The organism is Luxibacter massiliensis (assembly GCF_900604355.1).
In the GTDB taxonomy this organism is placed as follows: domain Bacteria; phylum Bacillota; class Clostridia; order Lachnospirales; family Lachnospiraceae; genus Luxibacter; species Luxibacter massiliensis.
Genome location: NZ_UWOE01000002.1, coordinates 1 through 56,477, shown reverse-complemented (window position 1 = coordinate 56,477; position 56,477 = coordinate 1). Strand labels below are relative to the sequence as shown.

The 56,477-nt window shown below is 48.9% G+C and carries 61 protein-coding genes, 1 tRNA gene and 4 pseudogenes (1 of these 66 running past the window's edge); 49 read left to right on the top strand and 17 right to left on the bottom strand.

The window, feature by feature from the left end; all coding sequences use genetic code 11:
- The 3 genes from EFA47_RS18215 to EFA47_RS18205 all read left to right on the top strand — a co-directional run.
- Positions 1-68, top strand: partial view of a DUF3881 family protein gene (locus EFA47_RS18215; RefSeq protein ID WP_122644620.1) — the final stretch only. The gene continues 808 nt to the left of window position 1, outside the view; 68 of the gene's 876 nt are visible here — the last part of the coding sequence; the start codon falls outside the window, past its left edge; the stop codon is at positions 66-68.
- Between the two features lie 307 nt (positions 69-375).
- Positions 376-897, top strand: a complete 522-nt coding sequence (locus EFA47_RS18210; protein WP_122644619.1) for a DUF2798 domain-containing protein — start codon at positions 376-378, stop codon at positions 895-897.
- A 464-nt stretch (positions 898-1,361) separates the two neighbouring features.
- Positions 1,362-1,435: transfer RNA gene (locus EFA47_RS18205), tRNA-Arg, on the top strand.
- Positions 1,436-1,611: 176 nt separating this feature from the next.
- On the opposite strand, the gene EFA47_RS18200 is transcribed toward EFA47_RS18205, so the two are convergent.
- The 3 genes from EFA47_RS18200 to EFA47_RS18190 form a co-directional block, all read right to left on the bottom strand.
- The gene (locus EFA47_RS18200; protein WP_122644618.1) at positions 1,612-2,994 is read right to left on the bottom strand and encodes a site-specific integrase; all 1,383 of its coding nucleotides are present in this window, start codon (positions 2,992-2,994) and stop codon (positions 1,612-1,614) included.
- A gap of 13 nt (positions 2,995-3,007) precedes the next feature.
- Positions 3,008-3,223 (bottom strand): helix-turn-helix domain-containing protein, encoded by a 216-nt coding sequence (locus EFA47_RS18195; RefSeq protein WP_122644617.1) that lies wholly within the window; start codon positions 3,221-3,223, stop codon positions 3,008-3,010.
- Between the two features lie 381 nt (positions 3,224-3,604).
- Positions 3,605-3,922, bottom strand: a complete 318-nt coding sequence (locus EFA47_RS18190) for a helix-turn-helix domain-containing protein (protein WP_122644616.1) — start codon at positions 3,920-3,922, stop codon at positions 3,605-3,607.
- A 199-nt stretch (positions 3,923-4,121) separates the two neighbouring features.
- Here EFA47_RS18190 and EFA47_RS18185 point away from each other — a divergent pair, with 199 nt between their 5' ends.
- From EFA47_RS18185 to EFA47_RS18130, 12 genes are all read left to right on the top strand, one after another.
- Complete coding sequence (locus tag EFA47_RS18185) at positions 4,122-4,358, top strand: 2-ketoisovalerate ferredoxin oxidoreductase (RefSeq protein WP_122644615.1); 237 nt, start codon at positions 4,122-4,124, stop codon at positions 4,356-4,358.
- Between the two features lie 431 nt (positions 4,359-4,789).
- Positions 4,790-5,929, top strand: coding sequence for a transposase (locus EFA47_RS18180; protein ID WP_122644852.1), 1,140 nt, complete (start codon positions 4,790-4,792; stop codon positions 5,927-5,929).
- 13 nt (positions 5,930-5,942) lie between these two features.
- Positions 5,943-6,974 (top strand): YqaJ viral recombinase family nuclease, encoded by a 1,032-nt coding sequence (locus tag EFA47_RS18175; RefSeq protein WP_087200774.1) that lies wholly within the window; start codon positions 5,943-5,945, stop codon positions 6,972-6,974.
- Positions 6,974-7,390: a DUF7768 domain-containing protein gene (locus EFA47_RS18170; protein WP_087200776.1), complete on the top strand. Its 417-nt coding sequence runs from the start codon at positions 6,974-6,976 to the stop codon at positions 7,388-7,390. Before EFA47_RS18175 ends, EFA47_RS18170 begins: the two co-directional genes overlap by 1 nt.
- Positions 7,353-9,587 carry an SF1B family DNA helicase RecD2 gene (gene recD2, locus EFA47_RS18165; protein ID WP_087200779.1) on the top strand — a complete coding sequence of 745 codons (2,235 nt, stop codon included), beginning with the start codon at positions 7,353-7,355 and terminating at the stop codon, positions 9,585-9,587. The genes EFA47_RS18170 and recD2 overlap by 38 nt, the downstream gene beginning before the upstream one ends.
- Before the next feature lie 84 nt (positions 9,588-9,671).
- Positions 9,672-10,586, top strand: coding sequence for a hypothetical protein (locus tag EFA47_RS18160; RefSeq protein WP_122644614.1), 915 nt, complete (start codon positions 9,672-9,674; stop codon positions 10,584-10,586).
- Between the two features lie 31 nt (positions 10,587-10,617).
- Entirely contained in the window at positions 10,618-11,835 is a 1,218-nt protein-coding gene (locus tag EFA47_RS18155; RefSeq protein ID WP_087200783.1) for a CHC2 zinc finger domain-containing protein, read from the top strand.
- Positions 11,832-12,620, top strand: a complete 789-nt coding sequence (gene srtB, locus EFA47_RS18150) for a class B sortase (protein WP_087200785.1) — start codon at positions 11,832-11,834, stop codon at positions 12,618-12,620. The genes EFA47_RS18155 and srtB overlap by 4 nt, the downstream gene beginning before the upstream one ends.
- A gap of 53 nt (positions 12,621-12,673) precedes the next feature.
- Positions 12,674-13,012 (top strand): nucleotidyltransferase domain-containing protein, encoded by a 339-nt coding sequence (locus EFA47_RS18145; protein ID WP_087200787.1) that lies wholly within the window; start codon positions 12,674-12,676, stop codon positions 13,010-13,012.
- A gap of 132 nt (positions 13,013-13,144) precedes the next feature.
- Positions 13,145-13,582, top strand: coding sequence for a hypothetical protein (locus EFA47_RS18140; RefSeq protein WP_087200789.1), 438 nt, complete (start codon positions 13,145-13,147; stop codon positions 13,580-13,582).
- 16 nt (positions 13,583-13,598) lie between these two features.
- On the top strand, positions 13,599-13,802 hold the full coding sequence (locus tag EFA47_RS18135) for a hypothetical protein (protein WP_144018243.1): 204 nt from the start codon (positions 13,599-13,601) through the stop codon (positions 13,800-13,802).
- Positions 13,803-14,020: 218 nt separating this feature from the next.
- Positions 14,021-14,653: an alpha/beta fold hydrolase gene (locus EFA47_RS18130; protein WP_087200793.1), complete on the top strand. Its 633-nt coding sequence runs from the start codon at positions 14,021-14,023 to the stop codon at positions 14,651-14,653.
- A 106-nt stretch (positions 14,654-14,759) separates the two neighbouring features.
- Here the strand turns inward: EFA47_RS18130 and EFA47_RS18125 are convergent, their stop codons facing one another.
- The 4 genes from EFA47_RS18125 to EFA47_RS18110 all read right to left on the bottom strand — a co-directional run bounded on the left by EFA47_RS18125 (position 14,760) and on the right by EFA47_RS18110 (position 18,168).
- Entirely contained in the window at positions 14,760-15,554 is a 795-nt protein-coding gene (locus EFA47_RS18125; protein WP_087200795.1) for a hypothetical protein, read from the bottom strand.
- The gene (locus EFA47_RS18120; protein ID WP_087200797.1) at positions 15,547-16,044 is read right to left on the bottom strand and encodes an RNA polymerase sigma factor; all 498 of its coding nucleotides are present in this window, start codon (positions 16,042-16,044) and stop codon (positions 15,547-15,549) included. Before EFA47_RS18120 ends, EFA47_RS18125 begins: the two co-directional genes overlap by 8 nt.
- Before the next feature lie 188 nt (positions 16,045-16,232).
- On the bottom strand, positions 16,233-16,616 hold the full coding sequence (locus tag EFA47_RS18115) for an XRE family transcriptional regulator (protein WP_122644613.1): 384 nt from the start codon (positions 16,614-16,616) through the stop codon (positions 16,233-16,235).
- A gap of 55 nt (positions 16,617-16,671) precedes the next feature.
- Positions 16,672-18,168, bottom strand: a complete 1,497-nt coding sequence (locus tag EFA47_RS18110; protein ID WP_087255374.1) for a recombinase family protein — start codon at positions 18,166-18,168, stop codon at positions 16,672-16,674.
- Positions 18,169-18,287: 119 nt separating this feature from the next.
- Between EFA47_RS18110 and EFA47_RS18105 the strand changes: the two genes are divergently transcribed.
- From EFA47_RS18105 to EFA47_RS18040, 14 genes and pseudogenes are all read left to right on the top strand, one after another.
- Positions 18,288-18,506 carry a hypothetical protein gene (locus EFA47_RS18105; protein ID WP_002604486.1) on the top strand — a complete coding sequence of 73 codons (219 nt, stop codon included), beginning with the start codon at positions 18,288-18,290 and terminating at the stop codon, positions 18,504-18,506.
- A 128-nt stretch (positions 18,507-18,634) separates the two neighbouring features.
- The gene (locus EFA47_RS18100) at positions 18,635-19,579 is read left to right on the top strand and encodes a DUF6017 domain-containing protein (protein ID WP_002604485.1); all 945 of its coding nucleotides are present in this window, start codon (positions 18,635-18,637) and stop codon (positions 19,577-19,579) included.
- Between the two features lie 36 nt (positions 19,580-19,615).
- Positions 19,616-20,089, top strand: a complete 474-nt coding sequence (locus tag EFA47_RS18095) for a PcfB family protein (protein WP_002604484.1) — start codon at positions 19,616-19,618, stop codon at positions 20,087-20,089.
- Positions 20,086-20,385 (top strand): annotated as a pseudogene (locus EFA47_RS18090) (recombinase); the annotation flags it as partial. The gene EFA47_RS18095 and the pseudogene EFA47_RS18090, both read left to right, overlap by 4 nt.
- Before the next feature lie 56 nt (positions 20,386-20,441).
- Positions 20,442-22,292, top strand: a complete 1,851-nt coding sequence (locus EFA47_RS18085) for a recombinase family protein (protein ID WP_330512250.1) — start codon at positions 20,442-20,444, stop codon at positions 22,290-22,292.
- Positions 22,293-22,370: 78 nt separating this feature from the next.
- Positions 22,371-22,565, top strand: coding sequence for a transposon-encoded TnpW family protein (locus EFA47_RS18080; RefSeq protein WP_022030172.1), 195 nt, complete (start codon positions 22,371-22,373; stop codon positions 22,563-22,565).
- Positions 22,566-22,698: 133 nt separating this feature from the next.
- Positions 22,699-22,995, top strand: a complete 297-nt coding sequence (locus tag EFA47_RS18075) for a P-loop NTPase family protein (RefSeq protein ID WP_070087571.1) — start codon at positions 22,699-22,701, stop codon at positions 22,993-22,995.
- 185 nt (positions 22,996-23,180) lie between these two features.
- Entirely contained in the window at positions 23,181-24,014 is an 834-nt protein-coding gene (locus EFA47_RS18070) for a methyltransferase domain-containing protein (RefSeq protein ID WP_002584969.1), read from the top strand.
- 121 nt (positions 24,015-24,135) lie between these two features.
- The gene (locus EFA47_RS18065) at positions 24,136-24,441 is read left to right on the top strand and encodes a DUF3847 domain-containing protein (protein ID WP_002584968.1); all 306 of its coding nucleotides are present in this window, start codon (positions 24,136-24,138) and stop codon (positions 24,439-24,441) included.
- Positions 24,442-24,557: 116 nt separating this feature from the next.
- Positions 24,558-26,189 carry a MobQ family relaxase gene (mobQ, locus tag EFA47_RS18060; RefSeq protein WP_330512238.1) on the top strand — a complete coding sequence of 544 codons (1,632 nt, stop codon included), beginning with the start codon at positions 24,558-24,560 and terminating at the stop codon, positions 26,187-26,189.
- Positions 26,190-26,204: 15 nt separating this feature from the next.
- The gene (locus tag EFA47_RS18055) at positions 26,205-28,106 is read left to right on the top strand and encodes an AAA family ATPase (protein ID WP_016147286.1); all 1,902 of its coding nucleotides are present in this window, start codon (positions 26,205-26,207) and stop codon (positions 28,104-28,106) included.
- 85 nt (positions 28,107-28,191) lie between these two features.
- Positions 28,192-29,433: pseudogene (locus EFA47_RS18050) on the top strand (VirD4-like conjugal transfer protein, CD1115 family); the annotation flags it as partial.
- 97 nt (positions 29,434-29,530) lie between these two features.
- On the top strand, positions 29,531-29,908 hold the full coding sequence (locus EFA47_RS18045; protein WP_122644611.1) for a TnpV protein: 378 nt from the start codon (positions 29,531-29,533) through the stop codon (positions 29,906-29,908).
- Positions 29,909-29,921: 13 nt separating this feature from the next.
- Positions 29,922-30,203, top strand: a complete 282-nt coding sequence (locus EFA47_RS18040) for a DUF6809 family protein (RefSeq protein WP_122644610.1) — start codon at positions 29,922-29,924, stop codon at positions 30,201-30,203.
- Between the two features lie 110 nt (positions 30,204-30,313).
- On the opposite strand, the gene EFA47_RS18035 is transcribed toward EFA47_RS18040, so the two are convergent.
- Positions 30,314-31,162 (bottom strand): helix-turn-helix domain-containing protein, encoded by an 849-nt coding sequence (locus EFA47_RS18035; RefSeq protein WP_060776046.1) that lies wholly within the window; start codon positions 31,160-31,162, stop codon positions 30,314-30,316.
- A gap of 176 nt (positions 31,163-31,338) precedes the next feature.
- Here EFA47_RS18035 and EFA47_RS20405 point away from each other — a divergent pair, with 176 nt between their 5' ends.
- From EFA47_RS20405 to EFA47_RS18000, 8 genes are all read left to right on the top strand, one after another.
- A complete protein-coding gene (locus tag EFA47_RS20405; RefSeq protein WP_235853373.1) occupies positions 31,339-31,821 on the top strand; it encodes a hypothetical protein in 483 nt (160 codons plus the stop codon).
- On the top strand, positions 31,805-32,110 hold the full coding sequence (locus EFA47_RS18025; RefSeq protein WP_055220683.1) for a hypothetical protein: 306 nt from the start codon (positions 31,805-31,807) through the stop codon (positions 32,108-32,110). Before EFA47_RS20405 ends, EFA47_RS18025 begins: the two co-directional genes overlap by 17 nt.
- 101 nt (positions 32,111-32,211) lie before the next feature.
- Complete coding sequence (locus EFA47_RS19995) at positions 32,212-32,634, top strand: hypothetical protein (RefSeq protein ID WP_164690065.1); 423 nt, start codon at positions 32,212-32,214, stop codon at positions 32,632-32,634.
- Positions 32,585-33,829 carry a serine/arginine repetitive matrix protein 2 gene (locus EFA47_RS18015; RefSeq protein WP_122644608.1) on the top strand — a complete coding sequence of 415 codons (1,245 nt, stop codon included), beginning with the start codon at positions 32,585-32,587 and terminating at the stop codon, positions 33,827-33,829. The genes EFA47_RS19995 and EFA47_RS18015 overlap by 50 nt, the downstream gene beginning before the upstream one ends.
- Positions 33,826-34,527, top strand: coding sequence for a CHC2 zinc finger domain-containing protein (locus tag EFA47_RS18010; RefSeq protein ID WP_122644607.1), 702 nt, complete (start codon positions 33,826-33,828; stop codon positions 34,525-34,527). Before EFA47_RS18015 ends, EFA47_RS18010 begins: the two co-directional genes overlap by 4 nt.
- Complete coding sequence (locus EFA47_RS18005; protein ID WP_122644606.1) at positions 34,487-35,845, top strand: virulence-associated E family protein; 1,359 nt, start codon at positions 34,487-34,489, stop codon at positions 35,843-35,845. Before EFA47_RS18010 ends, EFA47_RS18005 begins: the two co-directional genes overlap by 41 nt.
- Positions 35,846-36,114: 269 nt before the next feature.
- On the top strand, positions 36,115-36,282 hold the full coding sequence (locus tag EFA47_RS19990; RefSeq protein WP_164690064.1) for a hypothetical protein: 168 nt from the start codon (positions 36,115-36,117) through the stop codon (positions 36,280-36,282).
- A 72-nt stretch (positions 36,283-36,354) separates the two neighbouring features.
- The gene (locus tag EFA47_RS18000) at positions 36,355-38,007 is read left to right on the top strand and encodes a recombinase family protein (RefSeq protein ID WP_122644605.1); all 1,653 of its coding nucleotides are present in this window, start codon (positions 36,355-36,357) and stop codon (positions 38,005-38,007) included.
- 77 nt (positions 38,008-38,084) lie between these two features.
- Here EFA47_RS18000 and EFA47_RS17995 read toward each other — a convergent pair whose 3' ends face one another.
- From EFA47_RS17995 to EFA47_RS17975, 5 genes are read right to left on the bottom strand one after another with little or no spacing between them, the layout of a single operon-like run.
- Positions 38,085-40,283, bottom strand: coding sequence for an ABC transporter permease (locus EFA47_RS17995; protein WP_122644604.1), 2,199 nt, complete (start codon positions 40,281-40,283; stop codon positions 38,085-38,087).
- 4 nt (positions 40,284-40,287) lie between these two features.
- Positions 40,288-40,968, bottom strand: coding sequence for an ABC transporter ATP-binding protein (locus EFA47_RS17990; RefSeq protein WP_122644603.1), 681 nt, complete (start codon positions 40,966-40,968; stop codon positions 40,288-40,290).
- Positions 40,969-41,028: 60 nt separating this feature from the next.
- Positions 41,029-42,216: a sensor histidine kinase gene (locus EFA47_RS17985; RefSeq protein WP_122644602.1), complete on the bottom strand. Its 1,188-nt coding sequence runs from the start codon at positions 42,214-42,216 to the stop codon at positions 41,029-41,031.
- Entirely contained in the window at positions 42,213-42,884 is a 672-nt protein-coding gene (locus tag EFA47_RS17980) for a response regulator transcription factor (protein WP_015559856.1), read from the bottom strand. The genes EFA47_RS17985 and EFA47_RS17980 overlap by 4 nt, the downstream gene beginning before the upstream one ends.
- Positions 42,877-43,074, bottom strand: a complete 198-nt coding sequence (locus EFA47_RS17975) for a helix-turn-helix domain-containing protein (protein ID WP_015559857.1) — start codon at positions 43,072-43,074, stop codon at positions 42,877-42,879. The genes EFA47_RS17980 and EFA47_RS17975 overlap by 8 nt, the downstream gene beginning before the upstream one ends.
- Before the next feature lie 151 nt (positions 43,075-43,225).
- On the opposite strand from EFA47_RS17975, the pseudogene EFA47_RS17970 reads away from it, so the two are divergent.
- A pseudogene (locus EFA47_RS17970) lies at positions 43,226-43,489 on the top strand (VirD4-like conjugal transfer protein, CD1115 family); the annotation flags it as partial.
- A gap of 67 nt (positions 43,490-43,556) precedes the next feature.
- Positions 43,557-43,697, top strand: a complete 141-nt coding sequence (locus tag EFA47_RS17965; RefSeq protein WP_003505404.1) for a Maff2 family mobile element protein — start codon at positions 43,557-43,559, stop codon at positions 43,695-43,697.
- A 142-nt stretch (positions 43,698-43,839) separates the two neighbouring features.
- Here EFA47_RS17965 and tet(40) read toward each other — a convergent pair whose 3' ends face one another.
- Positions 43,840-45,060: a tetracycline efflux MFS transporter Tet(40) gene (gene tet(40) / locus EFA47_RS17960; RefSeq protein WP_024407615.1), complete on the bottom strand. Its 1,221-nt coding sequence runs from the start codon at positions 45,058-45,060 to the stop codon at positions 43,840-43,842.
- 387 nt (positions 45,061-45,447) lie between these two features.
- Between tet(40) and EFA47_RS17955 the strand changes: the two are divergent.
- Positions 45,448-45,972, top strand: a pseudogene (locus EFA47_RS17955) (IS110 family transposase); the annotation flags it as partial.
- Here EFA47_RS17955 and EFA47_RS17950 read toward each other — a convergent pair.
- A complete protein-coding gene (locus EFA47_RS17950; protein ID WP_002586626.1) occupies positions 45,973-46,740 on the bottom strand; it encodes a class I SAM-dependent methyltransferase in 768 nt (255 codons plus the stop codon).
- Between the two features lie 50 nt (positions 46,741-46,790).
- The gene (gene tet(W), locus EFA47_RS17945; RefSeq protein WP_002586627.1) at positions 46,791-48,710 is read right to left on the bottom strand and encodes a tetracycline resistance ribosomal protection protein Tet(W); all 1,920 of its coding nucleotides are present in this window, start codon (positions 48,708-48,710) and stop codon (positions 46,791-46,793) included.
- A gap of 587 nt (positions 48,711-49,297) precedes the next feature.
- Here tet(W) and EFA47_RS17935 point away from each other — a divergent pair.
- Positions 49,298-49,579 carry a sigma-70 family RNA polymerase sigma factor gene (locus EFA47_RS17935; protein WP_330411767.1) on the top strand — a complete coding sequence of 94 codons (282 nt, stop codon included), beginning with the start codon at positions 49,298-49,300 and terminating at the stop codon, positions 49,577-49,579.
- Positions 49,572-49,772 (top strand): helix-turn-helix domain-containing protein, encoded by a 201-nt coding sequence (locus tag EFA47_RS17930; RefSeq protein WP_006858003.1) that lies wholly within the window; start codon positions 49,572-49,574, stop codon positions 49,770-49,772. The genes EFA47_RS17935 and EFA47_RS17930 overlap by 8 nt, the downstream gene beginning before the upstream one ends.
- Before the next feature lie 375 nt (positions 49,773-50,147).
- Here EFA47_RS17930 and EFA47_RS20290 read toward each other — a convergent pair whose 3' ends face one another.
- Entirely contained in the window at positions 50,148-50,282 is a 135-nt protein-coding gene (locus EFA47_RS20290; RefSeq protein ID WP_006858065.1) for a hypothetical protein, read from the bottom strand.
- 76 nt (positions 50,283-50,358) lie between these two features.
- On the opposite strand from EFA47_RS20290, the gene EFA47_RS17925 reads away from it, so the two are divergent.
- The 7 genes from EFA47_RS17925 (at position 50,359) to EFA47_RS17890 (ending at position 56,245) form a co-directional block, all read left to right on the top strand.
- Positions 50,359-50,754: a plasmid mobilization protein gene (locus tag EFA47_RS17925; protein ID WP_109056364.1), complete on the top strand. Its 396-nt coding sequence runs from the start codon at positions 50,359-50,361 to the stop codon at positions 50,752-50,754.
- Positions 50,726-52,348: a relaxase/mobilization nuclease domain-containing protein gene (locus EFA47_RS17920; protein WP_117566072.1), complete on the top strand. Its 1,623-nt coding sequence runs from the start codon at positions 50,726-50,728 to the stop codon at positions 52,346-52,348. Before EFA47_RS17925 ends, EFA47_RS17920 begins: the two co-directional genes overlap by 29 nt.
- 184 nt (positions 52,349-52,532) lie before the next feature.
- Positions 52,533-52,745: a hypothetical protein gene (locus tag EFA47_RS17910; protein WP_005927784.1), complete on the top strand. Its 213-nt coding sequence runs from the start codon at positions 52,533-52,535 to the stop codon at positions 52,743-52,745.
- Positions 52,735-53,484, top strand: coding sequence for a phage replisome organizer N-terminal domain-containing protein (locus EFA47_RS17905; protein WP_006859736.1), 750 nt, complete (start codon positions 52,735-52,737; stop codon positions 53,482-53,484). Before EFA47_RS17910 ends, EFA47_RS17905 begins: the two co-directional genes overlap by 11 nt.
- Positions 53,481-54,338: an ATP-binding protein gene (locus tag EFA47_RS17900; RefSeq protein WP_006859737.1), complete on the top strand. Its 858-nt coding sequence runs from the start codon at positions 53,481-53,483 to the stop codon at positions 54,336-54,338. Before EFA47_RS17905 ends, EFA47_RS17900 begins: the two co-directional genes overlap by 4 nt.
- Complete coding sequence (locus EFA47_RS17895; RefSeq protein ID WP_002569233.1) at positions 54,335-54,523, top strand: transposon-encoded TnpW family protein; 189 nt, start codon at positions 54,335-54,337, stop codon at positions 54,521-54,523. Before EFA47_RS17900 ends, EFA47_RS17895 begins: the two co-directional genes overlap by 4 nt.
- 111 nt (positions 54,524-54,634) lie before the next feature.
- A complete protein-coding gene (locus EFA47_RS17890; RefSeq protein ID WP_117536987.1) occupies positions 54,635-56,245 on the top strand; it encodes a recombinase family protein in 1,611 nt (536 codons plus the stop codon).
- The last annotated feature ends 232 nt before the right edge of the window (positions 56,246-56,477 follow it).

Genomic DNA, 56,477 nt, shown 5'->3' with positions numbered 1-56,477 from the left:
TGGGGGAACCTGAAATTGGACGCAGATTTAAAGGAACTATTTGGTTACAAGGGTACATTAATTTTTGAGTATAAAAGAAATTGAAATTTTCACTTGTTTCTCTTAGCAGAAGATATTTTTCCACAGCTGTTTAAGAAAATCTTGAATTTTCTATGAAAATATGATATAAAATTAACGGAGCAAATAATTAAATAAATAATATATTTTATATATTTCAGACATTAAATGTCACTCTGCTATTGTCGGACAGCGGAGGGACATTTATTTTTTTGCTGATATTATTAAGGTAAAGGAGGAATTAAAGAATGAGTAATTAAAGTAAAAATCAGCAAGCCGAAAAATATATGTTCAAAATAAAAATAAGGAGGAATAGTTATGCCTAGAACAAAAATAGAATCTTTGGTATTTACCGCAATAACTGCGTGGATTATGGTTTATATTATGACATTATATAATAAAATACTTGTGACAAAACATTTTTTAAATAGTATATCCAAAGGGCATCCCCTAATACATGTCCTTCGGACGGGTGTAGGTATGCTTATGGATACAATGAAAGAAATGTGGATTGAATATATTATTATTTTTTTATGTGCATTTTTCATTTCCAGCCATATTGCCAAATATTTTGCATTTAAGATCGTGAAACCTGATGACCGTTTAATCTATATTATTTTAATCATACAAGTTTTTACAGTTATAGTACAAGTTGCTTTTGCCAGCATTTTGGGAATATATCATGGATCTGGATTTAATGAACAGTTTATACCAAACTACATAGTGACTTACTGCAAAAATTTTATGATGGCATTGCCCGTACAGCTCTTTATTGCAGGTCCAATTGCCAGAAGGATATTCGGTGTAATATTTGCTAAATCGAATCAAGGTATAGGATAAAGGTAATAATTTGAGAAACAAGTGCGTATGTAGAGTGAAATATCAGAATAAATTATATAATAAAGTTATTTTGATATTTAAAAAGCAGAAAAAATAATATTAAAGCGAAATAAATTAGTTTTTTGTATAATATTCTATAAATTATATTGAATAAATTTTATTTTAAATCTTGTGAAAATAAATATTTCGTGTTATATTATTAAAGGTACTTTTTTAATTAAAAGTGTTTTAGAATGTCTCTATAGTTTAGCAGAGAAGAGTGACTGCCCCTGAGGCACCATTATAGTATAGACTTTAAAGGCAATTGGCAAGAGTTCAGATTACAAGTACAATTTAATAGATTTTTCAGATGTCGCTATAGCTCAGCTGGATAGAGCGACCGCCTCCTAAGTGGCAGCCCGTTCAAGTCCAAAACTGAATAATTTGGTTGTAGCGGTTGCATAAAACCGTTATAATATAGATAAGTTCCTGTAGCTCAGTAGGATAGAGCGATTGCCTCCTAAGCAATAGGCCGCTGGTTCGACTCCAGTCAGGAACGTATAAACGCCATGAATCCAAGGATTTGTGGCGTTTTTTCTTTCAGAAATCCATGCGTGAATATAAATTGCATAAATATAAATTCCTGCTAATTGGACTTGAACTGGTTTACCACCTTCTGCTAATAAAATCAGTATGCTTGCTAATAATAAAATTAGCAATTTCTGTGCTAATAAGTTATTGGGCCAAAAGCTGTGCCAGTGTATTAGCCAGCTCGGGCGATTTTTTCAACTGCTCGATTAAACTGTTGATGTCTATTTCTGTTTTTTCAGGCTTTTCATTTGGAAGAGGCGGATTGTATTTGCTCAAATCCGGATTAGCGTAGAACGCTGCATCAAATTTCTGAGCATTTATTTTCCTATCCTCATCAAGAATATGAGAATAAACCTCTGTAACCATATCTGCCTGAGCATGTCCGGTATCGCCCTGAGTCGCTTTAATATCGCCATGGTTCAGCTTAAGTTTATAGGTTGTACTGGAATGTCTGAGTGAATGGAACACCACATTAGGCAGTCCGGCTTCCTTGCGAAGTTCTTCAAAGGCTTTCAGTAATACCCTTCCTTCACATGGACGACCATTCGCAAGAGCAACGACAAGATTGAAGTCCTGGTATTCATTGCCAAGAAATTCTTTCAGTTCGTCCTGTGCCTTTTTCCAATCACGCAGGATATAAGCCAGGGTTTTGGGTATCCATACTCGGCGGACACTTGTATCGTTTTTGGGCTTTTTCAGAACAACCCTGGTTGATGTATTCGGCATCAAAGGAGGAAAGATATAATAGACATCTTTCTGATCCAAAGTTTCCAGTGCCCTTTTTGAGACTCTGATCAACTCCTTCTTGATATCAATGTAAGCATTATCCTCTGCGATTGCCTCATCGGAAATATTTACAAGATCCCAGGTAAGTCCAAGAATCTCCCCTTCCCTCATAGAGCAGGCAAAAGCAAGATTTATTGCTACATACAATTTGCCGTCTTTGCAACTGTTAAGCGCTTTGCTGATACTTTCTGCTGTCCATATATCACGTTTTTTATATTTGGTTCGGGGAAGTGCGTCTGAAAGCTGGAAAGGATTTTTTCCAACAAGTTCCCATTTGACTGCCTGACTAAATGCAGTAGAAAGAAGTTTGAAAATTTTTTCTATCGTCGCAGGAGGAAGATATTCGCTTTTAGGTTTACGGTTCCTGACGATCACAGGTTTTGTCTTTGTCAGTGTTTTGTAGTAAGAATCAACAAATTTACGATTTACCTTCTGAATAGGTGTCGATCCTATAATTGGATTGATATAGTTGCTGATTAACCCTAAATTACTGTCATAAGTAGTAAGTCCCCATTTCTTTTCACCATACAGGGTAACAAAATCATAAAGGAAATCTTCTACTGTCTGTGAGGTAGGAGCAATAAATGTCCCATTCTCCTGCTGACTTTCAATTTCTACTTTTCTTTTATTTGCATCTTTGTAGGTTGTAAAGGTTTCCCACTTCTGTTTCTTCTCGCCTTGAGGCGTATCGTAATAATAAACAACAGAATAATTCTTTTTACGCTTAATGATTGTAGCCATACGTTTTTCTCCTTTATTCAGGTCTGCCGTTCAGCCAGTCCTCAAAGGATTTTTTATTTACCCGTATAATTCTGCCTATCCGTTTGGAAATAAAGAAATCCTGCTCACATAATTTATAAGCAGATTTTTTGCTGATCCCAAGAATGATGGCTATATCACTTACCGAGTAAGTATCAGATCCACCGGATGATAACGCAGATGTTGTTGAGTAGTTGGTTTCTGCTGTCATTTATCCTCCTTTCAAACACAGCAGGAAAAACGTATAACTAAGACATCCTCGTGCCATTATTATACGTTTTTTCCGCCAGGTTGTAAATTTTAGTATTAAAGATAGTTCAAATAAAAAGAAAACAATCCTCCCCATAAGCCAGTTCCTGCGCCTTCTCAAGCCGCGTCTTCGGCGTCGCTATGCAATCTTAAAGCCCGCAGGCACGCAAAATGCTGCACTATCTGCGGACACCTGTATCCCTCTTACAAGGAGTTTATGCAGTTTTCAAGGTTCCTCATGGTTTTTGCCATTTGTAAAGAAAATAGTGGGGAATTTGAAGAAAGTGGAAAAAAATTAGAAAAAGAAGAAAGCTGCCTTTTTAGTCGGGCAGCTTTTGGAAAACTATTTGTGTCTGGCGGCGAGCCTGTTCAGGATGCTGATGACCGCAAGGATATCTTCGTCATCAATCTGTTTCAGCAGGTCTGTTGCTTTTTCAAATAGGGGAATATTGTGAAGGTCTGTATCAAAGAACTGTGCAGGCGTTACTTCCAGGTATTCACAGATATCAAGGAAGTTCTGCATGGTCGGCAGGGAGCGTCCGGCGGAAATGGACTGGATATAACTTTTATTCTTGCCGAGATCCAGGCTCATCTGATATTCAGAGATATTCTTTTTGATCCGCAGTTCGGTTATCCGGTCACCGATGAATTTTTTGTCCATTCCTATCACCTCACTTCACACCTTTTCTTACGATTGTAAACTATTTATTTACAGTAAATTACGGATTAAAAAAGATATATTATTCTGTAAACCGGATATATTACGGAATATAACCGTAATTTCCTGTTATAATACAGTTGGAGAAAAAATTGTGATAGAACCGTCGTTTTGGGGTATGATGATAGAGAGGTGTTTGGGCATGAAAATCATAGGTACACAGAAGGAGCTGGACTGGATACGGGAGGCGCTGGCAAATAATTGCGACGGCTGCGTTTTCGGGGAAAAGTGCAGCGAGAATGCCTGCAGGGAACAGGAACAGCATGGAAAGATCCTGACGAGCTGTCGGGAGTTTCTGGACAGGCAGATCCGGTTTGTCCTGGCAGACAGCGGATCGGCTGAAAACCAGGAGCATCAGAAAAAAGACAGCACAAGATAAGGGAACCTGGATGACTGAAATAACTATATATAGTGTAAAACAAATTGACAGCACCTATATCCTGTGCTAGTATACTGATATAGTTCTTTTTTATGCGTTCCCCTGTGGGGAGAAATGTTTTGGGATTTTGTGAAATCCCGGACATGGAGAGGAAAGGCAGGCGCTTTTCCCAGCATAAGTTGTTTATGTTTGTAGTGTAGTGTCACCGTATGCCGGTAATGGCTGTGTGGCACTTTTTTTGTTTTATAGGTGGAAAACCAGATTTTAAAAGGATGGATGGAGAAAACAGGACGTTTCTCTGTGCATCCTTTTTTATTGCTGTTTATCCGGAAAGGCAAGGCTTTTTCCGGATGTTGTATAAGTGTGTGGCCTGCCACAATCAGCTTCGGCTGTTTATGGATAAATATTTTAAAGAAAGGTGGAAGAAAAACATGAATGAAACAATGGTGTATGCAGACGGTTTTGAAAAGACCTTTGCGACGGCGGAGGAGATGCTTGCATTTCTGGGCCGGAGGCTTCAGTCCTCACAGTGGATCCGCAAGCCGACCCGGTCTCTTCGGCTGGTGCCGCTGGAGAAAGAGGCGGACAACCTGGAGAATGGGGACGCAGAGATGGAGGAGATCCTGAAGGATACGGAAAAGCACACCCGCCTTGTACTGAAGGTACGGGGGGAGGCGTATCCGGTCCGGAACTGTGCCATCCAGACCATTTTAGGTCGTGCCGGTATCAGCGGAGAGGGCCTTCGCAAGCTGGATGTAAGGACCTATGCGAAGGTAGTGAACTGTTGCCTGAAAGTGGCGAAAGGAGAAAGCCTCATCAAGATTGCGGATGGGAAGGTTTCCGCTGTACACGGCGGGGACGCCCATGATTACAGCGTGCTGGATATGAAGGCGATCTTTGAGACGACAAGCGAGTATCTGCACAAGAATTTTAAGGGGAGCACCTATCTGGAAGGCTCCGGGACCTATGACCACTCTGTGATGAGCGCCATGTGGACGCTTGCCGGGAACCAGGAGCTTCTGGATACATACAGGGATGCGCTGGACCGGTACGGGATCAACAAGGAATTTCTTACTCCGGCGCTGCGCCTGACCACTTCTGATGTGGCGGCCAGCGGGGTGAACCTGTATCCGATGTTGCTGACAGACGGCAACAGCCATACGCTCAGCCTGGGAAGTCCGATCACTCTGGCACACCGGAACCACAGTACGATCCTGGATTACCGGGAAAATCTGAAGGAAGTGTATGCGAGATATCAGGACGCCACAGAACGTCTGACAGCGCTTCTGGACATTGAGATCCGCAACCCTGCCAACTGCCTGCATCTGCTGATGAAAAAGCTGAAGATCAAAGCGTCGATCCGTAATGAGGTAGTGGAAATGTATGTGGCCCAGAACGGGGAAGGTCCCTGCAGCGCCCATGACCTTTACTATGCCATGAATGAGGCGCCTTTCTTCGCAGCCTGCGAAGGATTTTCCGGGTGCCGTATCCTGCGTATGGAAGAGGACATCACAAAGGCACTGGCGATGGACTGGAAGGACTATGACGTATGCGCAGCCGTGAACTGTTAGGAGGAAAGAACATATGTTGGATTTGAATTATACACCGGAACAGGTTGTCGATATCAGTGATCTTACCCAGGAGGAGTGGCTCTCTTACCGCCGACTGGGAATCGGAGGCAGCGACGTGGCTGCGATCATGGGGATCTCCCCCTTTGCCACCAGCCGAGACCTGTACAATGATAAGATCGGCGTAGAGCCTGTGATCGAAGAAGAAAGCAACTGGGTCGCCCTGGAAGTCGGGCACCGGCTGGAGGACCTGGTGGCGGAGATCTTTTCAAAGAAAACCGGCCTGGAGGTATTCCCGGTGCGGATCATGTTCCGGCATCCCCTGTATCCGTTTATGCTGGCGGATGTGGATTTTTTCGTGCGTATGCCGGACGGAAGTTTCGCTATCCTGGAGTGCAAAACCTGCAATTATAATGCAAAGGACAAGTGGGCGGATGGAAATATACCGGACCACTATATTTACCAGGTCCGCCACTATATGGCAGTCATGAATATCCATCATGCGTTCATTGCCTGCCTGTGGGGGAACAGCGAAAAGGATTTTGTGTATTATCCGCTGGACCGGGATCTTCTGGAAGAAGAGAACATCATCGAGCAGGAAGAATATTTCTGGACGGAGTATGTGGAGAAAAAGGTGGAGCCGCCGCTGAGTGGGAAGCCGGATCTGGTGCTTGCCAGCATCCGCCGTTACAGCGGGTATGCGGATAAGTCCATCCCGGAGATCAGCATTTCCGGACTGGAAGCCCGCAGCCTGGAGCGATACCTTTCTCTTTCCGAGGAAAAATCCCAGCTTGAAAAGCGGAAAAAAGAGATTGACTCTGAACAGAAGGCGATCATTATTCCATTTGTAGAACAGATGGGCCAGGGGTGCAAGGCGCTGCTGGAGGACGGCACAAACCGTTACAGGATTACCTTCAGCCCCACACGCCGGACAATGATCGGAAAAGAGAATCTGGAAAAGCTGAAAGTGCAGCACCCGGATATTTTCGAGGAATATACAACGGAAACCGAGAACAGGGTCTTCCGGTTGAAGAAGGAGGTGGCCTGATGTTAGAAGGAAAACGGGCGTATATCTGTTCACCGCTGTCTGCGAAAACCAGGGAAGAGCGATTGGAGAACATGATGATTGCAAAAATATGGCTGGATACGATCAGCCGGGCATTTCATTGCCGCACCTTTGCCTCTCATGCTTATCTGCCTCTGATGCTGGACGACACAATCCCGGAGGAACGGGAACTGGCGCTCTCCATTGGGAAACAGCTTTTAGATTTTTGCGATGTGCTGATTATCTGTGGCGAGCGGATTTCTTCCGGGATGAAAGGAGAAATCCTCCATGCCTGGGATACAGGAAAGGGGGTGTACTGGTTTGATGACCGGCGGATACCATTTGGACTGAAACTGATTAAGAATTGGGAGGAATTAAAGGATGCGGTGCAGATTCCAGAAAAAAATATTTCTGAATGAGGGGAGCGGTTATACTGTTGCCCTTTTTACAACACAGGATACTTCTGTACCGCTGGCAGCCAGGGATAAATACCTTCAGACAAGGAAAATGATCGGTTTTACCGCAGTGGGCTTTGACCTTCCCTTGACCGACCAGATCGAAGTGGAGATGGAAGGAAAGTGGGAAAACACTAGCTATGGGATGCAGCTTCAGGTGGAAAATTTCATGGAAGTTGTGCCGAGGACACGGGAGGGGATCATTGGATACCTCTCCTGTGGTGTGGTCAAAGGCGTTGGCCCTAAAGTGGCGGAAGCCATCTACCGTGAGTTTGGGCTTCAGACACTGGAGGTCATGGAAAACCATCCGGAGGAACTGTTAAAGATCCGGGGGATTTCCAGGAAGAAGCTGGAGACGATTGTGGAATCCTTTGGGAAGAACAAGGTGTTCAGGGAACTGATGACATTCCTGGCGCCCTATAAGGTGACGCCCCACAAGGTAAACCTGATCCTGCAGAAATTCCATGATGAATCTGTTGAGGTTATACGGAAGCGCCCCTATATGCTCTGTGCCGTCAAAGGGTTCGGCTTTTTGACGGTAGATGAGATTGGAAGGCAGCTCTGCCAGCGGCTCAATGATCCCATGCGGATTTCCGGCTGCCTAGCGTATATTATGGAGTCCGCCATGAAGGAGGAAGGCCATCTCTTCCTGTACAGGGAAGAACTGGTCCGGCGTTCCCTGGAACTTCTGAACGATAATGTTTACGGCCAGCAGGTAACAGAAACAGAGGTCCAGCAGATCCTTTACCGGCTGGTCATGCAGGGAAGCATTGTGCTGGATGAGGATCGAGTCTATGTGGCCAGGCTGTATGAGGAAGAAACCCAGACTGCATCCATGATCGCAAGGCGTCTTTTGGACCCGGTACAGGAACTGGATATTGAGGAGAAACTCAAAGAAGCGCAAAGGGTACTCTCCCTTACGCTGTCCAGACAGCAGGAACAGGCAGTGCGCATGGTGTTCCAACACAGGATCAGCATAATTACCGGCGGCCCGGGGACAGGAAAAACAACGGTCTTAAAGGTCATCCTGTATATACACGACCAGATCTGCCGTACCAAAGTACAGCTTATGGCCCCCACCGGGCGGGCTGCACGCCGGATGGCGGAAAGTACGGGATACGAGGAGGCTTCTACGATCCATATGGCTCTGGGGCTTTTAGGGGAATCATCGGATTTTCAGCCGGACTGGGACTATCTTTCCGCCGACTTCCTGAATCTGGATGAGGTATCCATGGTGGATATGCACCTTGGATATGAGTTCTTCCGCCGGGTAAAGCCAGAGGCCAGGATCCTTTTAGTCGGGGATGTGGACCAGCTTCCTTCAGTGGGAGCCGGTGATGTTTTCCGCCAGTTGATTTCCTGCGGATTGATCCCGGTGACCCGGCTGGAGGCAGTCTTCCGGCAGGGAGCGTCCAGCAGCATTTATCTCAATGCGAAAAAGATGCAGGAGAACCGGACGGATTTCCAGTTCGGGGAGGACTTCTATTTTATTTCCTGTGCGACTGTAGAAGAGACCGCAGAGACAGTCCGGCATCTTTATCAGAGAGAGATCGGACGATACGGGCTGGATGGCGTGCAGATCCTGACGCCCTACAAGAATAAAACTGTTAATGGTTCCAAGGCACTGAACCAATCCGTTGAGGATCTGGTGAACCCGCCGGATGCGGGAAAAAAGGAAGTGACGGCCGGGAGCCAGACATTCCGGGAAGGGGATAAGGTCATGCAGAATAAGAATACCCTGATGGCCAGCAACGGCGATTTGGGGACGATACAGGCTTTTTATACCAACCCGGAGGGAACGGTGATCACAGTGGTTGCATTTCCCGACGGGCGCACGGTGGAATATGAGCCGGAGCAGATGGAAATGATCGAACATGCCAATGCCATTACCATCCATAAAGCCCAGGGCTCAGAATGTGAGGTTGTCATCATCCCCTGGCTGTTTGCGTTCCGGGTGATGCTGAAGAGGAACATCCTGTACACCGGTATCACCAGGGCCAAGAAAACAGTCTATCTTGTTGGAGACTGGCGGGCTGTCTGCCAGGCGGTACATAACGATGACTCCGGGCGGCGCAATACCATCTTGGGGGAGCGAATCGTCCGTTTTTACCAGCAATATCTCAGGGAACAGGAACCGGAGCAGTTGAAACTTGCGGTGTAAAAATAAATTTTTTTCAATCAGAGGAAAAAGCAGGCTATTCCTTTTATGTAAGGATGGTCTGCTTTCCTGAGAAAGGAGCAGAACATGAACGAATTACTGTACAAAAAATCAAAGGCAGTGGGAAACCTGAACAGAGTTGAGGGATTTGAACCGCTGGAACTTGCCAGGACGATCTCTCAGGAGGGGCAGCCGGATCAGCTTTATCTGGATGTGAAATACCGGAAACTCTGGTTCCGCCTGGTTTATCCGACGGGACGGATCGAAAGCCATATCGTCCACTTTAATGAAAATATGGCGCTGGCAGAGGCGAAGATCTATCTGAGTTATACGGATGCGCCGGAGAATTACGTGGCGAATGCTTTTTCCATGAAGTTCCGGACAGACGATCCGAAGTTTGGGGATAAATTCCTTGAGATGGCGGAAACGGCTGCCGTAGGAAGGGCGCTGTCTGACGCCGGATTTGGCGTCCAGTTTGCCGATGTGGGAGAAAGCAATGACCCGAACCAGGTGGATGCGGGGATCCCCGTACCGCTGCAGTATCCAAGCCCGGATGCGCAGTGGAACGATCCGCAGGCAGCCGGGAACAGCGAACCGGTTTATCCGGGCAGCCAGGGCGCAGCTCCTTATCGGGGCATGGAAACACTCGCCTATGCGGGCCAGAACATGATGGATCAGTATTACCATCAGGCAAAAAGCCAGGGAAACGTCATGGGAATGCCGCCTCAGAATCCAGCGGCGCCCGGACGCAGGGCAGCCCAGGAAAGCCCCTTAGATGGTTCTCTCCCGGTGGAAGAACTGGTAAAGCAGATGTCGTATGAACAGGCAAGAGCCGTCATCATCGGCGGCAAAGGGAAATACGGCGGTATGAGTATGGGGCAGGTGGCAGTGGAAAGCCCTTCCAGCCTGGATTACTTTGCGGCCAACTACCGGGGGCATAACAACCTGATCCCGGCGGCAGCCAGAGTGTTATTAAATCAGGCGCTCCCGCTTGCCGGCTGATCCGGCGGCAGGGAAAGGAGGAAAGCGGTAAATGTATGATGGACCGGACTTTGACTATGACATTCTGGATGTGGTTCATCTCCTGCGGCTTCACAAGCGGCGGGGAAATTATTATGACTGCCCCTTCTGCGGCGATACCAAAGGAAGGCTGAACATCCATCCCGCAAAAAATGTCTTTCGCTGCAACCGCTGCGACAGATCCGGCGGGATGCTCCAGCTTTATGCGGATCTGCACAACCTGACTTACCGGGAAGCGAACCAGGAAATCCGAGAGGCTCTGAACAAAGGGGAATACCGGGAGGCACAGCAGGCGAAAAAGAAAGCGCAGGCTGAGCCGGAACAATCAAAACTGGCGCCTCTTGAAGTACGGCACCGCACGTATAAGGAAATGCTGGATTTACTCCCTTTGTATGAGATCCATAAGGAAAATTTACTGGAACGGGGCCTTACCATGGAGCAGATCAAAGAGCGCAGATACAAGAGCGTTCCGCTCTACGGCCTGCATAAGCTTGCAGAAAGCCTGCTGGAAAGAGACTGTGAACTGGAAGGCGTCCCCGGTTTCTATCAGGATGATACGGGACGATGGACCATGAACTTTAAAGCGAAAAATTCCGGGTTCCTGGTTCCGGTGGAATCGGTGGACGGAAACATCCAGGCATGTCAGATCCGGCTGGACCAGCCAAGGGATAACAATAAATATCTGTGGTTTTCCAGTGCGGGATATCCAGGCGGTACTTCCTCCGGGAGTCCGGTCCATGTGATCGGCGACCCGGATGCGGAGACCGTGTATCTGACAGAGGGCGGCTTAAAAGGCTCCATCGCCCATTATCTGTCCGGGAACACCTTTATCTGCGCGGCCGGCGTCAATATGTATCGGAGCGTCCGGCCTGTGCTGGAAGAACTGCAGCACAGGAAGATGAAACGGCTGGTGGAAACCTACGATATGGATAAAAAGCTGAAGACAGACTGTGACAGGCAGTATCATAAATGCTCCCAGTGCCAGGCGCATGGGGAACAGGAAACATGCCCGTACAAGGTGGAAAAGCGGCGGATTATCCAGAACGCCTGTGGGAAAGTCTACGGGATCTGCCGGGAGTTATCCCTGCCGGTCACCCGGATGGTCTGGGACCAGGACTCAGATGGTAACTGGGCCGGAAAGATCAAAGGGATCGATGACTATTATTACGCAAAGAGGGCTGAAAAATCAGCCCCTTTGCCAGAGGAGAAAGGAGTTGGAACAAAAAGATGAAAAAGGGAGAACGGCTGCTGTTGCTGGCAGGGATCCTTCTTTCCATAGGTGTGCTGATCTTTTCAGTGTGGAAGCTGCGGGGCATCTACGGGGAATACCAGGAGGGCGAAGATACCTATGAGGAACTCTCCGCTTTTGTGGAGGAACCGGAAGATACGCCGGAAGATGAGACAGATGAACCGGAAGCAGAGCCGTCCGGATACCTTCAGATTGATTTCGCAGGGCTTCAGGCGGTAAACCCGGATGTGATCGCCTGGATTGATATTCCCGGCCTTTCGGTCAGCTATCCGGTGGTGCAGCGGAATGATAATGCGTATTATCTGCATCATCTGATCACCGGGGAGTACAACAGCAGCGGCAGCATTTTCGCAGACTGCCATAACCAGCCGGATTTCACGGACCAGAACACGATCATCTACGGCCACAATATGAAAAACGGAAGTATGTTTGGAACCCTATCCCATTACCAGGATCAGGCTTTGTGGGAGGAGAACCCTTATTTTTACCTGTATGTGCCGGGGAAAGTGCTGGAATATCAGATCTTCTCCTGTTATGCCGGGTATGTGGGCAGCGAGGCTTACACCTATGCGTTTCCGGAAGCGGATGATTTCCAGAATTTCCTGGGGAAGATCCGTTCCTATGCAGGGTATGATACCGGCGTGGAAGTCGCAGAAACAGACCGGGTGGTGACACTTTCCACCTGTGTCAGTTCCAGGAGAGACTATCGTTATATTGTCCATGGAAAACTGAAGAAAGTGATGGATAACGAAAGAAACATACGTTGATTTCAGCAGGGAAAATGGATATATTAGGATTATAGAAGGAACGGAGGGATTCGATGTCTCAGGATTTGATGAACATTCTTCAGCAATATGTAAAAGAGTTGCAGAAACTATATGGATCTGGGTTAAGCGCGGTCATTTTATATGGCTCTTATGCCAGAGGAGATTTTCGTGCGGACTCGGATATTGACATTATGATACTGGTTGATATGACAGATGAAGAAATTTCGCAAAGAGGACATGTCCTTTCTGATCTTACATTTGAGTATAATTTTGATTATGAATTGATGATTATGCCAATCGTAAAGAACAAGGACCATTTTGAAAAATGGCTTCGGGCGTATCCATTCTACAATAATATCAAAAAGGAAGGGGTAGAACTTTATGCAGCCTGATTTAGATGATATCGGCGGAGCTAAGGAACTTGCCTTTGCAATCATTATAATATATGGATCACAAAATATTGCGCCGGTATGGGAAAGAAAAATTTCCCTGCCGGTCTTTTTTTATTTTAGGAGAGAACAGTTATGTTGGAATTTGAATATGCCAAAGCACTGGCGGAAATTATATGGAAAGAAAACGATACGCTTGCGGAAGAACGGATACAAACACTCCAATCAATCTTCCGGCGGGCCTGGTATTATCAGGAGCGGGGGATGTTGGAGGAGATTATCTTAGGGTTTGTACAGAAGAAGATCAAAATGATCCAGCAGGCTGAGACAAAAGGGAAACTGCAGGAGATCGGCAGACCGCCAAAGCCCGTTTACAACGGCAACGGTTTTATTCCTGGAAAATACGATACCGAGGAAGAGGAAATGCTGGTCTGGAGCCTTACATCTCTGAAGGCGCCGCTTAACGATCCGGCATATAAACGGTACGAGGAGTTGTTCTGCCTCCTGTTACCGGAAAAGGCGAAGGATGTATTCCCGGAAATGTATGAAAAAAATCAGGAAAAAGCTGCCTGAAGAATGGAGGATGGAGATGACGATCAGAGAAGCAGGAAAAGGAATCGTGACAAACAGAAAACGGATCTGTAGTTACCGGATCGGCTTTATCAATAGTGATGGCAGGGAGGATGAAACAGAACTGGATGTGTGTAATCTTGCTGAGTTGGAAGAAGTGTATCAGGATTTTTGTAAAGAGAACGGCTTCAGGCAGAATACCGTTATCTATGTGAAGCGGTAAATGACCAGTACAGGCACCGGGGGAACCGGTGCCTGCGCTATGATAAATGGGAATAGTTCTTTTGAAAAAAGAGATTTAAAGAATGATTTTAGGTATTACATTTTGGAACTTATCCCTTATAATGAGAACTATACGGAGCATCTGGAAATTTAACGTATATTTGAAAAACAGAGTGATGTTTATGGATTTTTTGATGAACTTATATGGAGGAAATGGTTATGGCAACAAAAATTTTAGTTCACGGATCAGGACACAAAGCAACAAGTTGGGATAAAATAATTTCATACATGGGAGACAATGAAGATATAGTATGTCCAAATCTATCCTCCATCCTCGAAGGGAAAGAGGCGAGTTATGAAAACCTGTATTCTGTATTTGTAAAATATTGCAACGAAATTGATGGACATATTCATTTATGCGGTCTTTCATTAGGTGGTATTTTGACATTAAACTATACTCTTGATTTTCCGCAGAAAGTAAAAACATTGGTTTTAATTGGAACACCATATAAAGTCCCGAAGCTGGCTTTTAGTTTTCAAAATATAATCTTCAGATTTTTGCCAAAATCTATTTTTGAAACGATGGCCTTTGATAAAAAGAATACATTTGCTTTAGGGAATACTATGAAGAACTTAGATTTCAGCAATAGAGTTAAAAGTATTGAATGTCCCACTTTAGTCCTTTGTGGAAAGAAAGATAGTGCAAACATAAAATCAGCGCATTTTTTGGCGCAAAATATTAAAAATGCAGAATTGGAAATTATTGAGGATACAGGTCATGTGGTAAATGAGGAAAATCCAGAAGTTTTAGCTCAAATTTTAACTGAGTTTTATTCAAAAAATGATTTTTGAGAATACTTCATCAATGTTGCATGAAACGATGCTTTATAGAGGTGAAGTAAATGATAGCACAGGCACCGGGGAACCGGCGCCTGCTTTAATAAAGAACACAGATAATTTATTTCATTGAATCCACAATAGATTTCATCTCATCCAATGAGGTTCTCCCTTTCAAAGTATAGCGTATTCCGTCTGCCACGAAGATCGCTACTTTTTCTGACACATAGTCTTTCAAATTTTCTTCTTCAACCGTATCTTCGATAATATTTACTGCGTATCCTTGTTCTGAAGTATAACTTTCAGCAAATTCATATAGTCCGAGATAATCGGTATCCCAACCGTTATTCAGTTGATTTTCACTCAAAATGATATCTACAGATAATGAAACGGGTGAAGAATATTTTTCCCCACTGTCATAGGAATATCTGTTTTCCTCATCAATAAAATGATAGTTACTTGTGTCTCCTAAAATGTAATTGTCAATGGTAACAATTAAAAAATCTTTTTCATCGGTACTTACATTCCCCAGCATATAAGAGTTATTCTGTGATAAGTCAGTATCTAATAAATCAACACCCAAATCCTGCTTTATTGCATCATAATCATTATAATTTGCATCAACCATTCCGTTTTCATCGGCGATAGCATCCATTTCATTCACCTGGACAACCTGCATAGCATCTAATTCCGGCAAGACAGTTTCATTCACCTGAACTTTGTTTAATATATAGTGCCCGGCAAAAACAGTAGTTCCGGTTAGGACAATAACAGCAATGGAAGCTGCAATACTTTTTATTATTGGATAGGATTTTCGATGAACCACGCCTTTTCTTATATTCTTTTTTACGCTATCACTTAATTTAATTTCTTCAAGTTCACGGTCGATTACATTTTTCAAACTAAAATCATTCATACCCTACCTCCACTAAATTTCCCTTTAGCCTTATTCTCGCTCTGTTGAGACGCTGTATCGTAGCGTTTTCAGATTTACCGATTATTTTGGCAATTTCTCTGACAGACAGATTTTGATAATAGTACAATAGGATGATTTGTCTGTCGTTCGCATTCAGTCGCATGATAGCCTCTGAAACACTGGTTTTTTCCAACATCTCTTCTATTGGATTATCGCCGATTTTCTCTATATGATCTTCCAGATTATTTTGAATTATTTGAAACCACCGGTTTCTCATGATATTTTTGCAGGTATTTATCGCAATTCGTATTAGCCATGTTTTTTCACTCGATTTATGCGCAAACGAATCATATGATTTCATTGCTTTAATGAAAGTTTCCTGAACAGCGTCTTCGGCAAGGTGGTAATCTTTTAGATATAAATAGCACATACGGAAAATGCTGTCTCCATATTCCTGCATCAGTCTTTCTAAATATTGATCTGTCGGCATTATATCTTTTCGCACCCCCTTTCATCTATTAGACACAGAAAAGCAGTTCAATATTACTCATGAAATGATAATCATTGCAGATGGGTGGCAGAGAGAACGGGTAAAGGAAACACCGTCAGTGTAAGTGCTGGCGGTGTTATGCATACTGTGCGTGGGATTTCTTCTAAAATATGACTCCGGAGACAGGGTTATCTTTTTTTATATGTGAATATGATCCCGATGATGGAACCAATAAAGACGAAAGGCGCCAATCTTACAAACAGAAATTCAACGCCATGCAGTATGGTCCCTGCAACTGCATATTCCGGATTGCTGTAATCCCAGTCCAGATATTCTCCGTGCATCGCTGCAAAAGCAATAAAGCCTACCGCTATAAGCACACACAATGCAAGGAGCAGATAGCGGATCAGCCGGATCCGCATCCTGCTTCTTTTGGCAAACTGGAGGTTAATGCTTTCCAGTTTTTCAGAAATGCTTTTTAGGTCTGTTTCCTTTAGGTCGTGTTCCGGTACGGTTTCTCCAAGCAGTATGCTTACAGAAGTATCCAGTTCGTTTGCTAAGGAGATCAGCATACTGGAGTCAGGAACCGATAAGCCGGTATCACATAGTTAAAAATATTGGTGTCATTTAATCAATTTTGCCGATAAAGCGGTAGAAGATTTCTACCTCCTGTTCCCGGCTTCCGTCCTCACCTTTGACCGCTTCATGGACAACGATTTTTTCAATCAGCGTATTCAAAAGTTCGGCGGTCAGTTCTGTTGGATTGACGCACTCTTTCATCAAGGCAATCCATTTTTCTGCGTCTGCGGCGTTCTGGCTTTCAGTGGCGATAGCGGATTGAAGCTGTTCAATCTTTGTGTCCAGTTCAGCCTGTTCGCTCTGGTACTTCCCGGACAGCATAGAGAAGTTGTATTCTGTGATACGCCCCGCCGCCCAGTCCTCATACATCCGGGCAAACAGGGTATCGACTTCGGCTTTCCGCTTCTCCGCTTTGTTCAACTCTGCGGCTTGCTTCTTTCTTGCGGCGGCCTGTCCCTTGTCATTGGCGTTTAACAGCCGCTTCAAAAGCCGTTCTTCATCATGCTGTACCAGCCCCGACCAGTATTGCAGACGGGAGAGGACATAGGCGTAAAGCACATCATAGCGGATATAATGCATGGAGCATTGGCGTGTGCCCTGTCCGTACTTGCTACAATGATAATGGCCGTAAGGCTTGCTGTTCTGCCTGTTCTCCCCATAGGACAACGACCAGCCGCAATCCGAACATTTTACCAATCCGGAAAAAATCTGTGTTGTACCGTCCTTGCATTTTCTGCGGCGGTTTGCTATCTGCTCCTGTACCTGCCGGAAAACCTGTTCGCTGATAATCGGCTCCTGCGTGTTCTCCACCCGCACCCATTCACTTTGGGGCTTGCGTATCCTCCGCTTGTTCTTAAAGGAAATGTTTGTTTCCCGGTAGTGGATGGTATGGCCGATATAGGTTTCGTCTTTCATAATGCTCTTGACCTGCGCTATCGTCCATGCGTAGCTTTTTTCCTCTGGCGCACCCGCATAGATGTTTGCGAAAGTCCCGTCACGCTGGAAGTTGATAAATCCCGGCGTGGGAACCTTTTCCGCAATCAGTATTCTTGTGATACTGGCCGCCCCTCTGCCATGAATGGCGAGGTCAAAAATCTTCTCCACTATCCAGCGGGTTTCCTCGTCGATTATCAGCTTGTTTTTGATTTCCGGGTGTTTCCTGTACCCGATGGGAGCATAAGCGCCGATACGCTGTCCTGTGGCAAACTTTGCTTTGAAAGCGGCCTTTACCTTGCGGCTTGTATCTTTCGCAAACCATTCATTGAACAGGTTTTTGAACGGGACAAAATCGGAAAGCCCTTTCTCTGTGTCCTCATTCTCCGCAACGGCGATGTAGCGCACCCGTTTTTCCGGGAACAGAAATTCCAGATAGTAGTCCATCATCACATGTTCCCGCCCGAAACGGGAAAGGTCTTTCGTGACAATGCAGTTTACTTTTCCGGCTTCCACATCGTCCATCATGCGCTGAAAATCCGGGCGTTCAAATAATGAGGTGTGATAGCGATAGCGGCAAAAAGCTAATAAAATCAATGGTTTTGCGGACAGCGGATAGACAGGGAATGTGTTAAAAACTGAATACGCACACAAACGGCGTTACCTTAACCCCTTTGGGGGAGAAAGTAACGCCGTTTTTTTATGCCCGCAGGAAAGGAGGTGCAGCCGGAATGTATTTCACAAAGGGCAAGCAGCGGGCGTTTGAATTGCTCATGCAGCAGAAGCCGGGATTTGACCGCTATCAATCCGGTTGTGCCGGAGATGATGAAGATTGCGGCACTTGCCGTTTCTACCGCCCCGGGTGGAAATATGAGTTTTGCGTTTTCAAAGAGTGTCCCTATTGCCCCGGCAAAAGGACGCGGAAAACGCACGCCAGCATGGACAAATAGACGGGCAAAAGCCCTTGTGCCATGCGGCTTTGCAGACGCGAAAACGGCAAAGGGCATATTGCAATACCAAAACAGCCGAAAACGGCTTTCTAATTGTCCACGCATACCAAGAGAGGAAGTGAGGAAATATGGCAGTTTTCAGAGTGGAGCGAAATACGGGATATACCGTTATGAGCAACCACCACTTGCGAAACAAGGAATTGTCCTTAAAGGCAAAGGGCTTGTTGTCGCAAATGCTTTCGCTGCCCGAAGATTGGGATTATACCCTTGCGGGCTTATCCCATATCAACCGGGAGAAGATCGACGCAATCCGCGAAGCGGTAAAGGAACTCGAAAAAGCCGGATATATCGTGCGCAGCCGGGAGCGCGACGAAAAGGGACGCTTGCGGGGCGCAGATTACGTCATATACGAGCAGCCGCAGCCGCGAGAGCCGGAAGCAGCTACCAGCGGCGGACAGCCGCCTATATTGGATTTACCTACATTGGAAAATCCAACATTGGATAATCCAACGTTGGAAAAACCTACGCAGGAAAAACCTACGTTGGAAAATCCAACGCAATTAAATAAAGATATATTAAGTAAAGAACAATCAATTACTGATTTATCAAGTACCGATTCCATTCCTTTCCATTCCCTAAACCCCTTGCCCTTTGCGCATGGCGAAGCGGCTACGCCGCCGGAAAGGAAAAGAACGGAAGCGAAAAGCAATAGCGCAGTAGAGATTTACAGGGAGATTATCAAGGACAATATCGAATACGACCATCTCATTCAAAACTGCAAAATTGACAAAGACCGTTTGGACGAGATTGTTGACCTTATGCTGGAAACCGTCTGCACAGCCCGAAAGACAATCCGTATTGCCGGGGACGACTACCCCGCCGAATTGGTGAAATCCAAGTTTTTGAAGCTGAACAGCAGCCATATTGAGTTTGTTTTGGATTGCATGAGGGAGAACACAACCAAAGTGCGCAACATCAAGCAGTATCTAAAAGCGGTGCTGTTCAACGCGCCGAGTACCATTGACAGCTACTATACCGCCCTTGTCAATCACGACTTATACGGCGGCGAATGAGCATAGCCGCACTTTACCGGGAAAGGAGTTGATACCTTGCAGGAGGAAGTAACCCAAAAAACGATTGCCCTATACGTCAAAGTGGGAAAAGGCGCGGCGCGGCTTACCGAACAGGCGTTACAGAAAGCAATCCAAAAGTTTTTGGAGCAGAAAAGCAAACCCGCGCATGGGAAACAGACCATGCGGCAGCTTATGAAGCAGAACGCGGGTGTTTCCAACATCGAGATCACCGACAGCAATATTAAAGCCTTTGAGAGTACGGCGAAGAAATACAACATAGATTTTTCGCTAAAAAAGGTTAAGGGCGAGCAGACCCGTTACCTTGTGTTTTTCAAAGGCCGGGACGCGGACGTTATGACCGCAGCGTTTCAAGAGTTTTCCGCAAAGAAGCTGAACCGGGAGAAAAAGCCCTCTATCCGCAAAGCCCTTGCCGCTGCAAAGGACAAGGCGAAGCAGCTTAACGCCGCCCGCGACAAGGTAAAGAAAATGGACAGGGGGCGCGAGATATGAAGCAGATCAACTACAAAAAGCTGATACTTCCGAATATCCCCTATGTGTTCTTTGTCTATCTCTTTGATAAAGTCGGACAGGCGGTGCGGCTTGCCCCCGGCGCGGATATTTCTGCAAAGATACTGAATATCACACAAGGATTTTCCGCAGCCTTTGAAAACGCCTTGCCGAGCGTTTACCCGTTGGATTTGCTTGTCGGCATTGTCGGTGCGGTGATTATCCGCTTGATAGTCTATGTCAAAGGGAAAAACGCGAAGAAATACCGCAAGGGCGCGGAGTACGGCTCTGCCCGATGGAGTGCATAATCTTAAGTGTAAAGGAACTCTACATGGACGCACAGGAGGATATGCACATGAATGATTACAACAAAATCACAGCCCTTTACTCCCGTCTTTCCGTAGGGGACGAGGACAGGGACGGCGGCGAGAGCAACAGCATACAGAACCAGAAAATCTTTTTGGAGAACTACGCCAGAGGGCAGCGGCTGACGAATATCCGGCACTACATCGACGACGATGAAAGCGGCAGATTTTTTGACCGTTCTGCCTACTCCCGCATGATGGAGGACGTTGAAAACGGGAAAATCGGCGTTTGCATTATGAAAGACCTTACCCGCTGGGGGCGCGACTATCTCCAAGTCGGCAACGCTATGGAGATATTCAGACGGAACAACGTGCGTTTTATCGCGGTCAACAACGGCATTGACAGCGAGAAGCCCGACACATTGGAGTTTGCGCCCTTTATCAACATCATGTCGGAGTGGTACGCAAAGGACATCAGCAAGAAAGTGAAAACGGGCATTAAGACCAAAGGCATGAGCGGAAAGCCGATTGCCACCGAAGCCCCCTACGGCTATGTCAAAGACCCGGACAACAAGGATTTTTGGATAATCGACGAGGAAGCCGCCGAGGTTGTGCGCCTTATTTTCCGTTTGTTTATCGGCGGGAAGAACCGCAACCAAATCGCCGTATATCTGAAAAACGAGCAAATCCCTACCCCCACTTTCTACATGAAAGACCGGGGACGGGGAACGTGTAAAAACAAGGCGCTCAATGAGGATAACCGCTACAAGTGGAACAAAGCCACCTTGACCCATATCCTTACGCGGCAGGAGTATTGCGGCGATGTAGTCAACTTCAAGACTACAAAGCATTTCCGGGACAAGCGGAACCACTATGTAGACCGGAGCCAATGGCAGATAACCGAAAATGTGCATGAGCCGATTATTGACCGCGCCGACTTTGAAACCGCACAGCGGATTTTGGAAAACGCGCCCGTCAGACGCCCCAACGGGGACGGGGAAATCCACCCTTTGTCGGGCTTGCTTTTCTGTAAGGATTGCGGCGCAAAAATGCACATCCGCATAGATTACAGAAACGGCGGCAAGCGGCACGTTGCCTATTGCAGCGAGTACCACAAGGGGAAAGCCAAAAACCCCAAGTGCCATTCCCCACACATCATTGACGCTGACTTGCTTATGCAGACCGTCGCGGAAGTGCTGAAGAAAATCGAGGACTACTCTATCAGCAACCGGGCGGAGTTTGAAGCCTTAGTGAAAAAGAGCCTTGCCATGCAGCAGACCGACCAGACCAAGAAACAGCAGAAACGTATCCCGCAAATCACGACACGCCTTGAACAGATTGACAAGGTGCTGAATAAGCTCTATGAGGACAACGCCCTCGGCACTATCCCGCAAGACCGCTATGAGCAAATGTCGCAGAAGTATTCGGAAGAATACTACACACTGAAAACGGAGCTTGCGGGACTCCAAGAGCAGCTATCCGCTTATGAGAACGCGGGAGGGCGGGCGCAGAAGTTTTTGAAGCTGACGGAACGCCATGCCGCCTTTACCGACCTCACCCCCGCCATTCTCAACGAGTTTATCAGCAGGATTGAAGTGCATGAGCGCGACCAGAAAAGGGCGAGATACGCAATCCAGCACATCAGCATATATTTCAACTATATCGGCAGGTTTGAGAACGAAGTGACACAGCTTACAGAGCCAACGGAGCAGGAAATCCGGCAAATGCGGGAGAAAATCGAGGAAGCCCAAAAGGAAAAGAGCCGCGCCTACCACCGGCAGTATTCAAGGGAGTACCGGGCGCGTAACCTTGAAAAGCGACGGGAGTATGACCGCATGAAAGCACGGGAATACCGGGCAAAGAAAAAGGCACAGGAAGCCGCCGCAGCACCCGCACAGTAAAACCGAATACTGACAACCAAGAGGGATTTTCCGGGCTACGGGAAATCCCTCTTTTGCACCCAGAGAAAGGAGCCGCCTATGGCAGAACAGAACGGGACACCTCAATCCCCCGACAGTGTTATCACGACACAGAGGGACGGACAGACCATCGTTGCGGAGTTGTTTTTCAACCACAGCGGCACAGAAACATTCCGCGACAAGCTGCTCAAAGTGATACTTGCCGACAGCTTGCAGGACGGTCAAGAGCCGGAAAAAACGAAAATCACGCGATAGGAACCGCCCGGACGAAGAATGGTTCGCCGGGGCGGTTTCTATTTGAAAATCCCCATTTTCCCCAAGTCAAGAGCCGGGAAAATTCCCTCAAAAATGCCCCTCTCTCCAAACGAGGGCGCAGAAAGGAGAGTTTATGCGAACAGGGCTTCCCAAGCAAAAAAAGGTCACAGACATCTGGTTTGATGAGAAAGACCCGTTGATCCATATCCGTACCCACAACACCGACTTGAAGAAGCGGCTTGCCGCCTATGCCGAGCAGCACCCCGATGTGTGCCGCCAGACCGACGCAGACCCGGAAACGGGCTGCATGGAGTTTGACATTGAGAAAGGCCGCTTCTCTTTCCGTCTGACCGCCCCATACAGCGAGGAACGGCGGGAAGCGGCGCGGCGGTATGCCAGAGAGAGCAACGTCGCCGACAGGCTGAAATAGAGTTGAAATGTTCATAGTTTTGTGCTATACTTTTTCTAAAAGCAGAGTAATACTGCGGAATTGATTGGAGGACAACACAATGGTTACATTTATGAGATTAAGATAAAACCGCGAGTTATGTTGCGGTTATCCGTATTGCATAACTCGCTTATTGAAGCAGAGATGTAATTACGGAGGAAAAACAAATGAATAATAATTTATCACGCTTTGCAGACAGCAAGGTTTATTTTCAATGCCCAATTTGCACAAAATCAATGGATATACAAGGCAATAGCCTAATTTGTAGACATGGACATTGCTTTGATATTTCAAGATATGGGTATGTAAATTTGTTGTTAAAATCATCGCCCAAAACCAACTACAGCAAGCGGTCTTTTGACAACCGGCACCAAATTTTGGAGTATGGCATGTATGATGTTGTGTTGGAGAAAATCATACAGTTTATTTCTGATACGCCATCTATAAGAAACATTTTAGATGTTGGTTGCGGCGAGGGTTTCTATGCAAGGCAGATACAGCAAAGAACAGAACGAAACATCTTTGCCTTTGACTTGTCAAGGGAGGCAATACAGATTGCATCAAAAAAAGACAAGCGCAAAGCAGTGAAGTGGTTTGTTACTGACTTATCAAAAATCCCTTTGAAAGACGGAAGTATGGATTGTATTTTAGACATATTTTCGCCTGCACACTACAAAGAATTTCAGCGATTGCTATCTCCTAACGGATATGTTGTGAAAGTAATTCCTACGAAAAATCATTTGAGGGAAATCAGGACTAAAGTGCAAGCACACTTGAAAAATCCAGATTATTCAAATGAGTCTGTCGTTGAATATTTTGAGAAATATCTTAAAACCATTTCAAGAGAAACGGTTTCAGCCACCGTACAGTTGTCATCAGAACAAAGAATGTCGTTTATTGAAATGACGCCGCTTCTCTTTTGCGTTGAAAAAGATTGCGTTGATTGGCGTACTCTCACACATTTGACAATCGAAGCTGATGTTTTAATAGGAATGTATTAAAGGGCGTATTGATATTTAATATTCCCATTTATTGAGCAGAACGGAGTAAACCAAACACCCTAATCAAAAGGACAGCCGAGGAAATCGACTGTCCTTTTTCTGTGCCGACAGGTAGAAAGGAGTGACCACCCATGACGAAACCGAGAGAAAAAAACGCGAGGAATTGCAAGCCGAGATTGAGGACGGGAAGAAGAAAATCCGGCAGCTTGAAAATCGGGAAAAGGTGTTGCGGCAAAAGTTATCCCAAGAGGAACGCAGGACGCGCAGCCATCGGCTGATCGTCCGGGGTGCGGTCTTTGAGAGCATTGTGCCAGAAGCAAAGACCATGACCGACGAAGAAGCCGCCGCCTTTCTCCGGCTTGCCCTGACGAGCGAGGAAGCGCGGGGCTATCTGAAAAAACGCACCGAGGGCGGGAAAAGCGAATAATCCCTTTGGTACAAAGGGCGCACTTATACACCCTTACGGGTGCGTGCGCTCTGCCGAGGGCTTGTCGGCACAGAGAGAAAGCCGCTTGCTTCCCTCTCTGACCGACATTGGCGGCTTTGCCGCAACAAGGGGCTGCACCCCTTGCGCCGCTTACGCGGCTATCCCTGCACACCCACAAAAACAGTATACCCGCCTTTGGCGTCTGTACCATTTTTGCGGGTTTTCATTTTATCCGGGAGGTGATACCCATAGCCATCTATCATTGTAATATCAGCATTGTCAGCCGGGGCAAGGGCAAATCAGCCGTTGCCGCAGCCGCCTACCGAAGCGGCGAAAAGCTGACAAATGAGTGGGACGGAATGACACACGACTACACCCGCAAAGGCGGTGTTGTCCATACGGAAATTATGCTGCCACCCCACGCCCCGCCCTCTTTCTCTGACCGTTCAACCTTGTGGAACAGCGTGGAGCTTTACGAGAAAGCCGGGAACGCCCAGCTTGCCAGAGAGATTGACGCGGCGCTCCCCATAGAGTTATCCAGAGAGGAACAGATCCGGCTTGTCCGGGAATACTGTTCCTCTCAATTTGTTTCCAGAGGAATGTGCGTTGATTATGCCATTCACGACACCGGCAAGGGCAATCCCCATTGTCACATCATGCTTACCATGCGCCCCCTTGACGAGCGCGGCGCATGGGCGGCAAAGTCCCAAAAGGAATATGACCTTGATGAAAACGGCGAGCGTATCCGCTTGCCAAGCGGCAGATACAAGACGCACAAAGTTGACCTGACCGGCTGGAACGACAAGGGCAACGCCCTCTTGTGGCGTAAGGCATGGGCGGATATTTCAAACGCCTACCTTGAACGAGCCGGAAGCCCGGAGCGTATCGACCACCGCAGCAACGCCGAGCGCGGCATTGGCGAGATACCCACCGTCCACATGGGCGTGGCGGCTTGCCAGATGGAGAAGAAAGGTATTGCCACCGAGAAAGGCGAACTGAACCGGAATATCCAAAAGGCAAACCGCCTTATACGGGAAATCCGAGCGCAGATTGGAAAGCTCAAAGAATGGATTGCCGACCTGTTCAAAGCGTGGGAAACCGCCCCGGAACAGCCGCAACAATCCCCCGGTCTTGCAAATCTGCTGATGAAGTATTTGAGCGTTCAGAGAGAAAAGAGCCGGAAGTATTCGCAGCGTTGGCAACAACAGCACACAGCCGATGAACTGAAAACCATAGCGGCAGCGGTCAACTATCTGACCGAGCATGGTATCTCTACCCTTGATGAGCTGGACGCAGCCCTTTCCTCTGTCAGCGAACAGGCCGACACTATCCGGGCGGGCATGAAAACCGCCGAGAAGCGCATGAAAGAATTACAAAAGCTGATTGAATACGGGAAGAACTACACCGAGTACAAGCCCATTCACGACGAGCTGAAAAAGCTGAAAAATGGCTGGACGAGCAAGCGCGACAAGTACGAGGAAGCCCACCGCGCCGAGCTTACGCTATGGAACGCAGCGAGCCGCTATCTCCATGCAAATCTGCCGAAAGGGACAAAGAGCTTGCCTATCGCTGAATGGGAAAAAGAGTACGCCACCCTCAGCGGGGAGAGAACAGCGGAATATACCAAGCTGAAAGAAACCCGCGCCGAGGTTGCCGAGCTGCACAATATCCGCAAGTGCGTTGATATTGCGCTGAAAGCCGACCAGCCGGAGCAGACCCGCACCAAGCAGCACGACTTAGAACGATGAAAGGAGTTGAGATTTTTGTACTACACCCAAGAACAGATAAACCGGGCGAACCAAGCCGACCTTGTTTCTTTCCTGCAATCACAGGGCGAGCAGCTTACCCGCGCCGGGAATGAATACCGCTGGAAACGGCACGACAGCTTGACCGTCCGGGGAAACAAATGGTACAGGCACAGCCAGAGCAAGGGCGGCGGCCCCGTTGATTTTGTCATGGAGTTTTTCGGCAAGAGCTTCACCGAAGCCGTGGAACTTCTCACAGGAGAAAAGGGAGCCGCACCGCCGCCGGACAGACCTTGCCACGCGTCCCTTTCCGACTTCCGGCTACCGCCCCCAAACAACGACAACAGAATAGCGAGGAACTACCTCACAGCAGCCCGCCGCATTGATGATGATGTGACGGGCTTTTTCTTTGCCCGCGGCGATATTTACGAGGACGCAGCCCACCACAACGCCGTATTTGTGGGGCGGGACGAGGACGGAATACCGCGCTACGCCCACAGCAAGGGAACGGCGGGAAACTTCCGGTTTGATGTGAAAGGCAGCGACAAAGCCTTTAATTTCTGCTACCGAGGCGAGGGTGACAGGCTTTTTGTCTTTGAAGCCCCCGTTGACCTGCTCTCTTTCCTCTGCCTGTTCAAAAAGGCGTGGCAGAAGCAGAGCTATTTGTCATTGGGCGGCGTGGGAGAAAAAGCCCTGTTGCGTTTCCTCTCTGACCGCCCGAACATCAAGACCGTTTACCTCTGCCTTGACAGCGACCAAGCCGGAAACGACGCTTGCAGCCGCCTTGCGGAGCTTGTGCCGGAGGGCTTGACCGTCCACCGCCTTGTGCCGCTTTACAAGGACTGGAACGAGGTATTGCAGCACCGGGCAGAAATCACAGACGGGAAGTATATCCGGGAAGCGGTTTACGGATTGAAAGAACCGCCGCAGGAAGAAACCGTCGAGATTATCCGCATGAGCGAGGTTGACACACAGACCGTTGAATGGCTATGGGAGCCGTATATCCCTTTTGGGAAAGTAACCATTGTGCAAGGCAACCCCGGCGAGGGCAAGACCACCTTTGCCCTACGCCTTGCCGCCGCCTGCACCACCGGGGGAACGCTGCCGGGAATGAAGCCCTTGCCGCCATTCCAAGTGATTTACCAGACCGCCGAGGACGGGCTGGGCGATACCGTCAAGCCCCGCTTGATAGAAGCCGAAGCCGACCTTGACCGCGTGCTTGTGATTGATGAAGCCAAACGGGAGCTTACCCTCTCCGACGAGCGCATAGAAAAGGCAATCACGCAGAACGGGGCGCGGTTGATTATCCTTGACCCCATACAGGCGTACATGGGCGAAAAGACCGACATGAACAGGGCAAACGAAGTGCGCCCCATGTTCCGCCGCCTTGCCGATGTTGCCGAGCGTACCGGGTGCGCCGTTATCCTTATCGGACACTTGAACAAAGCCGCCGGAGGACAGAGCGCATACCGGGGCTTAGGTTCTATTGACTTCCGCGCCGCAGCAAGGAGCGTCCTGCTGATCGGGCGCGTGAAGCGGGAGCCGAATGTGCGCGTTATCGTCCATGACAAATCTTCCCTTGCGCCGGAGGGCAAGCCCGTTGCCTTTTGCCTTGACCCGGAAACAGGCTTTTCATGGATAGGCGAATATGACATAACCGCCGACGAGCTGCTATCCGGCGCGGGCGGGAACACCGCCACCAAGACCGAGCAAGCCGAGAAGCTGATACTTGACCTGCTTGCAGACGGGAAAGAACTTGCCAGCGAGGACATTGTAAAGGCCGCAGCCGAAGCCGGAATATCCGAGAGGACGGTACAGAACGCCAAGCGCAACATGGGCGGTATTTTAGGCGCAAGGCGTGTCGGCGGTCAATGGTATAACTTCATCAAGAAGAAGCAGCCACCCGAACCCGCAAGCTGAAAGTGCAAAACGCAGACCCTTTGCACTTTGCACTTTCGCACTTTCACAAGAATTTGCGTCAATAACTCAAAAAAGCACTTGACAAAACGCTTCATGGGGAAACGCCGAAGATATAAAGCCCTACATAGACCCGGATTTCCAAAACAACATCATTTTGACGCAGACGGAACGGCTTACCATGAACAGCCGCCCGAAGCAGCCGAAGTACGCGAGAAATAAGAACGTCGTCGTGATCGGCGGCAGCGGCAGCGGAAAAACAAGATTTTTTGTCAAACCTAATCTAATGCAGCTTCATTCCTCTTACGTCTTAACCGACCCGAAAGGTACGGTTTTGATTGAGTGCGGGAAGCTGCTGCAACGGGCGGGCTACCGCATTAAGGTACTGAATACGATTAACTTCAAAAAATCTATGCACTACAACCCCTTTGTGTATATCCGCAGCGAGAAAGATATTTTGAAGCTGGTAAATACGTTGATAGCGAATACCAAAGGTGAGGGAGAAAAAAGCGCGGAGGATTTTTGGGTAAAGGCAGAACGGCTTTTGTATTGCGCGTTGGTGGGCTACATCTGGTACGAAGCCCCCGCCGAGGAAATGAACTTTATTACCCTGTTGGAACTTATCAACGCCAGCGAAGCCCGCGAGGACGACGAGGAATATCAAAGCCCCGTCGATTTGCTGTTTGCCGACTTGGAAGAACGCGACCCCGACCATTTCGCGGTGAAGCAGTACCGAAAATATAAATTGGCGGCGGGCAAAACCGCAAAATCAATCCTCATTTCTTGCGGTGCGAGGCTCGCTCCTTTTGATATAAAGGAATTGCGCGATCTTATGTCCTACGACGAATTAGAACTTGACACGTTAGGCGACAGAAAAACAGCTTTGTTTTTGATTATGAGCGATACGGACAGCACGTTTAATTTTGTTATCGCTATGCTGCAATCGCAGTTATTTAATCTCTTGTGCGACAAGGCCGACGACGAATACGGCGGCAAGCTGCCGGTTCATGTTCGCTGCCTGTTAGACGAGTTTGCAAACATTGGACAAATCCCGCAGTTTGAAAAATTGATTGCCACAATCCGCAGCCGGGAAATCTCGGCTTCTATCATTCTGCAATCGCAGAGCCAGCTAAAAGCCATTTACAAGGACGCGGCAGAAATCATACTTGACAATGCCGACAGCACCTTGTTTTTGGGAGGGCGCGGGAAAAATGCAAAGGATATTTCGGAGAACTTGGGACGTGAAACAATCGACAGTTTCAACACTTCCGAAAATCGCGGCACGCAGGTTTCTCATGGCCTCAATTATCAGAAATTGGGAAAGGATATGCCATACTTGTTCGTGAAGAGTTCAGTTGCCTTGAATTTATCATGAACAGGGACACGATCAACTGGATTCTGAAAAAACTGAATACAGGAGGTCGAACATGGAGCATTTACCAAAGAAAATCCATCAAAACGGCATCAGCTACACGCTGGTGGGAGACTACTACATCCCCGATTTGAAGCTGCCGGAGGAAAGCCGCCCCATTGGACGGTGGGGCCGGATGCACAAGGCGTTTCTGCAAGAACACCGGCCCGGCCAGTACAATGCACTGCTTCTGTCGGGAAAACTCTGGACATATCTTGCTGACCTGAACGAACAGGCCGCTGACCGACTGGCGTGTATCGTCTCGCAGATGCAGGAGGCAGAGAGTGTCACCGAGGAACTGAAAGCCCGTGACCAGCTTGCGTGGGTCGGAACCATGAACAGCATTCGCAGCCGGGCAGAGGAAATCATCCTGTCTGAGATGATTTTTGTCTGAGGGAGGTGGACGCATGATTCTGGAAGAAATGTATAACGGCAGATTTTATCCATGTGAAACGGTGGTCGCTGATTCACCGAGGTTCAAGCAGGCAGTCAAAGCCAGCGCCGCCCTGATGGACGCCTTATCGGAGCGTCTGAGCAAAGAGGACTATGCACTGGTTGAAGAACTGCGGGAGCAGGTGGCAATCGCTCAGTGTGAGGAAAACGAAAGCCACTTCAAATACGGCTTTTCGGCGGGGCTGCTTGTCCAGCAGGAAGCCCATGCGCAGGTGTCGCAGAAAGACAAAGAATAGCATCTTCAATAATGGCTGTTCCCAAACTGGGAACAACCACCACAACAGAATACAGCTTCACAAAAGCCATTTGCCAATCAACCGGCGGATGGCTTTTTTGCCGCTCAATTTCACTTCCGCTTACGTCTGGCCTTGCGGTTGGGCGGGATGGGGCTGGCCTTTCCTCTCATATTGTTGGGGCTTTTGAGCTGCTTGGACAGGCTCAGTATCCGCAGGAACGCCGAGAAGTCCTCCGAGGAAATCTTCTCAAAGGGTATCTGCAACTTATCGCAGAACTCGTGGATCAGCATTTCTGTATCGCTGCCCTGTCCTATGGCCTGCTCAAATTTTTTCTTCACATCATCCAGCGTGGGCTGCGGGTCGGCGGTGGTCTTGTCCTTGCGGTGTGCTTCCCGGATGTCCCGGACGATGCTGTCCAGATCATCGTGCATAACGTGGCTGTAAAAATCGCTTTCCTGCACCTGCCCCAGTTCCAGCGTCCGCATATAGAGGTCATCTTCTCCGGGCGCATACTTGCTCATGACGGTCTGCCGGGTGGCCTCCAACACCAGATTCATCTGCTCCACCCGCATATTGGCGATCTGGTCGATGCAGATTTCCATGTCTATCATCAGCCGCCGGAAATTCGGGTGGGTAGCCAGTTCGCAGAGAAGCCGGTTGTTGATTTTGCCGCTGCTCAAAAGTTCCACCATATCATCACTCAGATGCAGAGATTGAAGTTCTGTGTTTGGGTGATTTTTATTTTCCGTCAGCCCCATCAGATAGTCGGTGGACACGCCGTAAAAGTCCGCCAGCGTTGCAATCGCAAACGGGCTGATGTCCTTGTAGTCATCGGTTTCGTATTTTCCCAGCGCGGATTTAGACAGGCCGGTCTGCTCCGCCAGTTGTTCCAGCGTCAGGTGCTTGTCCACCACCCGCAGGTCTTTGAGCCGCTCCGGGATTGTCAGCTTTGCGTACATCCAAAGCCCCCTCTCTCGTTATCGTTTTTCAGTGATTACACCCATTATAGCACGATTCCATAAGCGTGGAAATATGCGGATTTCAAGCGTTTTTCCGACGTTTTGGATATACGGGAAAGAGCCTCTTTTTTCGGTAAACTGGTTCTTGCAGACAGGCACAGAACCTTGAAAATCGAATGACCGGCTGCAAGGGGTATGGCCTCCGGGGAAGTGACGCCAGGACAGAAATCGAGCGCACCAAAGAGGCCGATACGCCGGGAAAAATTCCGGGCAGGAGCGGCTTGCAGGCAGACCGGCAGACAGAAACAAGTTTATCAATCATGCGGGGCGCATGGCTCCGCAGCAAAGAAACGGAGGAAATCATTATGACACTGAGTATGAAAGAAAAGAAGATTCTCTACGCTTACGGCTGTCCCAGCCATCACAATACGGTGACACGGCTGAAATGGCTGACGGCACTGACAGTTGACCCGGAGGCCAAACGCCGGATGCTGGGGCTGGCCCGGAAGGTGGAGACGGAGGTGGGCGAAAGCTGGTACGAGGATTTTTACCACCATCTGCGCATGGAGATGGACGAGTACCGCCGTCTCAAGCGCAGCCTGCGTGTGCTGAAATCTTACACTGATTATGAGGAGGATCTGTATGAGGAAGCTGTCTAAGTATGAGAAAGAAACCATCATCAACTGGAACGAGGCGGAGAACCTTGCCAGCATCTACACCTTCAACGCCAGCTTGAAGCGCAGGCTGGCTGATTTCAGCCGGAAGTACCCGCTGCTGTGCCGATTGGAGCGCAGCACGCCGGAGGGCAGCGTGACCTATGTGCTGGACAAGTCCCGGCTGTCGATCCGGCTGGTGCCGCCGTACAGCGAGGAACGGAAAGCCGCTGCCAGCGCCTACGCAAAAGAGCATGGCTTTCAGGTGGTAGGGGCGGAAGAAAAAATCGCCTGAAACCGGGGCGTTTACGGAAAAAATGACGGGTCTGCACCCGCTGTTTTGACCGGCAATCCCCGCAGGCGTATTCCGTATCCATTCCCCGTCTATGGGTGCAAATGTGCGGATACGGAGCCGGTGAAACTGGCAAACACCGCTTCTGCGGTGGAAGCCAGCTTCGCCGGTGCGGGAGTACAGAGGGCAGCCAGCCCTTTGTGCCGGGGTGCAGGGGCGGCAGCGCACTGCTGGGGTCAAGGGGCAACGCCCATTGGCAGGTTAAGGGCGGCAGCCATTATCGGGTCAAGGACGAAGTGCCTTGGCGGGTTGAGGGCAGCCGCCCCATCGGGTCAAGGGTGAAACGCCTTGCCCAGGGAGAGTTGATGCCTGCGTCAACTCGTACTGGGTATTACCTGACGCAGACTTTCGCAGGATTTGCGGCTTCGCCGCCTTTCCCCGTCCCCGGAACATCTTCGCAGGAAGGAGGAAATCTGTTTGAAACTGACACGACACAACGGGCGCTCCGGCAAGCATGGCACCTATAATCCCCGCCACAATGACCGCCGGTTCGATGTGGAGAACAGCGAACACATTGACACAGAGCGGGCCAGACAAAATATTTACTGGGACTGCTACCGGGGCTTCACGACACACGAGTTCCGGGAGAACCCGGAGCAGCCGGATTTCAGCTTTGAGGAAATCGAGCGGATGTACTACTACGAGCATTATTCTGACCATGTGGAGGCGCAGAACGCCCGGAATGAGAAAACCCGGCACACCGAGCGCAACCGCACTGTGGTGGACTTGCTGAAAAACAACAAGACCTGCCCGGAGGAAAGCATCTACCAGATCGGTACGCTGGAAGAATCCGTTCCGCCGGAAACGCTCTTTCGTATCGTCAACGAGTTCTATGAGGAATTTGAGCGCCGCTTCGGTTCCCATATCCACATCTTAGATTGGGCGCTCCATCTGGACGAGGGGACGCCCCACATCCATGAGCGCCATGTGTTTGACTGCCAGAACCGCTACGGGGAATTGTGTCCCCAGCAGGAAAAGGCGCTGGAGGAACTGGGCATCCCTCTCCCGAACCCGGACAAGCCAAAAGGCAGGCACAACAACCGGAAACAGACCTTCGATGCAGTCTGTCGGACGATCCTGCTTGACATCACGAAGCGGCATGGGCTGCATCTGGATCAGGAGCCGTCCTACGGCGGGCGGGAGTATCTGGAAAAGCAGGACTATATCCTGATGAAGCAGAAGGAACAGTTGGCGGCGCAGGAGCAGAAACTGGAAGAACTGACGCTCAAAATCGAGGACGTGGAGACGCTGCTGGATGATGTTGCCGATGTGGCCTATGACAAGGCGGTGGAGGTGGTGACCGATACTGTCCGTCAGGAGACACACAAAGAAGATATTCGTTTGGTGGAGGAAACGAAAAAATGGGTGCTTTCACCGGAGCGGAAGGCCTCGAAGAAAGAGCGTGACTACGCCGCCGCCCGTCTGGATGGAGTGATTACCAAAATCAAGCGGGTCATGCAGAACGCTTTGGCAAAAATCCAGAAAACGCTTATGCAGCCGGAGGTCAAGAAGGCCGGTAAGGAGAAGATTAAGGAGAAGGCCAGAGAATCCATCTTGGAGAAGCTGTCGAAAGGCAAGGTGGACGCTGACCGGGATAACCGGGAACGCTGGGAACGGGAGGGGCGGATCGCTCCGAAAAAGAAACACGATATGGAGTTATGAGGCATCTGATTTCAAGATTCAGGTGCTTTTTTCTCTGTCTGGAGGTGAGAAAATCGAATGTATTTGAAGCGGTGAAGCAGTCTGTCACCACAAGGCAGGCTGCGGAAATTTATGGGATTCAGGTAGGAAGAAACGGGATGGCCTGCTGTCCCTTCCATGATGACAAACATCCCAGCATGAAGGTTGACCGCCGGTTCCACTGCTTCGGCTGTCAGGCGGACGGTGACGTGATTGATTTTACCGCCCGTCTGTTTGGCCTGAGCGGTAAGGAGGCGGCGTTGAAGCTGGCGGAAGATTTTTCTGTCCGCTATGACGCCAAAGGCCATGACCCGCCCCGCAAAAGGCCGGTCAAACGGAAAATCAGCGAGGAACTGCGCTACCGGCAGGCGGAGCAGAAATGTTTCCGGGTACTGTGCGATTACTTGCATCTGCTGGAACGCTGGGAGAAGGAATATGCCCCGCAGACGCCGGAGAAAGCGTGGAATCCGCTGTTCGTGGAGGCCCTGCAAAAGAAACCGTACACGGAGTATCTGCTGGATATTCTCCTGTTTGGCAGCATGGAGGAACGTGCTTCCGTAGTCGCTGAGTATGGAAAAGAGGTGAGGAAGATTGAGCAGCGAATATCAGAGTTTACCGCCAGCCACCCGGAAGGCCGCAATGAGCGCAGCCGAAGTCTTAGCGCCGGAGCAGAGCGTTGACGAGGTACGGGAAAGCCTGTCCGTCACGGAGAAGGGCCTGCCTGCCAACACCATCGGCAACTGCCGGACGGTATTCTGCCATGACCCGTTGCTGCGGGACGCCATCCGGCTGAACCTTTTGACTGACCGGGTGGACATTGTGCGGGATTTGGGCTGGCGCAGAAATACCAGCGCCCTGACGGATACAGACGTGAAGTATCTGCTTCTCTATTTTGAACAGACCTACGGCCTGACCAGCGAGAAAAAGATGACGGCGGCCCTCTCCATCGTGGCGAATGAGAACTGCTACCATCCTATCCAGGACGTGCTAAACGGCCTTGTCTGGGACGGGACGCCCCGCATCCGCTCCTGTCTCCATCACTTCTTAGGTGCGGACGAGAGTGACTATGTGGAGGAAATGCTGAAGCACTTCCTTCTGGGGGCGATCCGGCGGGTATTCCGCCCCGGCTCCAAATATGAGGAAATGCTCTGTCTGGTGGGCGGTCAGGGGGCTGGCAAGTCCAGCTTCTTCCGCCTGTTGGCGATCCGGGACGAGTGGTTCAGTGATGACCTGAAAAAGCTGGACGATGACCGGGTGTATTTGAAGCTGCAAGGCCACTGGATCATCGAAATGTCAGAGATGCTGGCGACCAGCAGCGCCAAAAGCATTGAGGAAATCCGCTCCTTTATCAGCCGCCAAAAGGAAACCTACCGGACACCCTACGAGGCCCAGCCCAAAGACCGGCTGCGGCAGTGCGTGTTCGGCGGTTCGTCCAACACGCTGGACTTCCTGCCCCTTGACCGGGCCGGGAACCGGCGCTTCCTGCCGATCATGATTTACCCGGAGAATGCGGAGGTTCACATTTTGGAGGACGAGGACGCCTCCAGAGCTTATCTTTTGCAGGTCTGGGCGGAGGCCATGACCATCTACCGCAGCGGCCACTACTCTATGAAGTTCAGCAAGTCCATTCAGCGCCAGCTGGTGGAGGTGCAGAAGGATTTCATGCCGGAGGACACGGAGGCCGGGCAGATACAGGGCTTTCTGGAACACTACACCGGCAGCATGATCTGTTCCAAACAGCTGTTCAAGGAGGCCCTGGGCCACACCTATGACGAGCCGAAGCGGTGGCAGCTGCACAATATCAACGAGATCATGAACACGGTGGTGACAGGCTGGAAACCATTCTCCAATCCCCGGATGTTCGCCGGATATGGCAGACAGCGGGGCTGGGAACGGGACGTTTCCGGCAACGAACTGCCCGGCAACGAAGATGGATTTGTGGAGCTGACCGAGGAAGAATGCCGCCAGTTGGAACTTCCGAAGGAGTGGAGCGCCTGAAAATGGCGGTCTGTTGCCGGGACGGTTGTCAGTTGGTTGCCGGGTTTGTTGCCGGGGATTTTCCGGTCTGGATGCGGAAAAAGCCTATAAATCAGGCATTTTCTAATATCTATCTCTATCTCCGGCAACGAAAGCAACGAGATTTTTCAAGAAAATTTAGAAAGTAAGATTTGCAGGCCAGACGGTAGTTTACAGGTTTTTGGAGGTTCGTTGCCGGACTTCGTTGCCGGTGTGCTGCCCGCTGGCCTGTCACTCTATGGAGGTAGCCTATGGAAAAAAGCAAGCAGCAGAAAAATAAAGTCCGTTTTGTGGTGGTGCGGGAGTTCTCCGGGGAGAAGTCCATGCGGGAAGCCTTTGAGCAGCTCATTGAGCGCCAGACCTGCGAACACTTCGAGGAATGGCTGGAACAGCATGAGATGGCGGAGAACGCTGCCTAAAAACGGTTGATTCAGGGGCAGGGGCATGGTATTATAATGGTATCGTGTCCCTGTTCATAGAAGGAGAACGCTATGAGCAGGAAAAAACAAGTCTATGAGAAAATCACCGCTCTCTACTGCCGTATCTCTCTGGATGACGGCGGCGACAATGAGAGCATGAGCATCAGCAACCAGAAAATCATGCTTCGGGACTTTGCTGAAAAGCATGGAATGTTCCAGTATGAGTATTATGTGGATGACGGCTATACGGGCCGCAATTTCAACCGCCCTGCCTTCCAGCGCATGATCGCTGACATTGAGGCGGGGAAGATCGGCTGCGTCATCACCAAAGACCTATCCAGACTTGGTAGAAATTATATTGAAGCTGGCAGCTATATCGAAATCTTTTTCCCCAAACACAATGTACGCTATATCGCCATCACAGACGGCGTGGACAGCCTGACCCGTCAGGAGATGGATATTACGCCCTTTAAGAATATCCTGAACGACATGTACAGCCGGGATATTTCCAAAAAGGTGCTGGCGGGACGTATGACCCGTTCCCGGCAGGGAAAGTTTTGCGGCGGGCAGCCGCCGCTTGGCCTGATGCGTGACCCGGAGGACAAAGGGCATCTTATCCTTGACCCGGAGACAGCGCCGGTTATCCGAAACATCTATGATATGGCACTGGACGGCTGGGGCTGTATGCGGATCGCAAAGCAGCTCATGGATGATAAAATCCCCATTACCAGAGTAAAAAGCAATACAGAATGTGATTTGAACTACTATTCATGGGGGAGCGCAAGGATCAGCCATATCCTGAGAAATCCATTCTATAAGGGCGCACATCTTGTCTGCCGGACACACCAGAAAGGCATCCGCTCCAACACCTATGATATTATTCCCCGTGACCAGTGGGAAGTGATTGAGGGCTGCCATGAGGCGATTGTGACGCCGGAGGAATGGGAACAGGTGCAGGAAATCATTGACCGCAGGCCAACCATTATGAAAGGCAACGCCTGCCCCTTCTATAACCTGTTCCACGGGCTTGTCTACTGCGCCACCTGTGGGAAATCTATGCAGGTACGGTATGAAAAGGTCGGCAGAACCGGCAAGAACCGCTTCACCGGGGAGATGCGGGAACCGATTGACAAGGCGTACTATATCTGCCAGACTTATAACCGCATGGGATGCAAGGTCTGCTCCAGCCACAAGATCGAGGCCAGAGATTTATACAATCTGGTGCTGAAAGACATTCAGGAACTGGCGGCGCAGGCCATGAAGGACGCCGATGCGTTCTACCAGCGGCTCAGCAGCCGGATGGAGCGCCGGTATCTGGTGGACGCTTCCCAGACCGAGAAGGAACGCCAGCGGCTGGAAGCCCGGAATCAGGAAATTGACGGGATGTTCCTGAGCCTGTACACCGACAAGACAAAGGGCATCCTGACTGAACAGCGGTTTGTGAAGCTGACGGCGGCGCTGGAACAGGAGCAGGAATCGAACCAGAAACGCCTGCATGACCTGGCAATGATGCAGAGTCGGGCGGATGCTCAGGAGAGCGAAGTCCGTACCTTTATCAAAGAAATCCGGCGCTATTCCGCCATTGAGGAACTGGACGAGGCAGTGCTGAACCGGCTCATCAGCCGGATTCTGATCGGCGAGGTCAAGAAGGTGGATGGCCAGAAGGTGCAGGAAGTCAGGATTGTTTATAACTTTGTCGGGGAAATCCCGGAGATTGCAGCGTAAATAGTTTGCCCCATCTCTCTATTTTGAGGGATGGGGCTTTTGTGTTGTGGATGAAGCAACTTGTCTGAACGATAGTATTATCCCATATAATCAGTTCGCAGTGCTTCTACCAGATCGCATTTCAGAATTTTCTTGCCGCCCAGGTAATAGGCCAGTGCGACAAAGCCAAAAAGTGCCACGATAAAAAGTAGGATGGGAACGATGGGAGCCACTGTCAAAAATTCCATTGGATTCAGGTAGCTTGCCGTTATCATCAACCACACAAACACAGCCGTAATCGGCAGCGTGATCAGTACGGGGCGGCCCGCTATAACGAGGGCTTCGATCCAAAACATTTTTCGCATACCTTCTGGCGTCATGCCAATGGACATATATCTCGCAAATTCTCTTTTCCTTTGCCGGATAAATCCCAGCGTGTTGGAAAATACGTTAGCAATCCCTATGAAAGCCAACAGCACACACAGCGCCCCAATTATCAGTTTGTATCCGTTCAGCATAGCATCGTTGTCTATCTTTTCCTGAATCCGGTTTTCTACCTCAAAAGAAATGTCATGCCCCAGCACGTTCGTCAACTCGGTTTCAATCATACTCAGTTCTGTCAGGGTTCTCTCTTTTTCTGAAAGAATGCGGATATAGGTGTCTGGCTCAGCATTTCCAATCGTCCCTCCGATTTGTTTCCAGGTGGAAAGGGACACAAATTGGACTAAAGCATAGCTATCATATTCTTCTCTCAAAACCGGTGGTTCCTGTGTAAAGCCCAAAACCGGGATCTCCACAGACGCAGCCGCATCTTCCAGGTTTTGCAAAGTCATCGTATCCTGGTTCTCGGATAAAAACGGAACGTATTCCTTGTATCTGAAATTGCTGTTTATGTTGTCCCAAATACGATTCAAAACAATGCTCCCGTTTTCCGCTGAAGAAACGCCAATCTGCTCACAGTACATGGCAAAGCTGTTATCATCCATGATTACAATAGGAGCCTGAATGGTATAAATCCCATCCACCATACTGACATTACTTCCGGCGATTGTTTCAAGGCCTCCCAGACTTTTTACTTCTTCGCTGACAGCGTCCGTTGGAACAGAACAAACGGCGGTTGCCTTTTGATAAATCACACTGTCTGTATCAGTTAAAGCATGGATTTCTTCCGTATGAGAAAAGTCCTCGATCTTTGTGTCCTCAAGCGTTGCCATCACATCCCAGGCATCCTGGTAGCGTTCAAAATAGGTATGGTTTGTACTGATTCCAGAGAGAGTAAAAAAACTCAGCATGAGAGCAAAGCCCAGAAAAGAAAGGGTTAATGACAGCGTAGCGGTTCTCAGAGATTTCTTCTGTGCTTTCAGCGCATTCCCGGCAAGTTCCCCTTCGGTTCCAAATAAAAGCGCAAGAATACGGGATTTTTTTCTCCGTTTTAGCTGCAATTCCCCAGTGTTTTTTATGGCTTCCAGTGGGGTTATCTTGCTCAATTTTCTGGCTGGCAGCCAGGCAGAAATCAGCACCGTCAAAAACGAGGTCAGAATCGTGACTGCAAACACGAGCGGATGATAGGTAAAGGCAGCTTCATGCCTGCCGACAATACCATCGGCGAGGATATTGACTGCTTGGATGGCCCCGAAAGTCAAAGCGATTCCGACAAAACTTCCGAGCAATATAGGAAGTACACAAAGCATCGCCGCTTCCTGTAAAAGACAGGTACGAATTTGCCCCGGTGTCGCCCCAATGCTGGAAAAGATGCCAAACTGATGTACACGGGCATTCATCGAAACAGCAAACGAGTTATGAATGATTAAAATCAAAGACACCGATACAAGTAGGAGTACAAAGAGATAAAAAGCCATCAATAAGGGCGGATTGCTGTTCTGTGGATCGTTGATAAAATAACTTGACAACAGCGATTCATGATACGATACGGAAGTTTCAGGAACGCCTAACTGCTGGGCGATAAGAGGCATATCCTGATACACAGCCCTCATGTCATCAAAGCAAATATCGACTACAAGAGTTTGTTCGTCTGATAAATCCTCATTGATTGCCACCGTTTTTACATTGGCGAAATTTTCAATTTCGGACAATTCATCTTCTTCGAGCGCCCCGCTGATGCGTCCCTGCCAGTTTCCTTCTTCTAAAACAACGGATTCTATTTCATAGTTCCAGAAATTATAAAACAAACCGCACAATAAAGAGAGAAACAGAGCAGAAATAAACGCCGCCACCAGAACGGATACGCTGGAAGCCCGATTCTTTTTGATGAATCCTATCGAATAGTCTTTCCACATATCCTTACCTCCGTTTCTGATCGCTGATGATCTTCCCATCCTCTATGGTGATAATACGATCCGCCTCCAGTGCAATCTTTTCATCATGGGTAATCAAAAGAATCGTCTGTTCTAGGTTACGGTTAGATAATTTCAGCAAGTCAATGATTTCATCTCCGTTTTTCCGATCCAGGTTGCCGGTCGGTTCATCAGCAAGCAAGAGCGCCGGACGATAAATCAAAGAACGAGCGATGGCAACACGCTGCTGCTGCCCGCCGGATAGTTGGCTGGGCAGTGCTTCCAGTTTATCTTCGATTCCCAGCGAATGTACAATCTGCTCAAAGTATTCTTTATTGGGTTTGCGCTTGTCTAACAGGAGCGGCATGAGAATATTTTTTCGGACGGTAAGGGTGGGGATAAGATTATAAAACTGATAAACCAGCCCGACCTTTCTACGCCGGAAAATGGCTGCCTGTGTTCGGTTCATGGCAGATAATTCTGTTCCCTCGATAAGGACTTTCCCTTCTGTTGGCTTATCCACACTTCCCAAAATGTGCAACAAGGTGGATTTTCCTGAACCGGATGCCCCTACGATTGCTACAAATTCCCCTTTTTGTACGGACAGGTCAATGTGATCCAATGCCACAACTTGATTGTTTCCAGAGCCATATACCTTTCGGACATTTTCACATTTTAGTATTTCCATGTCACTTTCTCCTCTCTACTGAATGGTTTTACGTACAGTATAACAAAGTAAAGTGACATCTCAGTGACTGTATATCCTTATTTCAAAACAAGCACCGCCATTTTGCAAATTACAGGCGGTTATGGTTCCGTTCTGCAATTCAAAAATGGAACGGGTAAGAGCCAGGCCAATTCCAATTCCATCTCCAACCGCACACCGGCCCCGGTAAAAACGATCAAAAAGATACGGTAAGTCCTCTGTGTCAAAGCCCGCCCCGTCATCCCATACCCGAATTTCTACATAGAGAGGATTGCCTGAGTAGTCACAATGGACTACGCCGTCCGGTTTGGAATGTTCCATACAATTCTTTATGAGATTGATGAGTGCTTCCATTGTCCACTCTAAATCTCCCCAAAATTCAATACAGCCATTTTCTGGAATGTCAACAGTAATACAATTTTTCCGCAATAGATCGTTCAGATTATCTGCTGCCAGATTTAATACCGTATAAAGATCGACCTTTTCCCGCTTTAGCGGCAGCGTTCCAGCATCAATTTTGGAAAGCATAAGCAAGGATTCTTCCAGACGATTTAATCGCTTCAACTGCTGTTTGACCTGTTCTGTGTGAGCCCCCGGAATCTCTTTTTCCATAAGCTGCAACGACAAAAAGGCCGCTGTGATCGGCGTTTTCAGTTGGTGTGCGATATTAGCCAGGTTCTCTGCAAAATTTTTCTTTGCGGCAACTGCCGTTTCTCTTGTTTGATAAAGCATCGTGACAGTTTTGTATATCTCGTCCTGCAAATGGGAATATTCATCTTCCTTCGTTTGTATCAATGTCCCGCCAGCACCGATATTGATCTGCTCCAAATACTCGGTCAAATCATCAATCCTCTTTCGATTTTTTCTGCGGGACAGAAAGATTCCGGCCCCAAAAGCACAAGCGGTCACAAGGAAAAATATAATCGAAAAAAGCACTGTATCCAGCGGGAAATCATAGCAAAAATCATCGGCCCGGTATCCGTATTTCTCCAGATAATCGTTGTCTCTGAGTTCTTGTTCGGTCAATGAATAATAGTCTTTCAGAGCCGCTAATAGCTGCGGCTCGGCTTCAGGAGAATTTTCCAATATGGTTTCGCATAATGCCGAAGTGTGTTCAAATGCAATCTGCCGGTACGTGTGCAGGAAGAAAGCGGCGGTAAGTATCATGCCTGCCGCAAGAACAGCAAACGGAAAAATCAGAAGTGTTTTTTGTTTCCATTTTTCGCTCATTGTGTGTCCTCCATACGGTAGCCAAAACTTCGGATCGTTTTTAAGCAGGCTGGATGATTCAGCTTTTCCCGTAGCCTTTTCATTGTGACCGTCAGCGTATTATCATTTACATAGTTCCCGCTGCGATCCCAAACTTGCTCTAATAACTGGTTTCTGGTGATCGTTTTTCCCTTGTTTTCCATCAGAATCAGGAGAATTCGGTACTCCGGCTGGCTTACAACGATTTCTTTCTGCCCATTATAGACAGCCGTTTTCTCCTTATCCAAAATCAAGTCATCGCAGAATAGTTTTGTGTGGGTTACGCCCTCGGTTCTCCGTAACAGCGCCAGAATACGAGAATACAGAACAACAAGGTCAAAGGGTTTTACCACATAATCATCCGCCCCATTTTGGAAGCCAGTAACAATGTCATGGGAATCACCGCGAACTGTCAAATAGATAATAGGCAGGGTTTTCCATCTTTCCCGAATCCAAAGGCACAATTCATTGCCTTGTCCGTCCGGCATATTCCAGTCCAGCAAGACGATTGTAGGCAAATGACCGATCAACGCTTTCTTGGCATCGGCAATCCTATCAAAAACACTCACTTTGCAATTCTGCTGTTCCAAATATTCTTTTACAGATTTGCCAATCATTTCATCATCTTCTGCATAATAAACTTCAATCATGATGTTCTCCTCCTGATTGCCTGGCAGATTTTCTCCGTCCGTCTAATGGTTTTGTTGCATTCTTAGGGATAAGCCAGATCGTCCCCATTTTTTCTGCACCTGGAATGCGCCCTGCGGAACAGTAGTAATTTATCCAACGAGGTGTTACTCCCCAAATTTTGCTTGCTTCTTTCAAAGTCATGTAATCCATACTGCACCTCCGTACTGCCATATTATAATTCGTACTCTCGAATAATACAAGTTAAGCAGTACGAGACAGGCTGAAAAGTTATCAGAATGGTAGCCACAAAGAGAAATTCTTTGATAGTGGCTACCTTTTTTAATTCGTCACTTGACATTGTGGCAAAGAGTTGATGACACAGGACGAAATCGCAGTTATGGACGGAGGAAAATGTATTTTGCAGTTGCGCGGCGTGCGCCCCTTTTTCAGCGATAAGTACGATATAACGCAGCACCCGAACTACAAATACCTTTCCGACTTCGACAAGAAAAACGCTTTTGACGTTGAACGGTATATGTCCACCCGTCCGGCAATCGTAAAGCCCGACGAACCCTTTGACATATACGAAATAGATTTGTCCGACGAGGACGCAGCCGCCGAATAAAAACGGCGGCATTTTTATTTCCAACAACATTTTTTGAGCCGTTTTAGCGGCAGAAAGCGAGGTTTATATGGATTTTTTCAACAGCGCAGTTGACGTATTGCAGACTTTGGTAATCGCGCTTGGCGCAGGACTTGGCATTTGGGGCGGCATTAACCTCATGGAGGGGTACGGCAACGATAACCCCGGCGCGAATGCTCATGTACGGTAAAGTATCACAAGAAAATTATGTCGAATTGACAGCCGCCTCCGCTATACCGAATAAGGAAATAAAGAGTCCTCAAATTTTGCGCTACTAAATGAAGACGAGCGGAAGTAATCTCCCGCTCGTCAGTAAACTTAACTATGCCATATCAATCCCGCTTCTTTCCCGCCACCGGCACTAAGAACAGCGCGGGCAACAGCAGGAAAGCGGTACAGACCAGCCCCCAGGGTATGGACACCTGCTGGGCTACCAGCCCCACAATAGGCCCGCCGATGATCTGCCCGAAAGAGTCCAGCTGTCCGCTGGTGGAAAAGACTGTGGCGCGCATTTTCTCATCCACATGGTCGTTCATCCAGGCGGCCAGCACAGGCTCCTTGATGGTGCGCATAAGCCCCGCCAGCAGGAACACCAACAACATGAACCAAAAGCTCCGCCCCACCGCGAAGAGAACCAGGCACAGGATATACCCGGCGCTGGTGGACATGACCACACTGGTTCGGCTGACAGTCCCTTTTTTCTCCATGCGGGCGATGAGCAACTGAGAAGCCAGAATACCTAAGCCGTTGCCGATAAGACTGATAACACCGAACCAAGTGACGCTGTTCAGCGGCCCGATAACGGGTATTACCGTGTCATCCAGAAAATGAGCGGTGGAGAGCCGGTCAAAGCCTTCACTGGCAAGTCCCCCGCATAGTGTGATTGCTAAGAGCGCCAGCAACACAGGTGCGCCTTTCACAAAGCCCAGGTTGAGCTTGAACAGGCAGACAAAGTCTTTAAGCAAGCCCTGCCGTTCCTCAATAGCAGGGGAGAAGTTGGTTTCTGGCATGATGCGAACCATCACCAGCCCCAACAACAAGCACAAACTGCCCCCCAAGATGACAGGCATTTGCAGGTTTATGTTTCCCAGCAGTGTGCCCAGCACCACGCCCAGAACGCCGCCGATTTGCCCCATTTGACTGCCCCGCAGGAACACCTTGTCTATGGGTTTGTCCTCTTCCTCCGAGGCAATCCACGCCTCCAGAGCGCCGGTGATGAAGGTATCACCGCAACCCCAGACAACCTGGGCCAGCAGAACCGGCGCGAACCACGGTAGCGCACCCTCCATCAGAAAGCCCAGGCCGTAGAGGAACATTCCAATCAGCACCGAGCGCCGACGGCTATACAAATCCGCCACCACACCGGTGGGTATCTCGAACAGAAAGCAGGAGGTCTCCAGAACCGTCCCTACCAGGACAAGCTGGAAAGCATCCAGCTGCACCACCTCCAGGTGGTACACGATGGAAAGCACTGTGGACATAGAAACCGCCAGGGAACAGACAAATCGGAACAGCAGGTAGACAGAATATGCCTTTGAATTTTTAGCAAACATGAAGTTACATCCTCCTAGTATAATAATGGTGTAGTCAAGAACGACTACTGGTTAATAGTTACAAAGTCCAATCTAATAAATCTATATAGATATAACGGAAGGAGGAGTTCCCCCTCCATCAGAAGTTATAGGACATATTTACCGTGTCTGAGGTTTCCTTAATGCACCAGACAAAATATAGAGGTATAATCACTGAAGGCAGGATCATTGACGTTTCCTCCTTGGGAGCCGGCCTTCTGGCTGGCGATACCTCTTAGAAAGTCTGTCAATCCTTTCGGTGGTGATTTATGTTTTGGCTGGTTGGGAAGCCTCAGGCTATACCTGTATAAGCCGCTAGGTTGTGTATCCACCCTTTGGAATTGGATGCCTGCCGGAAAGGATATTACTATGCACTATCAAAAAGTACTCAAGATGCCTGAAAGCATCCCCTATCTCTCTGTCGGGTTTGATGTCGGCGCAGACTTCACCTGGATGTCTATCATGCTCCCCAATGGCATCCTCATCGGTAAGCCTTTTAAGATCATTCATTCTGATCCGCAGTCCCGTGAGCTTGCCATCTCAAAAATAAAGGAAGCCCAGGAGATGTATTCTCTTGAAAGCCGCTGCTTCCTTGAATCCACCGGGATCTACCACATCCCACTCCTGTGCTTCCTTCGTGATAAGGGTTTTGACTGCGCCGTCATTAATCCTATCATTACTAAGAATAGCACAAATATGAACGTCAGGAAACTGCATAATGATAAATTTGATTCAAAAAAAGCTGCTAAAGTCGGCCTGGATGCCTCCCTTAAGGCTTCCATTGTCCCGGATGACGCAATCATTGACCTGCGCAATCTCGTGCGTGACTACTATTATTTCAAGGACCTGCAATCCGCCATCGTATTGAAGCTTCATGCGGAACTCAACTTGAATTTATTTTAAGCTATCACGTTTTACCTTCTTAAGCCTTACTATCATTACCATAGGAATTTCTTTGTTGGTTTTAAAACATTCTTCATAAAATCCATCAATGACAAATCCAGCTCTAAAACAAAGGTTAAAAATATCTTGTATGGAACGATGATAATAAATCTGCTCTTTCGGTTGCCCTTCAATCGCTATATCATAGTAACTGTGCGGTGTCATATATTTTTCAGTCAACGTGACAAAACAAGGGTGTTGCGTTGCAAAGACAAAAATTCCGCTTTCCTGCAACAGTTCATAAACAGCCATAAGAAGTGGTTCAATATCCGTAATATCCATAATTGCCATATTAGAAACTGCTTTCGTAAAGGCTCGATTTCTTTTTAATTCTAATATACTTTTTCTATCGGTCGCATCCGCCACACAAAATTCAATTTGTTTTGCATATTGTGATTGCCGTCTTTTAGCCAATTCTATCATTTTTTTGCTGTAATCAAAAGCGACAACCGAAGCGCCTCTTTGTGCAAGATACGAAGAATAATTTCCATTGCCACACGCAATATCCAAAATGTAATCCGCAGGATTAGGAGATAGAAGTTCCGTTACTTTGGGACGCACTACCTCTCTGTGAAATTCATTAGATTCGTCACCCATTGCATTATCCCAAAATTGTGCGTTCTCCTCCCAGATTTTTTTACTTTCCTCTGTTCCCATGTTCTCTCCCACTCCCCAAATTTGCTTTTTTGCTTCCATTAAATCTTCCTTACTATATTCCATTGTTACCCTCCATAACTTCTGATTGTTGCCGTCTTGACGATTATGTATCTTTACATTACCTTCTGAAACATATGGCGCACCTTGTCCAGGCGGCTGTTTGGACGGCGGGGCTGGATGACCGGCTGACCGACAGCGGCCTGATATCCTTTCAGCTCTGTAAGGCATACGCTCCGCCCGTTGGTGTAAAAGGCCAGATCAGTACGGTATGCCTGTATACAGCGGGCGGGAATCTCGCCAGTAAAGACAACTTCATCCTTTTTTACCTGGGCCGTTTCGATGGTGGCACAGTATTTCGGTGCATCATGATAAGCCCTGGAAAGGTATTCCTGGGGCGCATAGAGGATGAAGGAGAGATAAGGTTCCAGCAGCTGCGTCCCCGATTCCTTCAATGCCTGTTCCAATACAATCGGGGCCAATGAGCGGAAGTCCGCCGGCGTGCTGACCGGACTGTAATAAAGCCCGTATTCAAAGCAAATCTTACAGTCCGTTACGTTCCAGCCGAACAAGCCCTGCTCCAGCCCGTAACGGATACCATCCCTGACAGCGTTTTGAAAACTCTGGTTCAAGTATCCCAGCGAAACCCGGCTCTCGTATTGTACACCGGAGCCAAGCGAGAGTGGTGTAACAGACAGTCCTATGGATGCCCAAAACGGGTTGGGCGGCACCTCGATATGGATGGTGTGGCTGGCTGCTTTGAGCGGCCGCTCCATATAAATGACGGAGGGTTCCTTTACCACTGTTTCAAGCTTGTATTTTTCCGACAGCAAAGCGGAAACAACCTCCAACTGCACCCGGCCCAAAAAAGAAAGAATGATCTCATGGGTGATGGAATCCACTTCGCAACGCAAAAGCGGGTCAGTATCCGCAAGTTGCGTAAGAGCGTCCAGCAGCCGTTCTCTTTGCGCTGCCGTTTTCGGCGCAATCGTCGTCCGCAGCATGGGGAGGGGGTCCTCGCGCCACCTTTTACGAGGGAGCCGGGTTTGGTCCCCTAATACATCGTTTAACCTCACGCTGTCGCTGGGAAGGATAACAATTTCACCCTGATAAGCGGTGTCTGTCCGAACAATTTCCCCTTTGGATGGAATACGCATCTCTGTGATTTTCAGCTTTTCTCTCCCGGCCAGGGCCACCGTATCCCGCAGGCGCAGCGTTCCGCTGTATAACCGTAGATAGACACGCCGCTGGCCGCAATCGGTGTACTCAACCTTGAAAACGCTGCCGCATAGGGCGGCGCCCCCCTGTTCCCCAATCGGTTGGAACAGCCCTGTCACCGCATCCATCAACGGTTGAATGCCAAGGCCATTTTTGGCGCTGCCATGATAGACTGGGAACAGGGAGGCGTCTTGAACCCGCTGCTGTTCCTCCCGCGCAAGTTTTTCCCGGCTGATTGGTTCTCCTGCGATATACTTTTCCAATAATTCATCGTTATTTTCGATGACCGCATCCCATGCTTCTATGTCGGTATTTTCCTCCAGGACTATTTCCGGGGACAGCGACACCGTCTGCTTGATGATAATATCGGCGGAGAGCTTATCCCGAACAGACTGAACCACGCTCTGCAAATCAACGCCAGCCTGGTCGATCTTGTTGATAAAGATAACGGTGGGAATGTTCATTTTCCGCAGGGCATGGAACAGAATACGGGTCTGGGCCTGCACGCCATCTTTAGCGGAGATCACCAAGATGGCCCCATCTAAAACAGCCAAAGAGCGGTACACCTCCGCCAAAAAATCCATGTGGCCGGGCGTATCCACAATGTTAACTTTACATCTGTGCCACTGGAAGGAAGTGACTGCCGCTTGAATGGTAATCCCACGCTGCCGCTCCAAAAACATGGTGTCCGTCCTCGTTGTCCCTTTTTCGACGCTCCCCGGTTCTGAAATGGCTCCGCTGGCATATAGCAGGCTCTCCGTCAAGGTCGTCTTTCCAGCGTCTACATGGGCAAGAATTCCAATATTGATTATTTTCATGTGATTGTCCTCCCTTTACAGCCCCAAAGGGCATAAAAATCCCCAGCAGTAAAATACTTTTACCACTGGGGATTATAAGTTGCGGACATACACATATACAGCATACACCTGTTTGTGATTGCTGTTTTTGGGGATATGTCAAAATTGATAAGGCAAAAGTATTCTTAAATTGGGTACAAAAAACTAAGCCCCTACAAAAGGAGCTATCATAATCCTTTGTTCCCACTATTTGATTATAGTTTTATTTAAGAATACCTTGCCGCATATTTTTTACTCCTTTTCTGGATTAAATCATTGTATCACATCAGTTTTAATCATTGTATCACATCAGTTTTAGGAAAGCAAGTACCTAAAAGAAATTTTTCTTCCCCTTATATGTAACAATCATACCGGCTTCCTAGCGTTCAGAATGTTTTCTGCTGTCTGCTGTGGTGTTTGGTTGGAATTGTCCAACCAAAAGCCGATCCGTGGTGTTGTCTGCATTTTACTAAATACAAATTCAATGTATACAGAAAGATATAAGGAGTGGGAGGGATTCCGCCGTAGTTGGCATTGTAGGAAAATCCAAAAGTTTAGATTTTCCCACAATGCTTATCTTTTGGTCTTTGGTTCGGAATAGTGTAGTGCTGGCGGTCTATCTCTTGTTTTCGGTTGCTTGCTTCCTTACCGTACATGAGCATTCTCTTGCGGCTGCTCTTGCCCGATTGCCGGAACAGACGCAGGAAGAAATCTTTTTGTACTACTTTCAGCACTTGACGCAGAAAGAAATCGGAGAACAAAGCGGCTGGACACGCAGCACAATCGGGCGGCATATACGGCTTGCCTTGAAGCGGCTGAAAGAGGAAATGGAGGTGCTGTCCCATGAGTAACCGACTTCTCCCCTATGACACTATCATAAAGGCACATGAGGGCGACCCCATAGCGATACAAGCCGTCCTTGACCGATACGCTGGATATATCCGCTACTTCTCTAAGATGAACGGCTATTACAACTCTGATATGGAGGACTACATCAGAACAAAGCTGATTGAAAGCCTGTTCAAGTTCCGGCTTGACCGATAACATAGAAACTGAATATCCCGCCGCCCCGCAGCGGCACATGAAGCAGTAAATCCGAAAAAGATTTGCTGCTTTTTTTGCGCTCATTTTTGGCAAATTTCCAAAAGTTCCGTATTAGATAGTGAAACCAAAAAAGGCTGCCGTTTTTTTTAGACAGCGGGCAAAACGCAGCTTCCGAAACGCCTTATTGTCGGGAAAGACCGAGCCGCCGGAAAAGTTCTTGCCGGAAAGTCCGTCATTTTTGCTTTTTGCGGTGTTGTAGGGAGTAAGAGGAAGAACGCCAGCCCGCAGCCTTTTATGAAAAAGCTGGTTATAGATTTTCTGAAAAAGTGGCAGTAGGAAGTGAACGGCAGTCCGGCAGTTTCTTAGAGCAAGATTCTACCGCAGTACCAAAATTCGCTTATCGCTCATTTTGCCCCTGCGGGAATCTTGTTGGGGAGTGCCTTCCCCAAACCCTGCCATGCGGCTTACGCCGCTTAAAAATCCCTCAAAATATTTTTTCGGATTTTTCAAAAACAGTTCCGCTTCACACCCTGTTTTTCTCCTATTAGTGAGAGGACACCATACACAGAAAGGAGGTCTGTCGACCATGAAACGATACAACACACCGCACCGCAGCCGGGTAGTCAAAACACGCATGACCGAGGAAGAATACGCCGAGTTTGCAGAAAGGCTTTCTGCCTACAACATGAGCCAAGCCGAGTTTATCCGGCAAGCCATAACCGGGGCAGCCATACGCCCCATCATAACCGTTTCTCCCGTCAATGATGAGCTGCTTGCCGCTGTTGGGAAGCTGACCGCCGAATACGGCAGGATCGGCGGCAACTTAAACCAGATAGCCCGGACGCTGAACGAGTGGCACAGCCCCTACCCGCAGCTTGCCGGGGAGGTACGGGCGGCGGTTTCCGACCTTGCTGCCCTAAAGTTTGAAATCTTGCAGAAAGTGGGTGACGCTGTTGGCAACATTCAAACATATCAGCTCTAAAAATGCCGACTATGGCGCAGCGGAAGCCTACCTCACATTTGAGCATGACGAGTTTACCATGAAGCCCACCCTTGATGGAAACGGGCGGCTGATACCGAGGGAGGATTACCGCATTTCTTCCCTCAACTGCGGGGGCGAGGATTTCGCTGTTGCCTGTATGCGGGCGAATCTCCGCTATGAGAAAAATCAAAAACGGGAAGATGTGAAAAGCCACCACTATATCATCAGCTTTGACCCACGGGACGGGACAGACAACGGCTTGACCGTAGACCAGGCGCAGGAGCTGGGCGAGAAGTTCTGTAAAGAGCATTTCCCCGGACACCAAGCCCTTGTATGCACCCACCCGGACGGGCATAACCACAGCGGCAATATCCATGTGCATATCGTCATCAACTCCCTGCGAATTTATGAAGTCCCGCTTCTGCCCTACATGGACAGACCAGCCGACACAAGGGCGGGCTGCAAGCACCGCTGCACCAATGCCGCTATGGAATATTTCAAGAGTGAAGTCATGGAGATGTGCCACCGGGAGGGGCTTTACCAAATCGACCTCTTGAACGGTAGCAAGGAACGGATAACAGAACGAGAGTACTGGGCGGCAAAGAAAGGGCAGCTTGCCCTTGATAAAGAGAACGCCACCAGAGAAGCCGCCGGACAGCCGACCAAGCCCACCAAGTTTGAAACGGACAAGGCGAAGCTGCGCCGGACGATACGGCAGGCACTTTCCCAAGCTACCAGCTTTGACGAGTTTTCTTCCCTTTTGCTGCGGGAGGGCGTGACCGTCAAGGAGAGCCGAGGGCGGCTTTCCTACCTCACGCCGGACAGGACAAAGCCTATCACAGCCCGGAAGCTTGGGGACGATTTTGACAAGGCTGCTGTCCTTGCCCTGCTTACACAGAACGCCCACAGAGCCGCCAAACAGACCAAAGCCATACCCGAATACCCTGTCGCAGTTAAAAAGCCGTCACAAGGGGAAAAACCCACAAAAACCACCCCGGCAGACAACACCTTGCAGCGCATGGTTGACCGGGAAGCCAAGCGAGCCGAGGGCAAGGGCGTGGGCTATGACCGCTGGGCGGCAAAGTACAATCTAAAGCAAATGGCGGCTACCGTTACCGCCTACCAGCAGTACGGCTTTTCTTCCCCGGAGGAACTGGACGAAGCCTGCTCTGCTGCCTATGCCGCCATGCAGGAAAGCCTTACAGAGCTGAAGCAGGTGGAAAAGACGCTGGACGGGAAAAAGGAGCTGCAACGGCAGGTGCTTGCCTATTCCAAGACCCGCCCTGTCCGGGACGGGCTGAAACAGCAGAAAAACGCCAAAGCAAAAGCAGCCTACCGACAGAAGCACGAAAGCGACTTTATCATAGCAGACGCAGCCGCCCGCTATTTCAAAGAAAACGGCATTTCCAAGCTGCCGGGCTATAAAGCCCTGCAAGCCGAGATTGAAAGCCTTATCCAAGAGAAAAACAGCGGCTACAACGATTACCGGGCAAAACGGGAGGAATACCGCCGCTTACAGACTGTCAAGGGCAATATCGACCAGATTTTACGCAGGGAACGCAAGCCTGTGAAAAAGCAGGAACAGGAGCGATAAAAACCGCCCCCAAATGTACCCGAACCCATACAGAACAAGGGGGCTGCCCCGTACCCTATCCGCAATACCAAAGGATTTTTTAACGGGCTTACAGGGCAGAAAAACCCCGAAAATGATACCGAGATGATACAGAATTACCGCCGATACCGTCACACCAGCGGAAACGGCAGAAAGGAGCGCACCCATGCCAAGAATGAGCAAGAAACGGCGGCTGGAATGGTCTTTTTTCCTGCGGCAAGTGAAAGTCGGGAATACCACCTGCGACCGTATCACATACAACGACCTCTGCCGGGGCTGTACCCATAGCTGCAAGCAGAGCTTCCGGGCGGTTATCATACTCTGCCCCCGCTACTACTCCAAACGCCGGAAAAAGGAGGACAGGGACAATGGCAGATAACCGCAAGTATTACTACCTCAAGCTGAAAGAGAACTTTTTTGACAGCGACTCCATTGTGCTGCTGGAAGATATGAAAGACGGGATTTTATATTCCAATATCCTCTTGAAGCTGTACTTAAAATCGCTGAAAAACGGCGGGAAGTTGCAGCTTGACGAGCATATCCCCTACACAGCGCAGATGATAGCGACACTGACCCGCCACCAGATAGGGACGGTTGAAAGGGCTTTAGAGATTTTCCGGCAGTTGGGGCTTGTGGAGCAGCTTGACAGCGGGGCTTTTTATATGACCGATATTGAGCTGATGATAGGACAGTCCTCTACCGAAGCCGAGCGAAAACGGGCTGCAAGGCTGGAAAACAAGGCACTTTTACCGTCTCGGACAAAAGGCGGACATTTGTCCGACATTCGTCCACCAGAGATAGAGATAGAGTTAGAGAAAGAGATAGAGATAGAAAAAGAGAGAGAGGGAGAAACGGGACACCCCGCCCCCGCCGCTTATGGCAGATACAACAATGTGATACTGACCGATACAGAGCTTTCCGGGCTGAAAACAGAGCTGCCCGACAAGTGGGAGTATTATATTGACCGGCTTTCCTGCCATATCGCTTCCACCGGGAAGCAGTACCACAGCCATGCAGCCACCATTTACAAGTGGGCGCAGGAGGACGCTGCCAAAGGCAAGGCTGCCCCGAAACAGGGCATACCCGATTATTCATGCAAGGAGGGTGAGAGCTTATGAGAAACGAGATTGAAGCTATGATTACGGACATTACAGCCACTACCGCCGAAGCGGAGGACTACACAGGCGAGGACGGGCTTTTATACTGCGGCAAGTGCCATACGCCCAAAGAAGCCTACTTTTCAAAAGAAACCGCCCAATGGTTAGGGCATGACCGACACCCGGCAGAGTGCGACTGCCAGCGGGCAGCCCGTGAAAAACGGGAAGCCGCTGAAAGCAGACAGAAGCACCTTGAAAAAGTGGAGGACTTGAAACGCCGGGGCTTTACCGACCCTGCTATGCGGAACTGGACATTTGAGCATGACAACGGCAGAAACCCGCAGACCGAAACCGCCCGCTTTTATGTGGAGAGCTGGGAAACCATGCAGGCTGAAAATATCGGCTACCTGTTTTGGGGCGGCGTGGGGAAAGGAAAAAGCTACCTTGCCGCCTGTATCGCCAACGCCCTTATGGAGAAAGAGGTTGCCGTCTGTATGACAAACTTTGCAACAATACTCAATGACCTTGCTGCCAGCTTTGAGGGCAGGAACGAATATATTTCCCGCCTTTGCAGCTATCCCCTGCTGATACTTGATGATTTCGGTATGGAGCGAGGGACAGAATACGGGCTGGAACAGGTTTACAGCGTGATTGACAGTCGTTACCGAAGCAGCAAGCCGCTGATCGCCACGACCAACCTCACGCTGGAGGAATTGCAGCACCCGCAGGACACGCCCCACGCCCGTATCTATGACAGGCTGACTTCCATGTGCGCCCCCGTCCGCTTCACGGGCAGCAATTTCCGAAAGGAAACCGCACAGGAAAAGCTGGAACGATTAAAGCAACTGACGAAGCAGCGAAAGGAGAGCCTATGACAGAAACCAAACAGACAAGCACCACCAAAACAGACCGCCGCCCGGACTGTGTAACGGAAATCCGCATGGGCAACTCCGTCCTTACCGTTTCCGGATTCTTCAAGCAGGGCGCAACCGACACCGCAGCCGACAAGATGATGAAAGTGCTGGAAGCGGAAGCTGCTACACAAAAAACGGCGATTTGACCGACCATAAAGAAGCAGATTTGACGCTTTTGCCGCTATACAGACAGCCGCCCCATGTGGTACAATCAAGGTACGGAATAGTGGGGCTGGCTGTCGGAAACGGAGGATTTTATGTTAAGACAGACCAACCAACAACCAATTACCGCCCTTTACCCAAGACTTTCCCATGAGGACGAGCTGCAAGGCGAGAGCAATTCCATTTCCAATCAGAAGCGTATCCTTGAAACCTATGCAAAGCAGAACGGCTTTTCCAATCTGCGCTGGTACACGGACGACGGTTATTCTGGTGCAAACTTTCAAAGACCCGGTTTTCAAGCCATGCTTGCGGACATTGAAGCCGGAAAAGTCGGGACAGTTATCGTAAAGGATATGTCGAGGTTAGGGCGAAACTACCTGCAAGTGGGAATGTACACGGAAATGGTTTTCCCACAGAAAGGCGTCCGCTTCATCGCTATCAATGACGGAGTGGACAGCGCACAGGGCGACAATGACTTTGCCCCGCTGCGGAATATCTTTAACGAATGGCTGGTGAGAGATACGAGCAAGAAAATCAAAGCAGTAAAACGCTCAAAAGGTATGAGTGGCAAGCCCATCACAAGCAAACCTGTGTATGGCTACCTCATGGACGAGGACGAAAATTTCATTATTGACGAGGAAGCTGCACCCGTAGTTAAGCAGATATACAACCTCTGCCTTGCCGGGAACGGTCCGACCAAGATAGCCCGTATGCTCACAGAGCAGCAAATCCCCACGCCGGGGACGCTGGAATACCGCAGGACGGGCAGCACCCGCCGCTACCACCCCGGCTATGAGTGCAAGTGGGCGACCAATACCGTTGTGCATATCCTTGAAAACCGGGAATACACGGGCTGCCTGGTAAACTTCAAGACGGAAAAACTCTCTTACAAAGTCAAGCACAGCGTAGAAAACCCGGAGGAAAAGCAAGCGATATTCGAGAACCACCACGAGCCTATCATAGACACCCAAACATGGGAACGGGTGCAGGAGCTTCGCAAGCAGCGCAAACGCCCCAACCGCTATGATGAAGTGGGCTTGTTCTCCGGCATACTGTTCTGTGCAGACTGCGGCAGTGTGATGTATCAGCAGCGATACCAGACGGACAAGCGCAAGCAGGACTGTTATATCTGCGGCAACTACAAGAAACGCACCCATGACTGTACGGCGCACTTTATCCGCACCGACCTCTTGACCGCTGGTGTACTCTCCAATCTGCGGAAAGTGACCAGCTATGCGGCAAAGCATGAAGCCCGGTTTATGAAGCTCCTGATTGAGCAGAACGAGGACGGGGGCAAGCGCAGGAACGCCGCCAAGAAAAAGGAGCTGGAAGCCACCGAGAAACGCATAGCCGAGTTATCCGCTATCTTCAAGCGGCTGTATGAGGACAGTGTGACCGGGCGCATATCAGACGAGCGTTTCACAGAGCTGTCGGCAGACTATGAAGCAGAACAACGGGAGCTGAAAGAAAGAGCCGCCGCTATCCAAGCGGAGCTTTCCAAAGCACAGGAAGCCACCGTGAACGCAGAAAAGTTTATGAATGTTGTCCGGCGGCATACCAGCTTTGAAGAACTTACCCCTACTCTGCTGCGGGAGTTTGTAGAGAAAATCGTTGTGCATGAGTGCAGCTATGACGAGAACAAGACCCGCAGACAGGACATTGAGATTTATTATTCTTTTGTTGGCAAGGTGGACTTGCCCGAATAACCGCCCGACCTATCCGACACAAGAGCTAAGTGCCGGATAGGAACGGCAAAATTTTTTACACTTCTATTACTTCTTTATCGCACATCAATAAAGTCGCAGGGCATGAAACAGCTTATGGCTAAGTAGATGTAATCAAGAAAAGAAAGGAAAAGCACAATCCAGACGGAACCGGCGGTTGTGTCAAGAAATGTTTGTGGAATGGCAAGAACTTTGATATAATGGGAACAGGAAC

What these genes read in the sequence shown, in the direction of transcription:
- EFA47_RS18210 (WP_122644619.1), top strand. Translation starts at nt 376, where the DNA reads ATGCCTAGAACAAAAATAGAATCTTTGGTATTTACCGCAATAACTGCG.
- EFA47_RS18200 (WP_122644618.1), bottom strand. Translation starts at nt 2,994, where the DNA reads ATGGCTACAATCATTAAGCGTAAAAAGAATTATTCTGTTGTTTATTAT.
- EFA47_RS18195 (WP_122644617.1), bottom strand. Translation starts at nt 3,223, where the DNA reads ATGACAGCAGAAACCAACTACTCAACAACATCTGCGTTATCATCCGGT.
- EFA47_RS18190 (WP_122644616.1), bottom strand. Translation starts at nt 3,922, where the DNA reads ATGGACAAAAAATTCATCGGTGACCGGATAACCGAACTGCGGATCAAA.
- EFA47_RS18185 (WP_122644615.1), top strand. Translation starts at nt 4,122, where the DNA reads ATGAAAATCATAGGTACACAGAAGGAGCTGGACTGGATACGGGAGGCG.
- EFA47_RS18180 (WP_122644852.1), top strand. Translation starts at nt 4,790, where the DNA reads ATGAATGAAACAATGGTGTATGCAGACGGTTTTGAAAAGACCTTTGCG.
- EFA47_RS18175 (WP_087200774.1), top strand. Translation starts at nt 5,943, where the DNA reads ATGTTGGATTTGAATTATACACCGGAACAGGTTGTCGATATCAGTGAT.
- EFA47_RS18170 (WP_087200776.1), top strand. Translation starts at nt 6,974, where the DNA reads ATGTTAGAAGGAAAACGGGCGTATATCTGTTCACCGCTGTCTGCGAAA.
- recD2 (WP_087200779.1), top strand. Translation starts at nt 7,353, where the DNA reads ATGCGGTGCAGATTCCAGAAAAAAATATTTCTGAATGAGGGGAGCGGT.
- EFA47_RS18160 (WP_122644614.1), top strand. Translation starts at nt 9,672, where the DNA reads ATGAACGAATTACTGTACAAAAAATCAAAGGCAGTGGGAAACCTGAAC.
- EFA47_RS18155 (WP_087200783.1), top strand. Translation starts at nt 10,618, where the DNA reads ATGTATGATGGACCGGACTTTGACTATGACATTCTGGATGTGGTTCAT.
- srtB (WP_087200785.1), top strand. Translation starts at nt 11,832, where the DNA reads ATGAAAAAGGGAGAACGGCTGCTGTTGCTGGCAGGGATCCTTCTTTCC.
- EFA47_RS18145 (WP_087200787.1), top strand. Translation starts at nt 12,674, where the DNA reads ATGTCTCAGGATTTGATGAACATTCTTCAGCAATATGTAAAAGAGTTG.
- EFA47_RS18140 (WP_087200789.1), top strand. Translation starts at nt 13,145, where the DNA reads ATGTTGGAATTTGAATATGCCAAAGCACTGGCGGAAATTATATGGAAA.
- EFA47_RS18135 (WP_144018243.1), top strand. Translation starts at nt 13,599, where the DNA reads ATGACGATCAGAGAAGCAGGAAAAGGAATCGTGACAAACAGAAAACGG.
- EFA47_RS18130 (WP_087200793.1), top strand. Translation starts at nt 14,021, where the DNA reads ATGGCAACAAAAATTTTAGTTCACGGATCAGGACACAAAGCAACAAGT.
- EFA47_RS18125 (WP_087200795.1), bottom strand. Translation starts at nt 15,554, where the DNA reads ATGAATGATTTTAGTTTGAAAAATGTAATCGACCGTGAACTTGAAGAA.
- EFA47_RS18120 (WP_087200797.1), bottom strand. Translation starts at nt 16,044, where the DNA reads ATGCCGACAGATCAATATTTAGAAAGACTGATGCAGGAATATGGAGAC.
- EFA47_RS18115 (WP_122644613.1), bottom strand. Translation starts at nt 16,616, where the DNA reads ATGCTGATCTCCTTAGCAAACGAACTGGATACTTCTGTAAGCATACTG.
- EFA47_RS18105 (WP_002604486.1), top strand. Translation starts at nt 18,288, where the DNA reads ATGTATTTCACAAAGGGCAAGCAGCGGGCGTTTGAATTGCTCATGCAG.
- EFA47_RS18100 (WP_002604485.1), top strand. Translation starts at nt 18,635, where the DNA reads ATGGCAGTTTTCAGAGTGGAGCGAAATACGGGATATACCGTTATGAGC.
- EFA47_RS18085 (WP_330512250.1), top strand. Translation starts at nt 20,442, where the DNA reads ATGAATGATTACAACAAAATCACAGCCCTTTACTCCCGTCTTTCCGTA.
- EFA47_RS18080 (WP_022030172.1), top strand. Translation starts at nt 22,371, where the DNA reads ATGGCAGAACAGAACGGGACACCTCAATCCCCCGACAGTGTTATCACG.
- EFA47_RS18075 (WP_070087571.1), top strand. Translation starts at nt 22,699, where the DNA reads ATGCGAACAGGGCTTCCCAAGCAAAAAAAGGTCACAGACATCTGGTTT.
- EFA47_RS18070 (WP_002584969.1), top strand. Translation starts at nt 23,181, where the DNA reads ATGAATAATAATTTATCACGCTTTGCAGACAGCAAGGTTTATTTTCAA.
- EFA47_RS18045 (WP_122644611.1), top strand. Translation starts at nt 29,531, where the DNA reads ATGGAGCATTTACCAAAGAAAATCCATCAAAACGGCATCAGCTACACG.
- EFA47_RS18040 (WP_122644610.1), top strand. Translation starts at nt 29,922, where the DNA reads ATGATTCTGGAAGAAATGTATAACGGCAGATTTTATCCATGTGAAACG.
- EFA47_RS18035 (WP_060776046.1), bottom strand. Translation starts at nt 31,162, where the DNA reads ATGTACGCAAAGCTGACAATCCCGGAGCGGCTCAAAGACCTGCGGGTG.
- EFA47_RS20405 (WP_235853373.1), top strand. Translation starts at nt 31,339, where the DNA reads ATGACCGGCTGCAAGGGGTATGGCCTCCGGGGAAGTGACGCCAGGACA.
- EFA47_RS18025 (WP_055220683.1), top strand. Translation starts at nt 31,805, where the DNA reads ATGAGGAAGCTGTCTAAGTATGAGAAAGAAACCATCATCAACTGGAAC.
- EFA47_RS19995 (WP_164690065.1), top strand. Translation starts at nt 32,212, where the DNA reads ATGTGCGGATACGGAGCCGGTGAAACTGGCAAACACCGCTTCTGCGGT.
- EFA47_RS18010 (WP_122644607.1), top strand. Translation starts at nt 33,826, where the DNA reads ATGAGGCATCTGATTTCAAGATTCAGGTGCTTTTTTCTCTGTCTGGAG.
- EFA47_RS18005 (WP_122644606.1), top strand. Translation starts at nt 34,487, where the DNA reads ATGAGCGCAGCCGAAGTCTTAGCGCCGGAGCAGAGCGTTGACGAGGTA.
- EFA47_RS19990 (WP_164690064.1), top strand. Translation starts at nt 36,115, where the DNA reads ATGGAAAAAAGCAAGCAGCAGAAAAATAAAGTCCGTTTTGTGGTGGTG.
- EFA47_RS18000 (WP_122644605.1), top strand. Translation starts at nt 36,355, where the DNA reads ATGAGCAGGAAAAAACAAGTCTATGAGAAAATCACCGCTCTCTACTGC.
- EFA47_RS17995 (WP_122644604.1), bottom strand. Translation starts at nt 40,283, where the DNA reads ATGTGGAAAGACTATTCGATAGGATTCATCAAAAAGAATCGGGCTTCC.
- EFA47_RS17990 (WP_122644603.1), bottom strand. Translation starts at nt 40,968, where the DNA reads ATGGAAATACTAAAATGTGAAAATGTCCGAAAGGTATATGGCTCTGGA.
- EFA47_RS17985 (WP_122644602.1), bottom strand. Translation starts at nt 42,216, where the DNA reads ATGAGCGAAAAATGGAAACAAAAAACACTTCTGATTTTTCCGTTTGCT.
- EFA47_RS17980 (WP_015559856.1), bottom strand. Translation starts at nt 42,884, where the DNA reads ATGATTGAAGTTTATTATGCAGAAGATGATGAAATGATTGGCAAATCT.
- EFA47_RS17975 (WP_015559857.1), bottom strand. Translation starts at nt 43,074, where the DNA reads ATGGATTACATGACTTTGAAAGAAGCAAGCAAAATTTGGGGAGTAACA.
- EFA47_RS17965 (WP_003505404.1), top strand. Translation starts at nt 43,557, where the DNA reads ATGGATTTTTTCAACAGCGCAGTTGACGTATTGCAGACTTTGGTAATC.
- EFA47_RS17950 (WP_002586626.1), bottom strand. Translation starts at nt 46,740, where the DNA reads ATGGAATATAGTAAGGAAGATTTAATGGAAGCAAAAAAGCAAATTTGG.
- EFA47_RS17935 (WP_330411767.1), top strand. Translation starts at nt 49,298, where the DNA reads ATGCTTATCTTTTGGTCTTTGGTTCGGAATAGTGTAGTGCTGGCGGTC.
- EFA47_RS17930 (WP_006858003.1), top strand. Translation starts at nt 49,572, where the DNA reads ATGAGTAACCGACTTCTCCCCTATGACACTATCATAAAGGCACATGAG.
- EFA47_RS17925 (WP_109056364.1), top strand. Translation starts at nt 50,359, where the DNA reads ATGAAACGATACAACACACCGCACCGCAGCCGGGTAGTCAAAACACGC.
- EFA47_RS17910 (WP_005927784.1), top strand. Translation starts at nt 52,533, where the DNA reads ATGCCAAGAATGAGCAAGAAACGGCGGCTGGAATGGTCTTTTTTCCTG.
- EFA47_RS17905 (WP_006859736.1), top strand. Translation starts at nt 52,735, where the DNA reads ATGGCAGATAACCGCAAGTATTACTACCTCAAGCTGAAAGAGAACTTT.
- EFA47_RS17900 (WP_006859737.1), top strand. Translation starts at nt 53,481, where the DNA reads ATGAGAAACGAGATTGAAGCTATGATTACGGACATTACAGCCACTACC.
- EFA47_RS17895 (WP_002569233.1), top strand. Translation starts at nt 54,335, where the DNA reads ATGACAGAAACCAAACAGACAAGCACCACCAAAACAGACCGCCGCCCG.
- EFA47_RS17890 (WP_117536987.1), top strand. Translation starts at nt 54,635, where the DNA reads ATGTTAAGACAGACCAACCAACAACCAATTACCGCCCTTTACCCAAGA.